General features: G+C 53.9%; 47 protein-coding genes, 1 other RNA gene and 2 riboswitches. Of the genes, 32 read left to right on the top strand and 16 right to left on the bottom strand.

Going from position 1 to position 51,894, the window contains the following annotated elements; translation table 11 throughout:
• The first annotated feature begins 762 nt into the window (after positions 1-762).
• The 3 genes from BLQ12_RS05555 to BLQ12_RS05545 all read left to right on the top strand — a co-directional run bounded on the left by BLQ12_RS05555 (position 763) and on the right by BLQ12_RS05545 (position 5,135).
• Positions 763-2,322: a sigma-54-dependent transcriptional regulator gene (locus BLQ12_RS05555; protein ID WP_092209115.1), complete on the top strand. Its 1,560-nt coding sequence runs from the start codon at positions 763-765 to the stop codon at positions 2,320-2,322.
• A 326-nt stretch (positions 2,323-2,648) separates the two neighbouring features.
• Complete coding sequence (locus BLQ12_RS05550) at positions 2,649-3,080, top strand: putative signal transducing protein (RefSeq protein WP_175469523.1); 432 nt, start codon at positions 2,649-2,651, stop codon at positions 3,078-3,080.
• A gap of 193 nt (positions 3,081-3,273) precedes the next feature.
• Positions 3,274-3,379, top strand: a riboswitch (glycine riboswitch).
• Between the two features lie 3 nt (positions 3,380-3,382).
• Positions 3,383-3,519, top strand: a riboswitch (glycine riboswitch).
• Positions 3,520-3,755: 236 nt separating this feature from the next.
• Positions 3,756-5,135, top strand: a complete 1,380-nt coding sequence (locus BLQ12_RS05545; protein WP_092209111.1) for an alanine/glycine:cation symporter family protein — start codon at positions 3,756-3,758, stop codon at positions 5,133-5,135.
• A 264-nt stretch (positions 5,136-5,399) separates the two neighbouring features.
• On the opposite strand, the gene BLQ12_RS05540 is transcribed toward BLQ12_RS05545, so the two are convergent.
• Positions 5,400-5,771 carry a GIY-YIG nuclease family protein gene (locus BLQ12_RS05540; RefSeq protein WP_254781991.1) on the bottom strand — a complete coding sequence of 124 codons (372 nt, stop codon included), beginning with the start codon at positions 5,769-5,771 and terminating at the stop codon, positions 5,400-5,402.
• Positions 5,772-6,531: 760 nt separating this feature from the next.
• Positions 6,532-8,514 (bottom strand): ribonuclease catalytic domain-containing protein, encoded by a 1,983-nt coding sequence (locus BLQ12_RS05535; protein WP_092209109.1) that lies wholly within the window; start codon positions 8,512-8,514, stop codon positions 6,532-6,534.
• 351 nt (positions 8,515-8,865) lie between these two features.
• Here BLQ12_RS05535 and BLQ12_RS05530 point away from each other — a divergent pair, with 351 nt between their 5' ends.
• From BLQ12_RS05530 to BLQ12_RS05520, 3 genes are all read left to right on the top strand, one after another.
• Complete coding sequence (locus BLQ12_RS05530) at positions 8,866-9,165, top strand: hypothetical protein (RefSeq protein WP_092209107.1); 300 nt, start codon at positions 8,866-8,868, stop codon at positions 9,163-9,165.
• Between the two features lie 555 nt (positions 9,166-9,720).
• Positions 9,721-11,871, top strand: a complete 2,151-nt coding sequence (locus BLQ12_RS05525) for a CHASE2 domain-containing protein (RefSeq protein ID WP_092209105.1) — start codon at positions 9,721-9,723, stop codon at positions 11,869-11,871.
• Positions 11,872-11,886: 15 nt separating this feature from the next.
• Entirely contained in the window at positions 11,887-13,089 is a 1,203-nt protein-coding gene (locus tag BLQ12_RS05520; RefSeq protein WP_092209102.1) for a M48 family metallopeptidase, read from the top strand.
• Between the two features lie 1,285 nt (positions 13,090-14,374).
• Here BLQ12_RS05520 and BLQ12_RS05515 read toward each other — a convergent pair.
• The 5 genes from BLQ12_RS05515 to uxx1 form a co-directional block, all read right to left on the bottom strand.
• Positions 14,375-15,586 carry a diaminopimelate decarboxylase gene (locus BLQ12_RS05515; RefSeq protein WP_092209099.1) on the bottom strand — a complete coding sequence of 404 codons (1,212 nt, stop codon included), beginning with the start codon at positions 15,584-15,586 and terminating at the stop codon, positions 14,375-14,377.
• Positions 15,579-16,079 carry an SET domain-containing protein-lysine N-methyltransferase gene (locus BLQ12_RS05510; RefSeq protein ID WP_092209097.1) on the bottom strand — a complete coding sequence of 167 codons (501 nt, stop codon included), beginning with the start codon at positions 16,077-16,079 and terminating at the stop codon, positions 15,579-15,581. The genes BLQ12_RS05515 and BLQ12_RS05510 overlap by 8 nt, the downstream gene beginning before the upstream one ends.
• A gap of 53 nt (positions 16,080-16,132) precedes the next feature.
• A complete protein-coding gene (locus tag BLQ12_RS05505; protein WP_092209630.1) occupies positions 16,133-17,266 on the bottom strand; it encodes a DNA-methyltransferase in 1,134 nt (377 codons plus the stop codon).
• A gap of 396 nt (positions 17,267-17,662) precedes the next feature.
• A complete protein-coding gene (locus BLQ12_RS05500; protein WP_092209095.1) occupies positions 17,663-18,313 on the bottom strand; it encodes an LOG family protein in 651 nt (216 codons plus the stop codon).
• A gap of 139 nt (positions 18,314-18,452) precedes the next feature.
• Positions 18,453-18,671, bottom strand: coding sequence for a UXX-star selenoprotein family 1 (gene uxx1, locus BLQ12_RS05495; RefSeq protein ID WP_092209093.1), 219 nt, complete (start codon positions 18,669-18,671; stop codon positions 18,453-18,455).
• A gap of 131 nt (positions 18,672-18,802) precedes the next feature.
• Between uxx1 and BLQ12_RS28150 the strand changes: the two genes are divergently transcribed.
• The 4 genes from BLQ12_RS28150 to ssrA all read left to right on the top strand — a co-directional run bounded on the left by BLQ12_RS28150 (position 18,803) and on the right by ssrA (position 22,384).
• Entirely contained in the window at positions 18,803-19,132 is a 330-nt protein-coding gene (locus tag BLQ12_RS28150) for an HPr family phosphocarrier protein (protein ID WP_092209628.1), read from the top strand.
• 311 nt (positions 19,133-19,443) lie between these two features.
• Positions 19,444-21,213 carry a phosphoenolpyruvate--protein phosphotransferase gene (gene ptsP, locus BLQ12_RS05485; RefSeq protein WP_092209091.1) on the top strand — a complete coding sequence of 590 codons (1,770 nt, stop codon included), beginning with the start codon at positions 19,444-19,446 and terminating at the stop codon, positions 21,211-21,213.
• Between the two features lie 134 nt (positions 21,214-21,347).
• Complete coding sequence (smpB, locus tag BLQ12_RS05480; protein WP_092209089.1) at positions 21,348-21,821, top strand: SsrA-binding protein SmpB; 474 nt, start codon at positions 21,348-21,350, stop codon at positions 21,819-21,821.
• Between the two features lie 162 nt (positions 21,822-21,983).
• Positions 21,984-22,384: a transfer-messenger RNA gene (gene ssrA, locus BLQ12_RS05475) on the top strand.
• 96 nt (positions 22,385-22,480) lie between these two features.
• Here ssrA and BLQ12_RS05470 read toward each other — a convergent pair.
• The 4 genes from BLQ12_RS05470 to BLQ12_RS05455 form a co-directional block, all read right to left on the bottom strand.
• The gene (locus tag BLQ12_RS05470; RefSeq protein ID WP_175469522.1) at positions 22,481-23,731 is read right to left on the bottom strand and encodes a tyrosine-type recombinase/integrase; all 1,251 of its coding nucleotides are present in this window, start codon (positions 23,729-23,731) and stop codon (positions 22,481-22,483) included.
• Between the two features lie 73 nt (positions 23,732-23,804).
• Complete coding sequence (locus BLQ12_RS05465; protein ID WP_092209085.1) at positions 23,805-24,077, bottom strand: hypothetical protein; 273 nt, start codon at positions 24,075-24,077, stop codon at positions 23,805-23,807.
• An 11-nt stretch (positions 24,078-24,088) separates the two neighbouring features.
• Positions 24,089-25,147, bottom strand: a complete 1,059-nt coding sequence (locus tag BLQ12_RS05460) for a ParB/RepB/Spo0J family partition protein (RefSeq protein ID WP_092209083.1) — start codon at positions 25,145-25,147, stop codon at positions 24,089-24,091.
• A complete protein-coding gene (locus BLQ12_RS05455) occupies positions 25,144-25,884 on the bottom strand; it encodes a ParA family protein (protein ID WP_175469521.1) in 741 nt (246 codons plus the stop codon). The genes BLQ12_RS05460 and BLQ12_RS05455 overlap by 4 nt, the downstream gene beginning before the upstream one ends.
• Positions 25,885-26,003: 119 nt before the next feature.
• On the opposite strand from BLQ12_RS05455, the gene BLQ12_RS26900 reads away from it, so the two are divergent.
• Positions 26,004-26,261, top strand: a complete 258-nt coding sequence (locus BLQ12_RS26900) for a hypothetical protein (RefSeq protein WP_139163865.1) — start codon at positions 26,004-26,006, stop codon at positions 26,259-26,261.
• Here the strand turns inward: BLQ12_RS26900 and BLQ12_RS05450 are convergent.
• Complete coding sequence (locus BLQ12_RS05450) at positions 26,218-26,832, bottom strand: DUF5906 domain-containing protein (RefSeq protein WP_092209078.1); 615 nt, start codon at positions 26,830-26,832, stop codon at positions 26,218-26,220. The genes BLQ12_RS26900 and BLQ12_RS05450 overlap by 44 nt on opposite strands.
• 53 nt (positions 26,833-26,885) lie before the next feature.
• Positions 26,886-27,095 (bottom strand): hypothetical protein, encoded by a 210-nt coding sequence (locus BLQ12_RS05445; RefSeq protein WP_092209076.1) that lies wholly within the window; start codon positions 27,093-27,095, stop codon positions 26,886-26,888.
• Positions 27,096-27,832: 737 nt separating this feature from the next.
• Between BLQ12_RS05445 and BLQ12_RS26895 the strand changes: the two genes are divergently transcribed.
• A complete protein-coding gene (locus BLQ12_RS26895; protein ID WP_139163864.1) occupies positions 27,833-28,576 on the top strand; it encodes a hypothetical protein in 744 nt (247 codons plus the stop codon).
• A gap of 89 nt (positions 28,577-28,665) precedes the next feature.
• Here BLQ12_RS26895 and BLQ12_RS05430 read toward each other — a convergent pair whose 3' ends face one another.
• Both BLQ12_RS05430 and BLQ12_RS05425 read right to left on the bottom strand, forming a co-directional pair.
• Positions 28,666-29,211, bottom strand: coding sequence for a hypothetical protein (locus BLQ12_RS05430; protein WP_092209070.1), 546 nt, complete (start codon positions 29,209-29,211; stop codon positions 28,666-28,668).
• Positions 29,211-29,735: a helix-turn-helix transcriptional regulator gene (locus tag BLQ12_RS05425; protein WP_092209068.1), complete on the bottom strand. Its 525-nt coding sequence runs from the start codon at positions 29,733-29,735 to the stop codon at positions 29,211-29,213. Before BLQ12_RS05425 ends, BLQ12_RS05430 begins: the two co-directional genes overlap by 1 nt.
• Before the next feature lie 71 nt (positions 29,736-29,806).
• Here BLQ12_RS05425 and BLQ12_RS26890 point away from each other — a divergent pair, with 71 nt between their 5' ends.
• The 11 genes from BLQ12_RS26890 (at position 29,807) to BLQ12_RS05375 (ending at position 44,246) form a co-directional block, all read left to right on the top strand.
• A complete protein-coding gene (locus tag BLQ12_RS26890; protein ID WP_139163863.1) occupies positions 29,807-29,995 on the top strand; it encodes a helix-turn-helix transcriptional regulator in 189 nt (62 codons plus the stop codon).
• A gap of 112 nt (positions 29,996-30,107) precedes the next feature.
• Entirely contained in the window at positions 30,108-30,581 is a 474-nt protein-coding gene (locus BLQ12_RS05420) for a hypothetical protein (RefSeq protein ID WP_092209066.1), read from the top strand.
• Positions 30,582-30,741: 160 nt separating this feature from the next.
• Positions 30,742-33,135 carry a phage/plasmid primase, P4 family gene (locus BLQ12_RS05415; protein WP_092209064.1) on the top strand — a complete coding sequence of 798 codons (2,394 nt, stop codon included), beginning with the start codon at positions 30,742-30,744 and terminating at the stop codon, positions 33,133-33,135.
• Positions 33,136-33,573: 438 nt separating this feature from the next.
• Positions 33,574-34,023, top strand: coding sequence for a zinc ribbon domain-containing protein (locus tag BLQ12_RS05410; protein WP_092209062.1), 450 nt, complete (start codon positions 33,574-33,576; stop codon positions 34,021-34,023).
• Positions 34,013-35,350 carry a site-specific DNA-methyltransferase gene (locus BLQ12_RS05405; RefSeq protein WP_139163862.1) on the top strand — a complete coding sequence of 446 codons (1,338 nt, stop codon included), beginning with the start codon at positions 34,013-34,015 and terminating at the stop codon, positions 35,348-35,350. The genes BLQ12_RS05410 and BLQ12_RS05405 overlap by 11 nt, the downstream gene beginning before the upstream one ends.
• Positions 35,347-36,114, top strand: a complete 768-nt coding sequence (locus tag BLQ12_RS05400) for a hypothetical protein (protein ID WP_092209059.1) — start codon at positions 35,347-35,349, stop codon at positions 36,112-36,114. The genes BLQ12_RS05405 and BLQ12_RS05400 overlap by 4 nt, the downstream gene beginning before the upstream one ends.
• Complete coding sequence (locus tag BLQ12_RS05395; RefSeq protein ID WP_092209057.1) at positions 36,111-38,039, top strand: terminase gpA endonuclease subunit; 1,929 nt, start codon at positions 36,111-36,113, stop codon at positions 38,037-38,039. Before BLQ12_RS05400 ends, BLQ12_RS05395 begins: the two co-directional genes overlap by 4 nt.
• Positions 38,040-38,045: 6 nt before the next feature.
• Entirely contained in the window at positions 38,046-38,240 is a 195-nt protein-coding gene (locus BLQ12_RS05390; RefSeq protein ID WP_092209055.1) for a helix-turn-helix transcriptional regulator, read from the top strand.
• 214 nt (positions 38,241-38,454) lie between these two features.
• Positions 38,455-41,094 (top strand): class I SAM-dependent DNA methyltransferase, encoded by a 2,640-nt coding sequence (locus BLQ12_RS05385; protein WP_092209053.1) that lies wholly within the window; start codon positions 38,455-38,457, stop codon positions 41,092-41,094.
• An 18-nt stretch (positions 41,095-41,112) separates the two neighbouring features.
• Complete coding sequence (locus BLQ12_RS05380; RefSeq protein WP_092209051.1) at positions 41,113-43,050, top strand: DEAD/DEAH box helicase; 1,938 nt, start codon at positions 41,113-41,115, stop codon at positions 43,048-43,050.
• Positions 43,050-44,246, top strand: a complete 1,197-nt coding sequence (locus BLQ12_RS05375) for a GIY-YIG nuclease family protein (RefSeq protein ID WP_092209050.1) — start codon at positions 43,050-43,052, stop codon at positions 44,244-44,246. Before BLQ12_RS05380 ends, BLQ12_RS05375 begins: the two co-directional genes overlap by 1 nt.
• A 103-nt stretch (positions 44,247-44,349) precedes the next feature.
• Here the strand turns inward: BLQ12_RS05375 and BLQ12_RS26885 are convergent, their stop codons facing one another.
• Positions 44,350-45,357 carry a hypothetical protein gene (locus tag BLQ12_RS26885; protein ID WP_139163861.1) on the bottom strand — a complete coding sequence of 336 codons (1,008 nt, stop codon included), beginning with the start codon at positions 45,355-45,357 and terminating at the stop codon, positions 44,350-44,352.
• A 249-nt stretch (positions 45,358-45,606) separates the two neighbouring features.
• On the opposite strand from BLQ12_RS26885, the gene BLQ12_RS05370 reads away from it, so the two are divergent.
• The 9 genes from BLQ12_RS05370 to BLQ12_RS05330 form a co-directional block, all read left to right on the top strand.
• On the top strand, positions 45,607-45,828 hold the full coding sequence (locus tag BLQ12_RS05370) for a DUF6148 family protein (protein ID WP_092209048.1): 222 nt from the start codon (positions 45,607-45,609) through the stop codon (positions 45,826-45,828).
• On the top strand, positions 45,825-47,408 hold the full coding sequence (locus BLQ12_RS05365) for a phage portal protein (protein ID WP_092209045.1): 1,584 nt from the start codon (positions 45,825-45,827) through the stop codon (positions 47,406-47,408). Before BLQ12_RS05370 ends, BLQ12_RS05365 begins: the two co-directional genes overlap by 4 nt.
• Entirely contained in the window at positions 47,401-48,633 is a 1,233-nt protein-coding gene (locus tag BLQ12_RS05360) for a S49 family peptidase (protein ID WP_092209043.1), read from the top strand. The genes BLQ12_RS05365 and BLQ12_RS05360 overlap by 8 nt, the downstream gene beginning before the upstream one ends.
• Positions 48,634-48,670: 37 nt before the next feature.
• Positions 48,671-49,033, top strand: a complete 363-nt coding sequence (locus tag BLQ12_RS05355; protein WP_175469520.1) for a head decoration protein — start codon at positions 48,671-48,673, stop codon at positions 49,031-49,033.
• A gap of 40 nt (positions 49,034-49,073) precedes the next feature.
• Entirely contained in the window at positions 49,074-50,078 is a 1,005-nt protein-coding gene (locus BLQ12_RS05350) for a major capsid protein (RefSeq protein ID WP_092209038.1), read from the top strand.
• A 62-nt stretch (positions 50,079-50,140) separates the two neighbouring features.
• Positions 50,141-50,338, top strand: coding sequence for a DUF7210 family protein (locus BLQ12_RS05345; RefSeq protein WP_092209036.1), 198 nt, complete (start codon positions 50,141-50,143; stop codon positions 50,336-50,338).
• Positions 50,339-50,388: 50 nt separating this feature from the next.
• A complete protein-coding gene (locus BLQ12_RS05340; protein ID WP_092209034.1) occupies positions 50,389-51,048 on the top strand; it encodes a hypothetical protein in 660 nt (219 codons plus the stop codon).
• A complete protein-coding gene (locus BLQ12_RS05335) occupies positions 51,045-51,467 on the top strand; it encodes a DUF5675 family protein (RefSeq protein ID WP_092209031.1) in 423 nt (140 codons plus the stop codon). The genes BLQ12_RS05340 and BLQ12_RS05335 overlap by 4 nt, the downstream gene beginning before the upstream one ends.
• The coding region (locus tag BLQ12_RS05330) for a hypothetical protein (RefSeq protein WP_139163860.1) at positions 51,464-51,894 on the top strand (431 nt) is incomplete at its 3' end. The genes BLQ12_RS05335 and BLQ12_RS05330, both read left to right, overlap by 4 nt.

Below are 51,894 nucleotides of genomic sequence, written 5' to 3'. Positions count from 1 at the left end.
GGTTTGACGTAAAATCGTGATGTTGTTTAAAGTCTTTTTGTCAAACTTTTCAAAGGTTTGGCCTCCGGCAGGGCCGCCGGAGGCATCTTTAACCGAACTGCCTCCGGCGGCAAGGTGAGCCCCTTGAATTCTGGTGTCATACAGTCAAATGGCAGCGGTATGTGTATGGGGATAGTGAGGCTGTGTTTTACGGATGCCCAAAGGGCCGGCCAGGGCAGGAAGCCTGGCCGGCCGGTTCGGAGGGAGGGCCTTTCCATGTCGGCATCCATGTAAAAAGGCCCTTGTGGTGCGGAAAGCTGGTGACGCCGACAGGGACGCGGCGATGGTTATTCATGTATTGCACCTGTCTGGGGTGCGTACGCATTCGGGAACGCTGTTCTTTTTCTTTGCCTGGGCACCCATAATTTTACTTGGGGCGTGGAAACGCTTTGCTTGTCCCTTGAGGTAAGCACAGCCCGTAAGGTATGCGCCGGAGGAATCCGAAAGAGGCAAGGGGGGATGTATCCAGACCCCTGCGGCTCGCAGGGGAATGGAGACTGAATGCCTGGTTCCCGGATTCCTCCGGCACAGCGAAGATTCGGATGTGGAAAGGTGGATCCTGTCTTGTGGGCTCCGAATACTCTGTCTATGAAGTATTCCAAATATCATGCCAGCGTTTCACTTCCTGTATTATTAAGATGTTGTGGCCGTGGGGGAGATTGTGGTAAACGATATATCGTGAATAGATTACGATATATCGTTTAAGTACGGAATGGAGGGGACGTGTCTGACCGATTTCGAGAAGTCGCCCGACGGATTTTCAGCAGCCTGGACCTTGAGTCCGCCTTGTTTGATGCGTATGCCTACCTCAAAGGGATCATGCCCCTGGACGGCGCCTTTATTACCTCCTATGACCACGGTCAGAAAAAAGCGCGGGTCATCGCCCTTGCCTGTGCCGAAGGGGGAGTCGGACTGGATGAGATGATTTCGATTTCAGACGGCACCTGGGAGATGATGGGCGTCTGGCACGAGGAGTCCCGTCAAAACCCCACGCCGTGGATTCGTGACCACACCCACCCCATCAACAAGGAGTTCATCCGGCTGGTGAAGCACTGGCTCCCCTCGGTGAGGACCCGCCCCGAAGGAAGCCAGAATCTTTGCTGCACCATCTCCTGCGCTCTGAAGAGCCAGGGGGAGATCATGGGCAACCTGATCCTTGCCGCGGCAGGGGAGTCCCTCTACAACGACAGCCATGTCGAGGTGATGAAAGACATCTGCGAGCCCTTTGGCATGGCATTGGCCAATGCCATGCGTTTCAAGGACCTGGTTCGTGACCATCAGGCCCTTCAGCGTGATACCCGGCAGATGACCGGTGACGTCATGATCGGGGCCCACGGGGGGTTAAGCAAGGTGCGGCGCCTCATTGAGCAGGTGGCCCCCACGGAGAGCCCGGTCCTGCTTTTAGGGGAGACCGGCACGGGCAAAGAGGTGGTGGCCGGAGAGATCCACAAGCTCTCTCCCCGTTGCAAAGGCCCGCTTATCCGATTGAACTGCGGTGCCATTCCCGAGTCTCTCATGGATTCCGAGCTGTTCGGGCACCAGAAGGGGGCCTTTACAGGGGCCTTTGAAACCTCGGTGGGTCGGTTTGAACGGGCATCCGGAGGGACCCTGTTCCTCGATGAGATCGGAGAACTGCCCATGGCCGCCCAGGTCAAGCTGCTCAGGGTCCTCCAGAGCGGAGAGTTCGAACGGGTGGGCGGCACCCGGGTGATGCAGGCGGATGTCCGCATCATTGCCGCCACCCACCGGAACCTGGAGGCCATGGTGGCGGAAGGAACCTTTCGTTCGGATCTCTGGTTCCGGCTCCACGTTTTTCCCTTGAGCATCCCACCCTTGCGCAAGCGAACCGAGGACATCCCCGCCATGGTGGACCACTTTATCCTTCACAAGACCCGGGAGATGAACCTCTCTTATCGCCCCTGCCTTGCCGAGGGCGCCCTGGCAGCCCTCATGGATTATCCCTGGCCCGGCAATGTCCGCGAGCTGCAAAACCTTGTGGAACGGGCCCTCATCCTTTCCGGGGGGCGCCCCTTGCGCTTCGAAACCCTTTTGGATCGCCCCGCCCCCAGGGCGGAGACAAAAGTCTGGGAGGTGACGGAGCCCCTTTCCGGTACCTTCGACGACATGGCCGCATCCTGGATTCGAAAAGCCCTGGTCCTCTCCCACGGAAAGGTATCTGGTCCCAACGGCGCGGCAGATCGCCTGGGGCTCCACCCCAATACCCTGCGGAGCAAAATGAAAAAGTACGGAATCCGCCTGCATCGCCGGGTCAATGTGAACTAAAAGAGAGATGTAACTATTCAGTTTAAAAAAAGTCTCCGTCGGCAAGGTGTGCCACCTTGAAAGCTGGTTACGAATGAGCTTTGCCCCTCGTTCCTCGGGTCAAATCACATCCGCATTTGTGTCGGCGTAAACTTGAAAAATGGCCTTGAAGCCAGTTTGTTGAACTTTTCAAAAGCTTAGCCCCCGGCAGGGCCGCCGGAGGCATAAGCTGAATGGTTACAGAGAGAAAAAAGAAAAAGGGGTCAGGCAAATACGAAAGAAAGGGTGTACCCTGTTCCTGTTTGGCCGTATCCTTTCCCAATTTCCCAATTTCCCAATTTGAGAGCATGATGCCAACAGAATCCTTAATTACGATTTTGACGTTTACCGCACCCCACGACGCCCACCTGGCAAAGGCCCAGCTTGAGTCCTGCGGCATCGAGGCCTTTGTGTTTGATGACAACCTGGTGGGGATCCAGCCCTGGTACTCCCAGGCCGTGGGAGGGGTCAAGCTGCGGGTGTTTGCCTCGGACCGAAAGGAGGCCCTGGCGGTTTTGGGCTACCGGGACCCCCTGGCCGAAGAGGACGAGCGGTGCCCCCGCTGTGAAAGTTTTGACGTGGACTACGAGCGCAACATCGGTTGGGGGAAGCGGGTGGGGTGGGGGCTTTTGCTTCTCGTGCTCCTGGGGCTTCCCTGGTTTTTCCGGCGCAGGCGCTGGGCCTGTAACGTGTGTGGTCACACCTGGACGCGGCCCCTTGGATGGAAAACAGGGAAATAAACGCTGGGGGAGGGGCCCGGTATCGTAAAATTCCAGTCCGTGTTTTTCGTTTTCAATGTTTACTCGATTTCGCTTTATTTTGATCTGTTTCTCTATTTTTTGCCCGGGCGATCGTTCAGGGCTTGATATATTCTCCAGAAGGTGTAGAAGAAGTGCCTTACCTGTGGCGCCATGCGCTGCGGGGACAACTCGGATGAAAACAGCAGGAGAGATCTTCCGGCGCGTTGTAGCGAGTGCGATGCGATGCGGAAGGCACCGAAGAAGTAAATCTTTCAGGTAAAAAGGACTGCTGTTGGACGAGCCTCTGGAGAGTCTCAATATTCGGGGGCTCTGCACAACCCCTGGTTGTGCGGAGCCGCTTCTATTGAGCGCCGAAGGAGCAAGCTGTCGGACCGTATCGTACGGACCGTGGTGAAACTCTCAGGTACAAGGGACAGAGTGGCATGGCAGATCAGACCCTCCGGTATCGCTTCCGGCATGGTTTTGTGGTCTGTCGTGAAAACTGAAACAACCTCAGTTGGTAGTGCCTCTTTTTTACGCCTTTCTCTTAGCAGACCGATCCATTCATCCACATTATTCATCTTATTTTCATCATTGAAACGGCATCGACATGCCGTGATCATGCCCCTGCGCCTGTTTTGATTGTGCGCACACGGGCTGGAAAGGAATGATTCTGTGGAAAATTTTGCACAACTTTTGAGAACGATTGATTCGTTTGTCTGGGGGCCTCCCCTTTTGATCCTCTTGGTGGGAACCGGTATCTACCTCACCGTGGGCCTTGGCCTGCTGCAGATGACCAAATTGCCCCTTGCGATCAAATATCTTTTCAGCAAAGAGCATGGGGAGGGAGCCGAAGGGGATGTTTCGAGCTTCGCCTCTCTCTGCACGGCCCTTTCCGCCACCATCGGTACGGGAAACATCGTGGGGGTGGCCACGGCCGTCAAGGCCGGTGGACCCGGAGCGATCTTCTGGATGTGGGTGGCGGCATTTTTCGGCATGGCCACCAAGTACGCGGAAGGGCTCCTGGCTGTAAAATACCGGGTGGTGGACGAGAATGGACAGATGTCCGGCGGCCCCATGTACTATATTGAACGGGGCCTCGGAAACAAGTTCCTTGCCAAGATGTTTGCCCTCTTCGGCATCGGCGTGGCTTTTTTCGGCATCGGTACCTTTGCCCAGGTCAACGCCATCAAGGACGCGGCCCAGCTGACCTTTCATATTCCTGTTGAGGCCACGGCCGTGATCCTTACCGTGCTGGTGGCCCTTGTCACCGTCGGGGGGATCAAGCGCATCGCCCAGGTGGCCTCGGCCATCGTGCCGTTTATGGCGATTTTTTTCATCCTGGCCTCGACCGTGGTTCTGCTCCTGAACCTTTCCAGCATCCCTGCGGCGGTTTCCCTGGTGATCCAGAGCGCCTTCAACCCCGAGGCCGCCTTCGGGGGCGCAGCCGGTGTCACCATGATCATGGTGATGCGAAGCGGGATCGCCCGCGGGGTCTTCTCCAACGAGTCGGGCCTGGGCAGCGCGCCCATTGCCGCGGCCGCCGCGAAGACCAACTCCTGCGTGCGCCAGGGCCTCATCGCCATGACGGGTACCTTCATCGACTCCATCGTCATCTGCACCTTGACCGGATTGGTCCTGGTGATGACCGGCACCTGGAACGATCCTTCCCTTGCCGGGGCCGCCATGACCAACACCGCCTTCAACATCGGCATGGGCAGCGGCATCGGACAGTACGTGGTCACCGTGGGCCTGATGTTTTTCGCCTTCACCACCATCCTCGGCTGGAACTACTACGGGGAGCGCTGCACAGAGTACCTCTTCGGCATCAAGGGCATCAAACCCTACAAGCTGATCTATATCGTCCTCGTGGCCTCGGGCTCGTTTCTTCACCTCAACCTCATCTGGACCCTGGCCGATATTGTCAACGGCCTCATGGCCATCCCCAACCTCATCGGCCTCCTGGGCCTGAGCAAGGTGGTCTTTTCCGAAACCCGAAAATTTTTTAACGGCCTGTCCGTGGCAGCCAAGGCCGAGAAAGCCTTCCAGGCGTAGGATCGGGTAAGAAAGCGCCTTCTATGGTCAAAGCCGGATCAAAAAGCGTGCCTCCGGCGGCGAGGTGAGCCACCTCAAAAGCTGATTGCCCTTGCGTTTTGTCCCTCGTGCCTCGGGCCAAATCGCAAGGGCCTTCGACTCGGGCTTCGTCCGATATGAATGTTTGATGTATGCGAACCGGCCCGCATGCTTCGGAGGCATAAGATACGCTACCGAAGCGTGTAGATTATCGCTTCAGCTGGCAGATCTCCGGCGGTCAAACGGTCACCTATCACCTGTTTTCCCATGATCTGTTTTTCCTGCCTTTATCATTTCGAGCTTTGCCTTTCGGGGCAGTTTTTTGATGCGGTATTCGAGGCGGGAGGCTTCGGAGCGGTCTTTGGCCGAGGTCTGGTAGACCATGGTGACGGGAAGGCGGGCCCGGGTGTACCGGGCACCGACGCCTGCATTGTGTTCGTCAAGGCGCCTTTGGGGGTCGGTGGTGATGCCGGTATACAAGGTGCCGTCCGCGCATTCAAGGATGTAGAGGGTCCATGGTTTCATGGGGGCACTGTAGATGATCGCAGGGGATGGTGCCAGCCTTAAGCGGGCCCGGATCGCGAAAAACAAAAGCAACCACTCAGTCCACCTGTTCAAAATCGCCTCCGGCGGCCTAAACGTTTGCCTGATCTTATTACGACGGGTTTAACAAACAGGCCGCAATGGTTCTTTTTGAATGAAGTTTGGGTCTTGGTTATCATTTGGGCCGCGACCTTCAAAAAAGCCGAGGAAAATCGACCGAAACGGAGCGCCGCACTCCGGTGCGGCTTTTTAGTCCGTCGTTACCCGTGCCGCACAGGAGTGCGGCGCTCCAGGGGACAAGGGTGTTCGGGGGGGGGGATGCAAATAGGCCGATGACCCAAACGATGATCAAGGCCGAAGTTTGTTTGACAGGCGGATGTGATTTTCCCCGAGGAACGAGGGGAAAAACGCATTCGCAACCTGCTTTCAAGGTGGCACACCTTGCCGCCGGAGGCTGCTTTTTAGGAACTGAATGGTTACAAAATAGATTCAGGCTACTCGGCATTAAAGGCGAATGTGATCTTTCCCGAGGAATCCGCCTGAGCCCGTGTCTTTGCGTCACCATTCGACCCATGACAATGGGCCACGGCTCAATGAACAAGCTGTGAAAATCATTCTGGCAGCCTGATGTAGGTTGGGCCGAATCGTTGCAAATAAAAAAGCCCTGCCGATGAGTCGGCAGGGCTTTTTTTTGTGTTGAATCCGGGTCGCGGTGGGTGGCTCGTGGGGACGAACCACCGATGAGTCCGAGAATCTCAGGCCTTAAAGACCACTTGACACAGACACACCGCCATATTTTTCTACTCACTACTCACTACTCACTACTCACTACTCACTAACCCACAAACACCGCCAAATTGTCCTTTCGTGCGTCAGCGTGCTGGATTACGGTCTGGACCATGTCGCCGGACTTGAGGCTCAGGCCACTGGCCGGGAGCATCACCTCCATCATGTAGTCCAGCAGGAGGACCTGGAAGCTGTGGCGGCGTTTGTCAAGGACCAGGCCTTCCACCCGCTCGCCGATTTTGCTTTCCAGATACTTGAGGATCCAGTAGCGGCGCCTGTTGGACTGGATGCGCCCGATACTGCCCATGGGGATGTCGAGGTGCTGGGAGACTTCGGCCACGTCATCTTCGGTGTACGGCTCCTCAAGGCCCAGGACGGATCGTATCTGCCGCTGGGAGACGAGGTCGTAGTAGCGACGGATGGGGCTGCTGGCCGTGGTGTAGGCGTCCAGGCCAAGGCCGGAGTGGTGGCCTGCCTTCTGGCTGATATAGGCCCGTGAGAGCTGCTTTCTCTGCATGCAGTTGAGGTACAAAGAGGGCTCTTCCCCTTTGAACAGGCGCTCTTTGGGGTCGGGCTGGAGCCGGAAGAAGGTCGGCAGGCTGTGGCGGGCCAGAAAGCTTGCCATGAGCCAGTTGGACATGATCATCAACTCGGCCACCATCATGCGGGAGGGGCTCTCCCGGTCCACCGTGGAGATGACGGGGTTGCCCTCTTCATCGAGATGGACATTGACCTCGGGCAGGCTCAGGTGCACGGCTCCGCTGTCGAGGCGCTTCTTGCGAAATGCCTGGCCGATCTTGATGAGGGTGGAGAGGTCCTCGTCTCCTTCCTTTGCCAGGGTGTTGGCCCCGGTGTAGGTGAGCTGGCGGCGCACGGTAACGATGGTGGGGACCACCTCGAAGTCTTCCACGGCGTGGAATCGGTTCAGGGTGATCATCACGCTGATACAGGGGCGCACCGCGCCTTCCACCAGGCTGCAGAGGTTGTCCGAGAGATCCGAGGGGAGCATGGGGATCTTCTGGTCCGGCATGTAGATGGAGCTGCCGCGGGACAGGGCCCTTCGGTCGATGAGGCTGCCACGTTTCACCGATTCGGCCACATCGACGATATGGACCCCCAGAAGGGTCTTCCGGTCGTCCAGGCGCTCGATGGTGACGGCGTCGTCGTAGTCAGTGGTGTACCTGCCGTCGATGGTGATGGTGGACAGGTGGGTGAGGTCACGCCGGCCGTTAAAGCTGACGGGGGCTTCCTCCACCAGTTTTTTTGCCTCCTGGAGCACCTCGTCGGAGAAGTTTCTCGGCACCTCCATGCGGATGAGGTCGATGTTTTCGTTTTCGTCAAACACCTCAAGCTTCACCAGGATGCGAAAGACCGTCTCGTGGGAGTTGATGTTCGCCTCGGAGAGGACCGCCTTGGCCATGTCGAAGTGGCGGCTCTCGCGCTCATCAATGTACCACCCTTTCAGGCAGGTGATGATCTCCATGGCATGGTCGCAGGGGCCGGGCTTTTTGTCGCCCAGAAGGCCCTTGAGCCAGGCTGCGCCTTCGGTGATCACCTTGTTACGCCGCTCCTCTTCCCGTTTCTTGGCGAGCATCTGCTCCACCTGCTCCGGGGTGTAGGGGAGGAAACGGTCGTGGTCGAACTTGAACCAGGTCCGGTTTTCGAAAAACGCCCGGATGATGGCTGATTTGTGGTCGGAGGTTACGGCTTCGGAGAAGCAGTATTCCGCCATGGTTGTGAGGTCGATCCACTCCCCTTCTTCGTTGAGCAGTTCCCACAGCTCTTTGAGATCGATCTCCTGTTTCAGGGATTCACGACGGGCGACGGTGGCCTTGAGGGCTTCCACCATGGTGGAGCGGCTGGCCGATTCAGAAAGGGCATCGTCCGAGGTCAGGGATATGCGGGAGGCGGAAAGGCTCACCTCTTTATCGCTTTCGGTGATGAGTCGCAGGCGTTTGCCCTTGACGTCGGCCACCGCGGCGCATATCAGCTTCTGCTGATCTATGTATTCGATGATGGTTCCAGATTTCATATCTAATCAGAATACCAACGGCACTGTTGAAAGTCAATTCAAGGGATATAAAACAACAGGGACAAGTCTCCCGGGAAACAGCAGGGGAGAGCCAACCAGCCGAGTCCCGGTGCGGGAAGTAATGACAAAATGGCTCTTTCCATGCAATGCAGGGGCTTGCCGGAAGGAATAAGGGATGGCCGGAGGAGAAAAGGGGTGGTAATATCCCGGAAGTGGGGCCGGACACCAAACACCGGCGATTGCCCGTGGGGGCGGAGCAGGGACGCGGCCTCCTTGTGCCTTTGCAACCAGCCATGGAGCCAACCCCAAGGGATGCCGAACCCTGAAGTGAAGAGAGCCCAAGGAGGGACCGTGACACAGATCGAACTGGACGTGAGCCGACACTGCATCGCAAGTGAGGTGAAGAGGCTCCACAACCGCCGTATCTCCGATTATTTCAAGGGGCGCGGAGACAAAGATTTTCTAGAACCCGAGATCGCGCTTCTGGCCCGTGCCTTAGAAGAGCTGGACCTTCCCGCCCTCAGGGGCCGTCACCCGCGCCTTGCCGGCGGGGAAGCTGTGGCCGTGGTACTTTCAGGGGGCGAGGGCATGCCCCTGGCCCTCACCGTGGAAGGCGAACCCCTGGATCTTGAGGGGTTTGGTCGGGGGTAAGGGCTCAGGCACAACATAAATGCACACGTCACACATGAATGCCGCCGTGCTTTGACCCGCGGGACGAGGGGTAAAGCACGGCGACAACCAGCTTTCAAGGTGGGCCATCTTGTCGTCGGAGGCAGCCAAGTTAAAACTGCCTCCGGCGGCCCTGCCGGGGGCTAAACTTTTAAAAAGTTTAACAAACAGGCTTTAAAAAAATAGATTCAGGCCAATCAAAATCAAAGGCGAATGTGATTTTCCCTGAGGAACGAAGGGGAAAGCGCATTCGCAACTTGCTTTCAAGGTGGCACACCTTGCCGCCGGAGGCACCTTTTTTTGTCCGGCCCCTTATAAAAACACCTGTCAAAGGGGGTGCTCCGGGTTGTCGTCCCGGCGCGCCGGATATCAGCGGTTGTGACTCGGGTCACTGGTGAAAATCGGGATACGGGCTATACTTTAGTGTATGTACATGCCGGTGCCACTCGTCATTTCGGGCATGGGGTGCTTTCTGAAGGCGGGCCCATGGCATGGATGGTGAGGGGAATTCGGGATGGGTGTGGGTAAAGGAGGGGTATGGAGACGGTAAAGAACTGGCCGGCCATGGTGGCGGCCCTGGCCACGGCCTGCGTGGCAACCCTGGTGGTGGGGCTTTTTTCATTCTCACCCCTCTACCAGAACATGCGTCACGCAGCCTTTGACGCCGCCCTTCGCATGGTCACAGACGACGGGATGGCCGATGCCGATATCGTCATGGTGGCCATTGACGACGCCTCCATTCGGAATTTTTCCGAAGCGTACAACGTGAACTGGCCCTGGCCCCGTGAGTTTTACGGGCTGGTGGCCCGTTACCTGGCCGAAGCCGGTGCCCGCACCGTGGTCTTTGACATGCTTTTCACCGAAGGGGAAGTGGACCGACTGGATGTGGACGCCGAGACCTCGGAGCAGGCCTTTGCCCAGGCCATCGAAGAGACCGGCATCGTGGTGCTGGGCTCGGTGGTGTCCACAAACGGGGATGGCCGGTTGCCTGAAACCGAGGCCATGGTCTTTGAAAACAGCGAAAACCTCCAGCTGCCTGCGTATCACAGTATCACCCAGCCCATTGCCTCCCTGGGCGAGCATGCCGCAACGGGGGTGGTGAACTTTCTGTCCGACGACGACGGCACCGTGCGGCGCATGCCCCTGTTTTTTCGGGTGGGAGATCTCCTGTATCCCCAGCTTGCCTTTGCCGCTTACCTGTCGGTCACCGGAGACGAGGTGGTTCGCTATGACCCCCGGAAAAGGGAGCTGGTGACCCGGGATCGCACCTTTTCCCTGGACGCCGGTGGCAATCACACCGTGTTCTGGTACGGAAAAGGGGGCAGCGGCGGGGTGTATCGGTACGACAGCTTTTACGATACCCTGCGTTCAGCTGTTCAGGCCATGGGCGGGGAGACGCCGGTGATCCCCCCTGACGCGTACCGAGGAAAATCCGTGGTGGTATGCGCCACGGCCCCGGGCCTCACCGACCTGAAGACCACCCCCTTTACGGCCCTGGCGCCATATCCCGGCGGGGAGATCCAGGCCACGCTCCTGGACAATTATTTAAACGAGCACGGGATTCGCGGTTTGGGGTTCGGCTGGCTGGTGCTCTTCTCTTTTGCGGGCAGCTTCCTTGCGGCCGTGGCCTTTACTTCGCGCTCCTTTTCCGTTGCGGTTCTTACCAGCGGTGTGTTGCTGCTGGTCCCCCTGGGGGGCAGCTGGCTTCTTTTTCGGACAGGCGCCGTTGCCGCGGATTTTCTCTTTCCCATGGCTTCTCTGGGGCTCTCGGCATCCGGTGCCGCGGTTTATCGCATGGTCACGGAAGGGGCGGCAAGGCGCCAGATTCGAACGGTGTTTTCCCGCTACCTCCATGAAGACGTCATCAACCAGCTCATGAAGGACCCCGAAAAGGTCTCCTTAGACGGGGTGGAGTGCAACGGCACCGTTTTGTTTACCGATCTCCAGGGCTTTACCACTTTTTCCGAAGACAAGACGCCCAAGCAGCTTATCAAGGTGCTCAACGATTACTTTCAGGTGGTGACGGACATTGTGCTGGACCAGGGAGGGCTGCTGGACAAATACACCGGGGACGGGATCATGGCGGTGTTCGGGGCCCCGGTGGATCGCAAGGATCACGCCCGGGCCGCCTGCGAGGTGATCCTGGCCTTTCGTCGGGAAAAGGTGAACGAGATGATTCCCTCGGACCGGGGCAACATTCTCACCCGCATCGGCATCAGCAGCGGCCCGGTGGTGGTGGGGAACCTGGGCAGCACGCGGCGCATGGATTTTACCGCCATCGGGGACACCGTAAACCTTTCGGCCCGGTTGGAGGGCGTGAACAAGGCCTACGGCACCACCAACATGCTCTCGGAGCAGACCTGGGAGCAGGTGAAGGACGACTACTGTTTTCGGGAGCTCGACTGCATCCGGGTCAAAGGCAAGAACAAGCCCATCCGGGTCTTTACCCTGGTGGATCGCCTCGAAAATGTTTCGGCCCATGTGCTGGCGGTGGAGGAGGCGTTCAAAGAGGCCCTCTCCTTCTACCGACTGAAACAGTGGGACGATGCCATCGCCCGTTTTGAGGCGGTGCTGGCCCTTGCCCCCGGGGACAATCCCAGCGTCGCTTACATCGAGCGATGCCGGCTTCTCAAGCATACCCCCGAGCTGGTGGACGGGGACGGGGTGTTTACATTTAAGACCAAGTAAGGTCATGGAGGGACCATGAAAACGATTCAATGCATCACGGTGATGCTGGTGCTGCTGTTTTGCGGCGCGGCCTTTGCCGAAACCATCCAGGTGTCGTCTGCCTCCCTGCGGCAGAAGCCCGGCTCGTTCTATCCGGTGGTGAAGACCCTGAGCAAAGGGGACGAGGTAACGGTCCTTAAAACCCGGGGCATGTGGCGTCAGGCCAGGACCCCGGGCGGTGTCTCCGGCTGGCTGTCGGAAAACGCCTTCAAAGCCCAGGGCCGCTCCATTGATTACGGTCTCATGGCCCAGGACACCTCAGGGCGGCGCATGGCAACGGTCATGGTCACCGCCGCGGTGAAGGGCTTTTTTGAAAACACGGTGCGCACCGGCAACCTGAACCAGGCCCTTTTTGAGGCCCCCTTTGTGCGCTACGTGACCCCCGAGGGGTACGGGGCCTTTAAGCGGGAGACCTTCAGCGGGCGTCGTTCCCACGGGTATTTTCTTTCGAAAACCGCCGTGGCTTCTAAGGGACCCTTTTTTATCAGCGAGCAGATGGTGGCGGTGAGCGCCTACATCACGGGGCGTCTCACCGCACCGGGGCTGGTGAATGACAAGTCCCTTGTGGCCTACGTGAACAACGTGGCCCAGCTGGTGGTGGAGAGCTCGGAATTCTACGATTTTCCCATCAGTGTCCATGTGGTGGACACCGAAGCGATCTTTGCCAACGCCACACCCATGGGGGTGATCCTTGTATCCAAAGGGATGCTCCGCACCATCCGGAGTGAAAATGAGCTGGCCTGCCTTCTGGCCCACGAGCTCTCCCACGTGACCCTTCATCACGGTGCCATCGAAACCGAGGCGAGAAAATCCAAGATCCACGCCGAAGACGCCTTTGCGGAAATGGACGATGAACTTGGGAAAGACGAGGTGGAGCAGGAACTGGACGATCTGGCCGCGGACATGTATGAACACGCCATCCGGGGCAGGAAAGAGGTCTACGAAATGGAGGCCGACGCCCGGGGGATCGTCTATGCCAAACGCGCCGGCTACGACCCTTCCGGCATGGCCACCCTTCTCACCCGCCTCAGGCGGATCCAGGCCGATGTGCCCTGGGACGAAGAGCCCTCCCACTGGCTCCCCAATTCCATGGGCCGCAGAATCAAGGCCCTGCCCAGGAAAGCGCCCTCAGGGGACTACGTCAACTTCGGAAGCCGGTACAACCGGATGGTGCGTTAAAAGAATGCTTTCTGTGGTTTAAGTGGGCAGGGAAAACCTGCCTCCGGCGGCAAGGTGGGGGCACCTTGAAACCCTGTGGCGAATGCATGGAGGCAGCCCTTCTGCAAACGTTCTCGGAGCATTCGCGTGATGTGTGACATGTGGCAACCGGCTTGGCAGGAGAGGCCCATTTCATTCTTCTGGAAACACCATGAAGGGCATTTGGGATTCGCTTGACGTTAACCGGAAATGCCCCCCTCTGGACCCTAAGTCCGTGAACGGCGTTGCCCTCAGACTATTTGAATACATTGGGCCGTGGTTGATCCCTTGGATCATCCACGGCCCGTTTTGTTTTAGCCCGGATATTTCATGAGAAAACGGACAACCCACAATAATATAGACTTATTACAAATGTTTATTTCAATAAAAACTATACATTTCAAAAATACAAAATGTAATCCACGGTTATCTGCTCGATATTCTCACCCTTCGGGCGAGCCGAGTGCACCCATCTTCTGCGTTATCAGATCCTTGAGGTAAACCACTACATCTGCAGCTCTGATGCCTTGAATATGGGTGCACTCGATTCGTGAAATATCCGGGTTAGGGGGCATGAGCGAAGCGAATTCATTGAACGAAGAACCAGGCACCATGGTTGAGCGGCCACCGGCTTCGTTTTTTGGGCGTCTTTGGTGCCATTGCGTGGTGTTGGTTCTGGTGCGTGGAACGCACCCGACGGTATCCGGTGCCTCCAATGCAATGGGAGATGCCCTCAGCCTCGTTGCTCAAACGCTTTGGATATGGCAAGGCGGCACGCCGAGCGACACCCTGTAGGGTGCACTCCGTGCACCATGGTTGAATGGCCACCGGCTTCGTCTTTTGGCGGGGTTAGGCCTTTATGATTCGTTTTGAATGACGTTTGGGCGGTGACCTTCAAAAATAACCGAGAAAGATTGACTGAAATGGAGCGCCGCACTCTAGTGCGGCTTTTTAGGCCGTCGTTACCCGTGCCGCACAGGAGTGCGGCGCTCCAGGGGACAAGGGGGTCCGGGGGGGAATATAAATACGCCGATGGGCCAAGCGATGATCAAGGCCGATGTTGACCTCGAAGCCGACTTGGTTTCCTCTCTCCCAGGCTCCGCCTCGGAGCGAGGAGATACTCATATAGTGACTGATGTTGATGGCGGGCGGAACCCGCTGTGAACGCCATTGCGATTTGCCCTGAGGAACGAAGGGCGAAGCGCAATGGCAACCAGCTTTCGAGGCGGCTCACCTCGCCGCCGGAGGCTCGTTTTTTACAACGTCCTTAAAAAAGCAATACCTCGCGGAACTGGCCGCGCATGCAGTGGTTGGAGCTCATGGCGGAGGCGTAGGCCCCGGCGTTGATCAGGGCCAGGGTGTCTTCCTCTTCCACGGGAGGCAGGGGAAGCCCTTCGGCGAAGACGTCCAGGGCTTCGTTGATGTTGCCCGCCACGGTGACGGGAAGGTCGGGGCCCTTTCGGAGGCGGGTGACCACCGGTTCGAAGGGGAGGCTGTAGAAGGCGGGTTCCACGGCGATGTTGAATCCGCCGTCCACACCGATGTAGCGGGTGGACCGACGTGTTTCCACGGTGTTGGCCGTGAGGAGGAGCAGGCCTGCATCTTTGACGACGTAATCTCCGGGTTCCACCTCGATGGTGAGGCCGGACTTCCCGAAGACCCGTTTGATGACGGCTGCCCATGCCTTCAGGTCCAGGGGCGTGTCGTCTTTTGTATGGGGGACGCCGAGGCCGCCGCCCAGGTTGATGGCCCTGAGGCCCGGGATCTTTTCGGCAAAGGTTTTGGCTTCGGCAAGGATCTGTTCCCACACGGGCAGCTGGTCGTTTAAGTACCCGCAGCCGGTGTGAAGATGAAGGGTGGTGACGGCGAGTTTGTGTCTGGCCGCGGTGTCCAGGGCCTCGTCGAACTGCTCCTTGTAGATGCCGAATTTGGTGGTGGCCTCACCGCTGTAGTGGAGCAGCTCGTTGTCTCCGTAGCCCACGCCCATGGCGGGGTTGATGCGCAGGCCGATGTCGCGACCCTTGGCCCGTGGGCCCAGGCGGCGCAGGGTGCTGACGGCATCGCAGTTCAGGTGCAGGTTTTTGAATCGGGCCAGGGTGTCCAGGTCGCTGTTGGAGACGGCCGTGGCCGTGTAGGAGATATCGGACTCCTTAAAGCCGCAGCCCATGGCGTGCATCACCTCTTCGGGGGAGCAGGCGTCGATACCGCAGAGGGATTCCCCTGCCATGAGGGTGAGGATCGGGGCGAACCGGTTGGCCTTCATGGCGTAGTGGAGTCGGTACGGGCGCCCGGTTGTCTCAAGGGCCTCCCGGATGCTGGCCAGGTTGTCCCGGATGCGGTCGGCGCTGTAGAGGAAGGTGGGGGTTCCGAAGCGGCGGGCCAGGGATTGCACCTTTTCTCCGGCAAATCGGAGATGCCCCTTGTCGTAGCGGAGCCGGTCGCGTTCCCACCAGAAGGGGGCGTGTTCGGAATCAGGCATGGGCGTATGCTTTCTGGCACGTAGCCTGGCGTTTCAAGCCGCTCAGGTAGGCGTTACCCTCTTCGCTTAAGGTTTCCAACTTTCCTGTGATCCATTTGCGGCAGTTGTCGGCCTCACAGAGACAGGGGAACTGCCTGTAGAGGACATCCTCCGTGGAGGTGTAATCCATGGTGAGGGCCTCGCCTTCGGTGATGTCCTTTAAGGCCCACATGGTGAGGGTTTTCATGTCCAGGGCCACGTTGGGATCGCAGGCGTGCAGAAGGTAACCCACAAAGTGGGGGTCGTGAAGGTGCTTGGTGGGGCTGATTTGAAGGGTGTGAAGCCGTACCTCATCCAACACCTCGCCGGTGAAGCGGGCCATCATCTCCCCTTTTTTAAAGGCCCGTCTGGTGAACAGGCCGAAGCCTTTTTTGTCACCGTCGGTGGAGACGAAAAAATCCTCCCGCGTGGGGTATCCTTTGGGTTGGTCTGTGGTATCGGGGTATATATCCATGAATCCTCCTGAAAACTCGGTCAGGGGTGCAAGCCTGTTTTCATCGTTAAGTTTTAGGTAAACAGTGCCATCTGACTGGCCTTTGTCTTTTTTGGTGCGTCATCTGTCTCGGTGAGCGGTGTGGGCTTCGGAGCGTCCTGACCCGGCACATAGGGGGCGTGCTCAGCGCAAAATCCTGTCCCATCCTTTGCCACGGAGACGGCAACCGTCAGGGTCATCTCTTTCTCCTGGGCAGTGACCACAGGCAATCCCCAGGCCCCGTGGGTGTGTTTGATCGTTTTTCCGGCCGCCAGCCTCTCCTTTACAAAACGCACATGGTCTTCATACCGGGAGTGTGCGATGAGGCGTGACAGGGCCGGAGCGCCCTTGGCCCTTTGGTCGAACAGCGGTGAAAACCCGCTGTCGATTTCATAGGAGACGCTGTGTCGACCGGTGGCAAGGGCCGCCTGCATGGTTGTCCCTGTTCCTGAAAAGGGGTCCAGCACGGTGTCTCCCATGGCGGAATACATGAGAATGAGACGCAAAGGAAGCTCCAGGGGGTAGGCAGCGCTTCTCTGCCTTAAAGCCTTGTCGCCGATTTCCTGACGCACGCCGGAAACATCGCTCCATGTGTCCGAATACCATCTGTTTCGCTCTTCCCAAAACATGGCCGAGGCCTTTCGCAGCTCCTTTTCCGGGCCGTTTTTAAAGACCCGTTTGCCGCCCTTTCGGAAGAGCAGGATGTATTCATGTTCCTGGGTGACATATGCACCTGCAGGAAGCATGCCGGAACCCATGAATTTGTTGGGTGCGGTGCTCACCTTGCGCCAGAGGATCTCGGGCAGGGGGGTGAACCCGCGTTTGAGCATGGCCATGGTGATGCGGGAATGGTTGGGGTAGATGGCAAACTCTCCGCCGATGGTGCGGGTGGCATCGCCCATGTTGATGGCAACGAATCCGCCTCTTCTCACCACCCGGGCAAGCTCATCCCAGACCTTGTCCAGAATGCCGTGCATGGCCTCAAAGGCCTCCATGCCGCGTCCCATTTCAAGGGCCGTTGCAATGGCCGGATCCGCTTTCGAGAGGGCCTCGTCCCACATGGCGATCATGGGGTACGGGGGGGAGGTGACCACCAGGTCGACGCTGTCGTCCCGGGTCTCTTCCATGGCCGTGGCGTTTTGAACATGGAGGGTGTGCGTGGATTTCATGGTGCTGTATTGCCTTTGTTTCAAGCCCGTGGGGCATGGGATCTGTGGGGTTTTTGGGGGCACGGGGAGATGGATGCGCCTGGGGCCGATCATGTGTCGGTCCTTTTTCCGGTCTTGGGCGGCCTTTAATCCGTACCCCTGGTCTCTTTTGGGGACTGTTTGTGTCTCTTGTCGGGTGCGAGGTGTTTCATGTGTCTCATAAACAGAGGTACCTGTATCAGGTTGCCGCCTTTGCCGCAACGCCTGACCAAGGAAGGGGATAGTCCATGGGCGCCTCCGGAGGGCGCCCATGGACGGTTGGGCCTGTTGCGCGTGCACCCATAAAGGCCATGGGCCCATGGGAGGCCGCCTGTGGGTGCTGCTGCGTTTATGAGGGGGGCGGAAAGAGCCCCTTGATCAATCCTTCTTGCTTGCCTTGACGAATTCCACGATCTCTTCGGGGTCGTCGGTGAGCTTGATGATGTCGAGGTCTCCTTCGCTGATGGTTCCCGCTTCCAGCATGCGGGCCTTGATCCAGTCGATGAGCCCGCCCCAGTATTCGGTGCCGAACAGGACCAGGGGCAGGGGCATGACGCGCTGGGTCTGGATGAGGGTAACCGCCTCGAAGAGTTCGTCCATGGTACCGAAACCGCCGGGCATGATCACATAGGCGGATGCGTATTTAACGAACATCACTTTTCGGATGAAAAAGTAGTTGAATTCAACATTTATGTTGGAGTAGGGGTTGGGCTTCTGCTCAAAGGGCAGGTTGATGTTGAGTCCCACGGATTTTCCGCCTGCCTCGGTGGCGCCGCGGTTGGCCGCTTCCATGATGCCCCCGCCGCCGCCGGTGATGACGTTGAACCCGTTTTCCACCATGAGGGCCGCAATTTCACGCGCTTTTTCGTAGTAGGGCGTCCCCGGCTTGGTGCGGGCCGACCCGAAGATGCTCACGGCAGGCCCCAGGTCGTGGAGTCTGTCCACCCCTTCCACAAATTCGCCGATGATGCGGAACAGTCTCCAGGATTCTTCAAGTTTGAACTCTTCGATCACGTACTGATGCTTCATGGTATAACTCCTCATGTGGTGTAACGCAGCGTCCGCTCAACAAGGCATTCCTGAATAGGGTGCCGGGCCGTGGGCCCTTGGTTGACGTGCAGACAGGCGATGGGGGTTCCGGCAACCTGCCGGGGTCGTGTCAGACCCGTCAGGTTTTTCCCTGCCAGCCCACGGAGACCTCTCCGTCGGCGACAATGACCGGAATTTTTCGTCCGCCCCCTGAAATGGAGAGCATTTTGTCCATCATCTCCTCGGATTTCAGGACGTCGATATAGACCACCTCGTCGCCCTTTTCTCTCAGGGCGTCGACAGCGGCCCGTGTAAAGGGGCATTTGTCTTTTCCGTATATGGTGACCGACTGTTTCATGGGACCAGCCTCCTGTGGTCTAAAGGCGCATTCAGCGAATATGCGGGTAATCACAACCCCTTGGGATTGTTTTTAATCTGAAATAATATCAGCGTTTTCAGATTGACACAAGGGGATGCTGTGTGCTAATAATGTCCGGTATTTTCGTTGGGCCGGGAGACCGGACTGTTACGCATCAATTCCTGAAGGTAAGTCATATCAAAGCAATTTCAAGAAAAACAACGGTAAAAAGTGAATTGGGCATTCATGCCCGGCCTGCTGCCATGATTGCCAAGGCCGCAGCCGAGGCCGTGGGAGAGGTGTGGTTGGTCCGTGATGGCGAAAAGGCCGACGCCACAAGCATCATCGACATCCTGACCCTGGGCTGTGCCCGCGGCGTCGAGGTGGAGATCGAAGTGGAAGACGCGTCTGACAGGTCTGTCCTTGATCGAATTTTCGAACTCATCGAAACCGATGAGTGATTCCCCGCCCCGGCCGTTCCGGCCCGGGGGAGATACGCATCAGGCGTGGTCCGCGGTGATACACTATTCTAAAATCTAACGCATAACGTTCCCGTCGAAGGGGCCTTGAAACAATCTGTCGTTTTCCGCTTATGTTGGCGGCCGGCATGTTGTATAACACCATCAGGCTTGTTCGATTCTTGCAAGGCCCGGGGCCGACCCACGGTGCGCGGGCGATACACCAGGAGCCGTAAGGCTCGGTTAATACGCGTGAACCGGCACCATGACGCGTGCGCGGTCACGATAAATAAAAGAAGAGCAGATCTTTACCCATGGTAGACAAAGGTTCAGATACAGTATTAAAGGGCATCAGCGGATCACCGGGGATCTGCATCGGACAGGCATATCTCGTGGATCGGGAAGGCGTGGACGTTGTGGAGAAGTACACCGTCCTTCCCGAGAGCATCCGAGAAGAGGTGAATCGATTCAAAACGGCGGTGAAAAAGTCCGAGGACGAGCTGATCGAAGTGATTGAAGAGCTCCCCGAAGAGCTTCACCATCACCTGACGATCCTGGAATCCCACCTTGCCCTGTTTAAGGACAAGATGCTTTACGAGCGGGCCATCAACGCCATCCGGGAGGAGGCCATCAACGCGGAGTGGGCCTTGAAAAAGGTCGCCGCCAGGGCCAAGGCGATGTTTCAGGACATTGCCGACCCCTACCTCCAGGGGCGGGTGGATGACATTGTCCAGGTCTCCGACCGCATCATGATGAACCTTGTGGGGGCCGATGCCGTCAATATCGGCAACATCGACAAGCGCGTGGTTCTCGTGGCCAAGGACCTGACCCCGGCGGACACCAGCCGTATCCAGCTGGAGCGCGTCAAGGGCTTCGTCACCGATCGCGGAGGAAAAACCTCCCATACCAGCATCATCGCACGGACACTGGAGCTTCCTTCCGTCATGGGCCTGGGCAACGTATCGGCCCTGATCAAGAATGACGACATCATCATCGTGGACGGCAACGACGGGCTGGTCATTATCGACCCCTCGGACGAGACCCTCCTTGAGTACGAAGAAAAGAAGCAGCGTTACGAGACGCGCCGGGCCAACATCAAGCGCCGGAGCAAGATTCCCGCCACCACCGTGGACGGGGTCACCATCAAGCTCATGGGCAACATTGAGCTGGCCGAGGAGATCGTCTCGGTGATGGATTACGGCGGCGAGGGCATCGGCCTGTTCCGAACCGAATTTCAGTACCTGAGCCGTTCCCACTTCCCCACGGAAGAGGAACTCTACGAGCAGTATCGAGAGGTGGCAGAGCTTATTTTTCCCGAGCCCGTGGTTATCCGGACCCTGGATATCAACGGCGACAAGGCCCTGGCCTACGCCCGGGAGAACGACGAAGAGAATCCGGCCTTGGGGCTTCGGGCCATCCGTTTCTGCCTCCAGCGTCCCGACGTTTTCATGACCCAGCTCCGTGGCATCCTGCGGGCGGCGGCATTCGGCAACGTGCGGGTAATGTTCCCCATGATCTCCGGTGTGGAAGAGGTTCTCGAAGCCAAAAAGATGCTCAAGGAAGCGGCCGCACAGCTTGAGGCGGAAGGGATTCCCTACAGCGAGAATTTTGAGATCGGTATCATGATCGAGGTTCCCTCGGCCGTGGTGATGGCTGAGCGTCTTGCCGATGAGGTGGATTTTTTCAGCATCGGTACCAATGACCTCACGCAATACACCCTGGCCATCGACCGCGGCAACCGTAAGGTGGCCCATCTCTACAACTCCCTTCACCCCGCGGTCCTGCGCTTGATCAAGCAGGTGGTGGAGGTGGGCAAGAAGCACGACGTGAAGGTGTGTATCTGCGGCGAGATGGCCTCGGAGCCCGCCAATATGCCTGTGCTTTTGGGGCTGGAGCTTGACGAACTTTCCATGACCCCCCAGTCCCTGCCTGTGGTCAAAGAGATGATCCGGGGCCTCAGTTTCTCCGAGTCCCGGAAGTTTGCCGACAGGGTTCTGGACGAAACAACCGTCGGCGGGGTGGCGACCATGATGGATGCCTTTGTCTACCCCGAAGAGAACGAGAACGGAACCGCCTCGGCGTAATGCCTCCGGCTGCCAATGCGGCCGGGTGAACCGAGTATGGAAAACCGGTGCCGCCGTGCGGTCACCGGTTTTTTTCGACCGCATGGCCAAGGGCGATGCGGGATCAGCCACTGTGAGTGGGCAAGGATAACGATATGGCAGAAAAGAGTACCCGAACCATCGCCAACAACAAAAAGGCACGGTTCAACTATGAAATCACCGACCAGTACGAGGCCGGCCTGGTGCTGGTGGGCTCGGAGGTAAAATCCCTGCGGGACGGGGCTGTGAACCTGAAAGAAGCCTATTGCAAGATAGCTCAAAATGGAGAGCTTTTTGTTTACCAGATGAGCATCTCCCAGTACCCCTTCTCCTTTCATTCCAACCACGACCCCTTGCGTCCGAGAAAGCTTTTGCTGAACAAAAAAGAGATCCGAAAGATCTCTGACATGATGAATATCAAAGGGTGCTCCCTGATCCCCTTGAGCCTTTATATCAAAGGGAACCGCATCAAGATGAAGGTGGGGGTCGGTCGCGGCAAGAAGCTCTACGACAAGCGCCAGACCATGAAAGAGCGGGACGCCAAGCTTGAGGTGAACCGCATGAACAAGCAGAAGGATTATTCGGATTAACCGCTCGGGTCGCAACCATCCCACGGTTTCGGTGGCCCGGATGACAATCGGATCGCCCATGGCCATTGACAGGCCGGTCCGGATGCATTACTTTACGATTGGTTTGAGCCACCCACCTCGTTTCGGCTCAGGCAGGTCACATCTCTTGTGAAGCCAATTTATGGGGGCGTCCTGGGTTCGACTGGGATATGAGAGCTGTTTGACTGCACTCCGAGGATGATCGTTGGCCTCGTAAATAATCGATCAAAACATAATTGCTGACGACTACGCATATGCGGTAGCTGCTTAATTGCAGTGAACCCGCAACACTGTCTCCCACGGGAGGCACGTCACCTGGCTTTCTCACTTAGGGTCAACGTGGCGCAACTTTAATGTGATAGGGACCGGAAGCCTGGTATTCCACCACCTGGCGGCGTCCGGAACTGAAATTAATGTCATAAGGGGACGATCGGAGGACCGAGCCAGCAGGTAAAATCCGACCGTATTGATATGCTGACTATGAGTGTAGAGGTCTTACGGGGAATTATTTCAGGACGCGGGTTCGATTCCCGCCGCCTCCACCAGTTATAAAGCCTGTTAAATCAGGTGGTTAAGATAGTCTAAAAGCACCGTTTTTAAGCAATGTGGCGTAAAATGTGGAAGTTTTACGAGGGCCACGCTTAAGAGAGGTGCTTTTTTGCGTACATGTCTTCGAATTTCCCACCGTCATCCTTCCTCAGCGCCGGTATAAACCGGGCATACACCGTGTAAACCATCGTGAGATCTGAGTGGCCCAAGGTTTTGGCCACCCATCCGGGCTGTTCCCCTGCTGCCAGGGCCCAGGAGGCGAAGGTGTGCCGTATCTCGTACATCCGGCGGTGGGCCATGTCTGCGCGCTGTTCGGCCCTCTCCCAAAGCTGGCGCATCTTGTCCTGGTTGATTGGCCTGCCTGCCATGTTGAGGAACACATACTCACTCTTTAAGTGGGCGGTGAGCTTCTTCTGGCGCTCCAGGATCTCCCTCATGGCCGGGCGAAGCTCGATGCTTCGGCGGCTGCTCTCCGTCTTCAGGTCTTCCTTTTCAAGCCCCTTCACCCGGCTCAGCTCGACCTCCATGTAGGTGTCGCCGATGGCCGACCATTTCAGGGCCACCTGTTCCGATGGCCGGAGGCCCGTGGTGACGGCAAACTCAAAATAGGGCTTGTACCAGGAACGGATAAAACCCATCAGCTCCTGCCACTCGTCCAGGGTAAAGGGGTTCACCCTGGATTTTTTCCGCTTGGGCATCTTCAAAGCGATGAACGGATCCGGCATGGCCCATTCATACTCTGCAAAGGCATCGGCCGTGATGGCCCGGAGCGGGATGAAGACGTTGTTCAAGGTGCTGGCCGCAAGCGGCTTACCGTATCGGTTTTGCATGCCGGTGAGATGCGCCAGGAACCGCTTCATGGTCATGATCTTGAACTCTGCAAAGGGCATCTCCCCGAAGTAGGGCAGGAGATAGAAGTCTGCAATCTTCTGATAGTCGCGGATCTTTCCCACGGTCATGCCCGGCTTCATCTCCTTCATCCACTTCTCAAAGTAGCTGCCGAAGGTGATCTCCTCGGGCGTTGTGTTCAGCGTGCGCCCTTCCAGAAGGGTGAAGTGGTCCCTTTTCTTGCTGTACGGAAAGGTGTAGGCGAACTCGAACTCCCCTCCCTCAATCTCCACATGGATCTTGTCCAGGAAGAGTCTCAGCTTCTTGCGGTTCTCTTTGGTGTCGGCAAGCCCGGAGGGCTCCCTCACCCGTTCGTTTTTGTAAAAGAAATAGACGTAGAGTTTCCCGCCTCGTTCGTAGACGGACCCTTTCTTGTTCTGATTCAGCTTGTCCCGCTTCCAGTCCTTTTTCTTCTGGTTGGGGAAGTCGATCAAAACGGCTTCGTTTCCTGTCATGTTGTATCCTTTCGTGCCACCTCCTTTCATCTGTATCAGCAAGACGATACAACACGGGGAAGGGCGATGCCAATTACATATTGATGAGGCAGCCTTCAGGCCTGGGAATGTTTTTGGTCCGTTTCTTGGGCGGTTCAGGTTTCGCATGAAGGCGCGCCTTGATCGCAGGCCAGTAAAAGAGCAGCACTCCGGATATGCGGATGACTTCCACGCCCTGCTCAAATTTGCCGTCGCAGTTCCAGTTCAGGATGGTCTTGTGACTTATCCGAAACACCTCGGCCAGCTCTTCTGCCGTCAGGTAATCTCTCTTCAGCTCTGCAACCAGTTTTTCGTTGATTCGCGCCATCACGCTCTCCCTTAATCTCTCACGCACATGGGATCCCGGAGCAGTTCCTCCAGGGCCTCGTTCATCGCTTTCTTTGTTTTATGCTTGCTCACCAGCTTCCAGCCGCCGGTGTGGCTGAGTTCTTTGATCGCCTTGTCGTAGTCCAGCGTCCTGAAGATCCGAAAGCCAGCATTAAGGAGCTTGACCCGGCAGGAGCCGGTGAGGTTCAGGGGCTCTTCGGGTCCGGCCTCCTGGTTCATCATGGACAGCGCCATGTTCGGGAGCCGTTCAAGCTCCGTCTTCAGGTCCCGAAGGGCCAGGACCAGGGCCGCGGATTCATCCGGTTGGCATTCGGTCAGGTTCACCTTTCGGATTTCGTCCGTCAGCTTCTCCACCCGGGCGGTGGCCCCGGCTGCTTTGGATTTCTTCGCCTTGGGTGGCTTCGGTTCATCCGTCTCGTTTGTTCTGATGCCCGTGGCCTGATTGAATGCCGCCTCCATGGCCTCCGGAGTCTCCATCCGGGAAATGGCGATGAGTGCCCGTTTTGAGATGTCTACGCGTAGACATTTTTCCCGGATCGTCTCCGGCAGCTTGTTCAGGCCCAGGGTTTCGGTGATGTTGTTGCGGGACTTGCCCACAACCCGGGCCAGGTCCTGGTGGGTGTATCGGAACTCCTTCTGCATCCGGGCGTAGGCTTCGGCCTCTTCCATGGGCGTGAGGTCCTGCCGGAACATGTTTTCGATGAGGCCGATTTCAGCAGGGCTCCCCGTGGTGACGTAGCAGGGCACCGTGGCCTTGCCTGCCATCTTGGACGCCCTCCATCGCCTCTCACCGCCCCCGATGAAATATTGGTCCTTTTCAACGAAAATGCATAAGGGGGTGATGACGCCCTGGTGCCGGATCGACTCGGCCAGGGCCTCCATCTCCTCCTGATTGAACACCTGCCGGGGCTGGTACGGGTTCGGCTTCAGGGCACCCACCGGAACGTTGAGGAAGCTGCCCTGGGGCAGAAGCTCATGGGATGAGGTGCCGGTCTCTCCGCCGAACCCGGCGGCGATCTTCACCTTTTTGTTGGCTCCGAGCTTTTTCATAAGGCCAGGTACTCCTCGGTGAGGGCGGCATAGTCTTCGGCCCCGATCCCCCTGGGCGCGAATTGAAAAATGCTCTGCTCCTCGATGGCCGCCTGGAGCAGGGGCTCCGTTTTACGGATCTTTGTCCGGAGCATGATCTCCCGGTATTGGGACAATTCGCCTTCTGCCCATTCATTGGTGCGGGTGGTGGTGCTGCGGTACATGGTGACAAACAGGCGCACGGTCTTTCCGGCAAGGCCGATTTCGGCGATCTTGTTATGGATGTTGGCGATCCCGCCGATGGAAAAGCTTCCGTAGTCGCAGGGGATCAACACATGGGTGGCCGCCACCAGGGCGTTGATGGTGAGAAGCCCCAGGGAAGGGGAGCAGTCCAGGAGCACGTGGTCATAGTCCAGTCCCTGGAGTGCCTTGGCCAGCCGGGACTCGGAGAACAGCTCCGGGATCAACAGATCTTCGGCACGCTTCAACGTCTCGTCCGCCGGGAGCAGATCCACACAGCCGCCCAGGACATCCTTCACCACCGCTTCGGGGATCCCCGCCTCCTGGTGGAGTACATGGCTTGTTGTGTAGGCACAGCCCGAAGCAAACACTCCGGCGGCGCTGGTGAGGTTTGCCTGGGGATCCAGATCCACAAGGAGAACCCGTTTTCCTGCCTGTGCGAGCCCGGCGGCCAGGTTGATGGCGGTGGTGGTTTTGCCCACGCCTCCTTTTTGGTTTGCGATGCAGGTTATGTTCATTTGCGTCTTGGCCTCATATATAGGGATGCTTACTTTTTCTTGCATCGTTATGACTGAGAATATAGGCTGACTCGTTAATGAGTCAGTGGATTGAATTATCAATATAAAAGGGAAACCAAATGTTGTCTTTTGAGGAACATCAAGAGTTAGGTTCAGACCTTCAAGACGTCTACAACCTTTTAGTAAAATCAAGCACTACCCTGAGCCGTAAGTACCCGAAAAGCAGCGAACAGGCCAAAATGGCGACTGAAGCAAATGAGCTTGTTTTAAAGATACGTTCGCTTATGGATAATGTTGCTTTCAAAGAGTATCCCCAAAAAGAAAAAGAAGTTGTTAATCGGCTTTATTTCCCTGGGAAAAGCAATCCTGATCAATAAGCCGTTTCAAACCTTCGTAAGCCCAGTCCCTGATCGCGTCGATCTCTTTCAGGAGTTCATGGAAAAGGTCTCGGGCCGGGCTTGCCGGGCGATATCCAAAGTCTATGGTAAGGCAGCGACGGTTTTCTACGCTTAGTGTGCTGGTTTCAAGGACCAGCTTGCAGGTAGGTGAAAAGTGAAAGCTGTCTCCATGCATCACGCTGGCAGTCACAAATTCGCCGGTAACGATACATTTGAAGTAGGCGTCATCCAACTCATCAGGACTTCCCAGTGTGGACGTGTTCAGCCATTTGTCTTTCAGCTCCGCTCGAAGAAATTCATTTTTAAAACCTGAATTTGCAACGTAGGATGTCTTTTCTGTTCCCACCATCTCCCTGAGAATTTTGACAAAAACTGTTTTTCCCCAACCCTTCCCGGAAAGAACCAGAGCCTTCCCCCAGCAGGATTGCGGCGCAAGGCATGAGCCTGCAAACTCTTGGAGCTGTTTTACGGCTTCGTCGTTTCCATTTGTCACTTCATTTAAAAAGTTGATCCATGCCGGGCAATTGTACTCTGTTGTCGTCTGTTTCATTTATTCACCTTATTGGTTGATATGTGTTGAAAAGTAGGTAATGCGATCAGCCGTTATTTATCGTTGTTTGATTCGGATATTTTGGGTTGTTCCACATGGCTTAACGATTCAATGGGGACACTCTTGGCCTTCCCCACCAGCCAGACGAGTTTGCGTATCCCGCCCATGTTGGCGATGGCTCTAATTGTGTATTCGTTCCCGTCGTGGGGGCCTCCGACGGTGGGGTGGTAATGGACTTTTTGGTTTATTCTGTAATCAGGCATTGTTCTCTGATCCTTATGTTTAGATTGGTTGTTTTTGTATTTGTTGTAGATGGTTTAGAGAGCCTTTTTCGATTAAGACGCTGATTAAAACAACAATCAATTTCAAAGCAATCATGGAGCATCTTGCTCTATATGTCAATATGATTAACGTAGTGGCTCTATGTGTGTTCTATGGAGGGGTGTTTTTTTTGTGTTTGATAAGTGCACAAAATTTCCAAATAACATTGAAATCTGTACCGCACAGATCCAATCGCATTATCGTCAGAGTTTTTTAAAAGAGAGCTGTTTCGGCTCTAAGGTGGGGTTAGGTCCGAGTGGTAGTTTTTGGCGTGGATAATTATGATTTTTAGGTTGCTGCGTTTCGGTAGTAATAAAGTGGGGCTTGATAACTTGGTTGATATGTTTTAATAGGGTGATTTATGTTGGTCTGTGTGTTTGGGGGAATAGTGCATTATTTTAAACGTTTGTACTTTTTCCAAATGCGTGGTAGTTGCTTTTAAAATTACTATTATTGGATGACAGGAAATATAGATGAGCATTGTGGGGGAGCATGAAAAATAAATTATTGTTTTCTTTTTTAGTGCTGTTTTATATTGCACTTTTGTCTCTAATTATCGGGAGGGTATACCATACCGTCTCCGCATACGATTTGGTGAAATTAGTCGCTCTGTTAGGTGTTTTGTTCGCGTCTTTGACATATCTGGTTATTGCTCAATTCAAAAAAAGGCGAGGTGAAAATGAGTGATAGATTTGCGCGAAAATATATTTTTATACTTGTCTCTGCGCTTTCTATTGCAGGTTGTAAAGCTAATGACGTGTCCCATCAAGAATTGCCAACGTGGGGCACTATGCCTGTGCCGATGACAACGCCCTTCAGAACTTCAAATATCTCAGCGCATACGTATGAATATATATATTCATATGATGACGTTTCTGGAGGCTATGGGGCATATACGTACGTTTTGCTTGGATGTGAAGGGGGCGACCAAGAGGCAGGTATGTTGTATGAAGCTCTGATCAAACAAATTGAAGAGTGCTCTTCCGAGAAAAGTGAGCTTGATCATCTCCAAAAAAATAAACTGAATATTTTTTTAATTCCCAAAAGGGAAGGTGTGTTAGGTGATGTAGAAGTTAACTATAAACTTTCAAAGAAAATTTTAACCTCGTTTGCAGTCCATTCATCGGGGGAGTTTTCAGAGCCAGGTCCGTACTTAATAACTACTTCAAAAAAGATTAGCGAATACAATAATGACGAGGAGATTGGTCTATTCTATGTCGATCTAACAGGGATGAATATTAAGGCGATTAATGAAATAGTTAGTGTGTATAAACACAAGCTAATTGATAATGATATAAATAGTGTTGAAAAGTTGGAATCATTCAAAATATCAATTTTAAACTTAGCTTTAGATATTGAAGATAGTATCGGTTTCGCTAAAGTCGCCTATGCCAATTTTCGAAAAATTTTCGATTCAAATTGAGGGCTTGGTCAATAATATCAATGCCACGTCGCTGTGTCGGCCGCTTGGAGTGTGGTGAGTCCTGTATATTTGATTTTGGGTATAAATGTTCAAACAAAGCGATGTGTTTTTTTAGGGTATGGTTTGTTTGACTTTATTAACGCATTATAAATCCTTAACCGTGCCGAACAAACAGTTTCAAGGTTAACCCCTGTAATGTCTCCGTAACAATTATTTCTGCAATTGCTGTATACTTCTTCGAGGTTGAGGCACCCATTGGCCTTCATTCGATACAGATCTGGTGTCGGAGCCCAAAAGAGAAAGCCGATGATCCCTGCATCTTTTTCTTTTGCGCTGTTGCTCAGGTAGTTTGCATGAAGGGGGGCTGCGTCGTTCATGACGTGACCAAGGCTGAAGTGTCCGAGTTCATGGCCAATTCCCAAGATTAAATCGATGTCAGGTTGGTGGGGGTTGTATAGGATGATGTTATCGGCTTTGTAACGGAGTGCACAGGCATTGAGGACCGAGTTGTCTTCAAGTACAATGATGTTGTGCTTCCCGGCCAGTTGAATTAGGTCATTTTTTGAAAACGGCTTTCGGTTGAACCCTTGCCACTTTTTTTCTAAATCAAAAATTGCATTGTAAACCAAACTCACTAAAAACCCCGTTTTGCTAATTGCGCCTTGATATTCTTTTCCATCTCTTCGAAAAAACTACAAGCTTCGTTATAAAACCCTTCCTCTGTAAGTTCTCCTTTTAAAAATTTTGCTATCAGTTCGGGTTTTTCATTGCTGTCTCGACCTCCGTGGAAAGACATGAAACCCGTGATATTGTGTTTTTCAGCGGCGATTCGTGCAATGGCCCAGGCTCGCTCTTCAAGGGGAAGCATCATCACTTCATTGTATTTGGGAAAAGGCTCATTGGGTTCCTGGGGGGCTCCAAGGTTGAGCATTTTTTCATAGGTGAGTCCGAAAATCTTGGCGATCTCCTCCTGGAGATCCAGTGAGGCTCTTCTTCGGCCCTTCACAATATCGTTAATGTGTTTGGTCGATTTTCCCGTCACCCGAGCGATTCTGGCTTGGGATCCTCTGCCTTCCTTATTTAGCAGCTCGATAAAGATCTGGAGCCATTTGTCGTAGATTGAAGTTTTCATAAAAAGCAATGTAGCAACATGCTCCATTTTTTCAATCTCCCGAATTGTTCTATCTATGAGTTGACAATATAGAACATATTGCTCTATAAGATTTGTCTATGAAACAATATATCCTCGCACAAAAGATAGGGGTGGTTCCCAAGCATCTGAGCGATATTAAGAATGGTCGCAGGAGAGTAACGCCCTCACTTGCATTGAAAATCGAGCAAGTAACCGGGATTGATCGGCGCAAATGGTTGTGGCCGGATGAGTTTGGTTGCCCCTGGGAAGAGCTTAAAAAAATATGATGTGTCGTTATGACGCTTCATCTTTTGAGCCCAGCCTAGGGCCGCAGCATAGCCACTTTATAGAACCGAGTGCGCCATGTGGATACAGAAAAGCTAATGGGAGGTTTTGGGAATGGTTTTAGGTGACACGGAGCGTGATGAGATCACCAACGAAGCCAATGCAGCGGTGAAGCACCGGTGCTTGAAGTCGGAGGTGGTCAAGCGGATCGCTGAGCGGATGTCTCTTTCGGAGGCGACCATTTACGACTACCTGGCAGGCCGCATCAAGATGAACCTTCGCCTTTTAAAGGCGGTGGTGGCGGTGACGGAAGATCCGTTTTTGATGAGGTATCTGGAGCCGGAAGGCATGAGCCTGGTCACGAAGGAGGATGTCTTCTGTCCCACGGACAACTGGGACAAGGAGTCCTTTGACGTGGTGTCGGCTATTTCGACGCTTCGGGAGAAGGCCCAGGAGTTGATGACCAACGGGAAGCCCACCAAGAATGCCCAGCTTGAACTGCTGGCAAGTTTTAAGCAGTGCCGCAGGGAGCTGGACGAGCTGGAGGCGCTGATTTTGGGGAGGGTAAGCAAGGAGAAGGCCGCTTGACTGAGAAGCGGTGGATTTCATTTGAACAAGAGGCAAAAGAAAAGGCCCCGACAGCTGGCACTGTCGAGGCCCTAAAAACTGAAATAAACCAAGAAATATGTAACACACGATTTTACTCTGAACAAGAGAAAAGTTGTGTTGTTGGAAAGGCTTAATTGATATGGGTATCGCCCTGGATAAGTTGACCGAAGCCCAAAGGGCCGACATTGCAAAATCGCTGTTCTGTGTGGACGAAAAAGCATCAACCGAGGCGGAACTTCGGGGCCTGTGCCCCATTCATGAGGAGACGAATCCCTCCTTCAGTTACAATGTGAAAAAAGACGTTTACCATTGCCTTGGGTGTCAGGCAAGCGGCGACCTGGTGAAGCTGTACAGCCTGTGCCGTGGCCTGGACGCCAAGGATGGTTTTAAGGCCTTTTTGAATGAATACGGCATTGAGACCGACCGCAACGCGTCTGCCGGATCCCCGACGCCCCATCAATCCAAACCCCAGCCAAAAGTTAAAATTAGGGTAGAGCCCGAAGTGGACGCCCTTGATTACACCACCATGCGGGAAGCCTGGGCCAAGTTTCCGCCCCTTCCCGATTCCTGGGTGGAGCGCCTGGCCCAGACCCGTATGTGGACCCGGGAGGCCATCGAGGCCCTGGGCCTTCGCATGCAGACCCACCGGCAGGACAGCAAGACGGGGGAGCTGGTTCCCATCAAGAACCCGGACTGGCGGAAGATCGCTTTCCCCATCCATGAAGACGGGGAGCTGGTGAACATCATCCTCTACAAGCCCGGGGCGACCGAATACAAGATGGTCTCCTGGGCCAAGGGCTTCGGCCAGACCCGGCTGTTTCCCCCGGCCCCCCTTAAGGAAGGGCCCGTCCTCTACGTGGAGGGCATCACCGACGTGGTGTGCGCGCTCTCCATGGGTTTCAACCCCATTGCCAACACCACCAAACCGAAGAGGTGGGCGCAGGCTCACCTGAACCAGCTCCTGGACCGGGACATCATCGTGGCCCGGGACTGCGACCAGCCGGGCATGACCTACGGGGACGTCTCCTGTCAAAACCTCTACACCGTGAGCCGGAGCCTGAAGCTCATCAACTGGCCCGGTTTCATGGGGCGGCGCGACGACGGCCAGTGGCCGGAGAAGCACGGGGAGGACCTCACCGACTTTTTTGCCAAGCACGGCCAGACTCCCGATGACCTGCAAAACCTCATCGACCATGCCGAGCCCTACATCATGAAGGACTCCGGGGAGATCTCCTGCGCCCGGGAGTTCTTTTCCTATGGGGTAGGGGATCGGCTCTCCTTCAAGCCCAGGCTCCTGGCCGAGCGGATCCTCCAGGACCTTTCGCTCCTGAACGACCCGGAGACTGGCCTTCTGTACAAGTGGGCCAAGACCCACTGGGTGGTCTTCAAAGAGGACCACGTCAAGAAGCGGTGCATCAAGCTGCTCGGGGAGGAGTCCAAGGCCAACCGGGTGAGCGATGCGGCCCTTCAGGCGCGGATGCTCAGCACCATTCCCCACGGCAGGGCGGTGAACGACCAGGACGACTGGGTGTGCCTTGAAAGCAGCATGCTTAATTTAGAAACCCTTAAAACACGCCCTCACCACGTAAGCTTTTATAGTACATGCTGCCTCCCCATCGACTATGACGGCCACACCAAGGCCCAGCCGGAGCGGTGGTTTCAATTTCTGGAGGAGACGATCCAGACTCCGGCGGTCATCGACCAGCTCCAGGAGTTCTTCGGGTATTGCCTGACGCGGGACACCCGTTACGCCAAGGCGCTTTTTCTCTTTGGGCCGGGGGCGGACGGTAAGTCCACGGTGATCAAGATCCTGCGGCACATGGTGGGCCTTCAGAACTGCTCCTCCATCGGCTTTGCAGACCTTGAGGACCAGTTCCTTCGGTCCAGCCTCTACAACAAGCTGCTGAACATCAGCACGGAGGTAGGGGCCAAGGCCCTGGACAGCCCCTTTTTCAAGGCCATCGTCACCGGGGATCCCATCACGGCGGCCTTCAAGCACCAGGACGCCTTTGACTTTACGCCCTATTGCAAACTGATCTTCGCGGCCAACAAGAAACCCCGCGTCCTGGACAACTCGGACGGCTTCTTCAGGCGCGTGTTGCCCATCCAGTTCAAGCGGCAATTCCTGGGCAAAGACGCCGACACACAGCTTGAAGAGAAGCTGCTGGAGGAACTCTCCGAGATCTTCGCATGGTCCCTTGAGGGCCTCCATTGCCTGCGCAAGCAGGGGGGCTTCTCCCACAGCAAGGAAACCGATGATCTCCTCATGGAGTACAAGTTCAGCAACAACCCGATCCTGAGCTATGCCGAGGACCGGTGCGACGTGGGAAAGACCGCAGGATACACCGCCAAGGATGTCCTGTTCAGGGATTACAACGAGTGGGCCAGGGGCCGTAATTTTGCCCCCATGAGCTACGACAACTTCTTTCGGGAGCTGTACCTGGCGATTGATTGCCTGGCCCAGTATCGGGCCCGTGAGGGGCAGAAGAGGGTGCAGTGCGTCAAGAACATCAGCCTGAAGATTATCTCCTGATGTCCCCCGCCCCCTTGAGTCCGGAAGGGCCGCCGATTCCCCGAGAAAATGGTCAGGGGTTGGTCAGGGGGTGGTCAGGGGGTGGTCAGCCCTGACCGCAAGACCCCTGACCAGATATCACCAATGAAGTCGGGCTGATAGGTGGGGTGGTCAGCCCGGTCAACCCTAAACACAACCTATTGCGTATGCATGCGTTAAGAGGCCCCTTAAAAAAGTTTTTGTTTTCTAAAAAAAAGGGCTGACCTCCCTGACCAAATAAAAGAATTCAGGGGCTTAACCCCTGACCGCCCCGCCTGACCGGGGGTGACCGGGTTGACCGGTGAGGGAAGGGGGGCCGGAGAGGCCCAAGCGGCTTGGGTCCTTCTCAGGCTTTGCCCCATGCGGGTACGAATGAGCGCGATAGTTCTTCGCACTTAAATTTTAAAACGAGCTGGAAAAATGGAAACCACTGAAAACACAGCAACGGCTATCAACCCCGGCACACCGGCAACCTTCACGGCAGCAGACGCCCTGGCGGCCTTTGGGCCTGAGTTCCTGGATGCCGGGTTTTGCCAGGACTGGGTTCTGCGGCGGCTTCATCCCGCCGGTGTCTTTTGTCCCGGATGCGGGGCGGCAATCGAAGGTGACAATCGGCTGCAACGTTTCTGGAACGGCCTTCGCCTGACCTGCCCGGCTTGCGGGAAATTCTTTACAGCGCTTACGGGTACGTTTCTGGCCCGGAGTCAACAGAGCTTCACGGAGCTGGTGCTTTTGGCCTTCCTCCTTGAGGCCGGGTTCTCGAACACAGAAACAGCACGGCTCGTCCGGAACCATCCCAATACGGTTCGTATGTGGCGACTGAAGTTTGAAACACTCAAAGAAGTTGAAAGTCTGATTCATGCACATTGAATTTTTAGAAGTCGAGACGCTCGTTCCGTACGTCCGGAACCTGAAGAACCACCCCAAGGGCCAGGTTGAAAAGATCTGCTCTTCCATCGAGACCTTCGGGTTTCGCATCCCGCTCCTGGTGGATGATGACCTGGTTATCATTTCTGGTGAGGGAAGGCTTTTGGCTGCTCAGCAGCTTGGAATGGCCACCGTCCCCTGCATCCGCGTGGCGGACCTGACCCCGGAGCAGATCCAGGCCTTCCGCATTGCGGACAACAAAGTGGCGGAGTCCGATTTCAATCTGGACGAGATCGCCCTGGAGCTGAAGGAACTGGCGGATCTCGACTTTGACCTTGAAGCCACCGGGTTCGACTGCTCGGAGATTGATCACCTCATCGGGGATCTTCTCCTGGAGTCCGGCCAGACGGATCCCGATGCCGTGCCCGAGGTGGACGAGGCTGCGGATTCCCGTTGCCAGGCCGGGGACCTCTGGATTCTGGGGGAGCATCGGCTTCTCTGCGGGGATGCCGTGGAACATGAAGATTTCTTAACGCTCATGGATGGCGAGTCGGCCAACATGGTGTTCACCGATCCACCGTATAACGTGGATTACACAGGCGGCACCGAGAAGAAGTTGAAAATCGAAAACGACAACCTGAACAACCAGAAATTTTATGACCTTCTCTTCGGTGCGTTTACCAACATGTGTGAGCACACCGTTCCTGGTGGCGGCATCTACGTTTGCCATTCGGACGCGGAGTGGAAAAATTTCAGGGAGGCCCTGGCCAACTCCGGCTGGCTCCAGAAGCAGTGCCTCATCTGGGTAAAGAACGGCTTTGTGCTCGGCAGGCAGGATTATCACAGCAGGCATGAGCCCATCCTTTACGGATGGAAGCCGGGCGCGGCCCATCGGTGGTTCGGGGGAAGAAAACAACAGAGCGTCACTGAGAGTGACTCCCTGATGACAATCGAAAAAGAGGAAGACGGCCAGTCCATTTTAACGTTCACGGATGGAATCCAGCACATCGTGGTTCGGGTTCCTGATTATGAGCTTCTTTTCCAGGGGGATGATGCGCTCACCTCCATATGGAACGTTGCCAAACCGCTGAAGAGCAGCGACCACCCCACCATGAAGCCGGTGGCCCTCATCGAACGGGCCATTCGCAACTCATCAAAGCGGGGGGAGATTGTCCTGGATTGCTTCGGCGGCTCCGGTTCAACCCTCATAGCATGTGAACGTACCGGCAGACGATGCCGCACCATGGAACTGGGAACCCATTACTGCCAGGTCATTGTAAAGCGTTGGGAAGAATTCACCGGAAAAAAAGCTGAGGTTGTACGGATTTGACGGAACAAAAAGACACGCGAGATATCAACGACATTGCAGGGGAGCTGAGCGACCGGGATTTCAAGGTGCTGCTTAAAGCAAAGCAGCAGGCCCAGCTCCGGGTGGCGCAGGAGCCCACCGCCGAAAATGTCCGTACCTTAAACCAGATCAACAAAGCTTTGCATGACCTCGGCCAACAGAAAAAAGGGCCGGAAGAGATGTCTACTCCAACACTACCAAACCCGTTAGCCGTGACAGAATATCTGAACGACAAGGGTTGGAAGGTTTCAAAATCAAGTGTCTACGGGCATTTGAAAGAGGGGAAATTAAAAGCGGTGGACGGGGTATTCCACATCAAGGACGTGGAAAAATACGCAGCCCTTCACCTGAAAAGACAGGACGGCACCAGCCCGGCCGAAGAGGCGGGCCAGCTCCAGAAAGAAAAGCTGGAAGCTGAAACCAGAAAGGCAAAAGCCCAGGCCAAGCACTGGGAGATGAAGACCCTGGTGGAGTCCGGCCAGTACATCGACCGGGATCTGTTCAACGGGGAGCTGGCCGCACGGGCCTCCATCTTCCGAAACGACCTGGAAACTTTTTTCAGATCTAAGGCAGGAGAGATGGTTAAGCGGATGGATGGCTGTACGGACAAAACCTCAGATTTGGTGGATTATTGCCTTGATCAGGCGGAGGATTTCTTCGGGCGGTATTCAGAGCCGAAGAAATGGCAGGTTCCACGGGTTGAGATGAAGGAGGATGTTCAAGAGATTGAGGAGGACGAGGCATGACAACGATGGACACAATCACATTTACCGAAGGGGAGCGCCAGATCTTCAAGGCCAAAGAGAAGCTCACCGTTTCTCAGTGGGCAGAAAAATACCGGCGGGTAACCAAGGGGTCGGCACCAGGGCAGTGGACCAATGAGCTCACCCCTTACCTGGTGGAGCCCATGGACGCCTGGAACAGGCCCTGGGTGCAGAAAATCTTTTTGTGCTTTGCCCCGCAGACGGGAAAAACCCAAGTGGCGATCAACTGCATGGAGTATGCGGTGGACCAGGACCCCGGCCCGGCCATGTATGTGATGCCCGATGAAAAGTCCGTCAAGAAGATCAACCGGCGGCAGATCATCCCCTCCCTAAAGGCCTCTCCGAGAACAGCGGATCTTTTGAGCAAAAAGGCGGACGATGTTTCGACCTACTCCATCAGCTTTACCAACGGCATGGACATCCTCATGGCCTGGGCCACCTCTCCTGCCGTGCTGGCCTCAGAGTCCATCCGGTATCTCTTCTTTGATGAGCCGGGAAAGTACCCGGAGTTCTCCGGCAAAGAAGCGGATCCGTTTAGCCTGGGCGAGGTGAGGACCAACGTCTACCCCTTTACCAAGAAGATCCTCTACTTCTCTACCCCTGCTGACCATGACGATGGGTTCGACAGGCTCATGAAGGAGGAAGTGGAGCTCTGGTATTTTTACGAGGCCCTTTGCCCTATTTGCGGGACCTTCCAAAAGATGGAATTCGGAAGCATTCACTGGCCCAAGGGCTCCCAAGCGGATCCGCGAACCGTCGTCAGGAAGAAGTCGGCCCGGTACACCTGCACAAAGTGCGGCATGGATTGGGACGACACCGATCGGGACCGGGCTGTCAAAAACGGGCGATGGGTGCCGGAAAAAGAGATACCCCGGGCTGTCTCCGTGGGCTACCACCTCCCCTCCTGGTACTCACCCTTTGTGAGTTTTTCCGAAGTGGCTGCTGCCTTCCTCAAAGGGCTTAAGGAACCGCGTAAAATGATGGCCTTCGACACCCAGTACAAGGCCGTTTCCCATAAGCCGATTATGTCCACTGCCGATGAAGATGAATTGCTTTCCCATAAGACAGACATCCCACCTGGCCTCGTGCCCAAAGAAGCCATAGCACTCACCTGCGGCATCGACATGCAGAAGAGCAACTTTTATTTTGTGGTCAGGGCCTGGGACAAGGACCTCACCAGTTGGCTCATCCAGTACGGGACCCTCTCCGATTGGGATGCCGTTGAAGATCTTGTCTTTAACACACGGTATCCAGTTCAAGACTCGCAAGAGACCATGGGGATCTTTCGGGCTGCCCTCGATACCGGTGGCGGCATAAACAGCGATGATACTTGGTCCCGAACGGAAGAGGCCTACGAATGGCTGAGGGACAACAGCCGGGGCGTGATTTTTGGGATCAAGGGCTCATCAAAAGGGCAACTTCAAAATGTGCATATGAAGGTCATGGACAAGCTGCCTCGAAGCAGCAAGCCCATCCCAGGAGGCCTGGAGCTTAGATTCTTGGACACACAGAATCTGAAGGAGCTGCTACACGTCCGCCTTGGCAATAAAGAAGCCGATCCTAAAACAGGACGAAAAGCCGACAAGCAAAGATTCTACCTGCATTCCGAGACAGACGTAAACTACGCTAAGCAGTTCCTCGCTGAAGAGAAGCGCCGGGACAAGAAGACCAGAAAGGTGAGCTGGCAACAGATCGGCGGACGAGCGAACCATTTACTGGACTGCGAGGTGTACGCGGCAGCTTGCGCCGATTCGTCCTGGATGCCGAGCATCCGGTTCCTATCAAAGGTCGAAGAAAAGAAAAAAGCCGCCCCCAAACCAAAACCGGCCCCAAAACAAGAGGCCCAGGACGTCCGACAAAGAATCACAGGAAATCGAAACCGGCCCAGTTGGTACAACAAGAGGTAGTGTAAAATGATTGAACGAACGGTGAATGTAATGGAAGCGGCTGAGATGATCCCCTGCTCACGATCTCACGTCTACAAGCTATTGGAGGTTGGTGAGATCGAGGGTTACTATACGGGGAATCGAAGGGGGCTGCGGGTGATTGAGGGAAGTGTGGAGGCGTTTGTGGAGAGGCGGAAGGAGGAGGCTGGGGTGGGGGTTTAGAGGGATGTCTACACGTAGACATTTTTTAAATAACAGCTTGTTCCTCCAGAGGTTATGGCCATTCGAAGGCATTGCAATTATCACAAATTAGGGCTATCAAACACTGGTGTAAAATGAAACCAGCTGCCCTTACCGATGAGGGCTTGGTAAGTCTGACTTATTATGTTTTCGTAAAAAAATCAAAAATATTTATTGGATAAGGCATAGCCGATCTATGAATTTTGAAAAATTAGAAGCTGATATTTTTTCCCTTGTAACGAATCTTGATGAAACAACATTTATTTATGATCTTCTACGGGTATACGGACTGCCGAAAGCATCCATTACCCGTCTAAAGAAGGGTAGTTATAATCTTTCAAAGACATCCGGTGAAATACTCTGGAAAAAAAATATTTTTTTCAAAAAAGAAATCGACAAAGACCTTCACGGACTTATCTATGAGTTAAGAAGTGATTCTTCAATTCTCAGGCATACACCTCGTTTTATAGTCGTAACAAATTTCAAGACGTTGCTGGCTTTAGATACCAAAACTGACGATACACTTGATATTCCGATAATTGACCTTGTAAAACATTGTGATTTTTTTCTTCCGTGGGCAGGAATGGAAAAGGCACAGGTCCAAAGTGAAAACCCGGCAGACATAAAAGCCGCTGAACGAATGGGGCGACTCTATGATGTGATTTTAGAGGATAACCCCACAGAGTACGAAAATGACAGACATGCGTTAAATATTTTTCTTTCTCGTTTGCTGTTTTGTTTTTTTGCGGAAGACACTGGTATTTTCGAGGATGGTCAGTTCATAAATGCTGTGGCCTCTCATACTTCAGAAGATGGTAGTGACTTACAGGATTATCTTCAAAAATTATTTAAGGTGCTAAGTGTTTCCGATCGAAAAGGCTACCCTCACTTTTTGGCAGCGTTTCCATATGTTAATGGTGGGCTTTTCGCTGGTGAGTATCTCGTACCAAAGCTTAGCGTAAAATCGAGGCGTATTATTATTGAGTGCGGTGCGTTAAATTGGAAAGACATCAACCCTGATATTTTCGGTTCCATGATTCAAGCCGTTGTGCATAGTGATCAGCGAGGGGGGCTTGGGATGCACTACACATCGGTGTCGAATGTCATGAAAGTCATTGAACCGTTATTTCTTAATGATCTTTACGATGCATTGGAGAAAGCAGGAACCAGTAAGAAAAAGCTGGAATCCATTTTGGACCGCCTCTACAATTTGCGTATTTTTGATCCTGCGTGTGGTTCAGGCAATTTTTTGATTATCGCTTATAAAGAGCTTTGTAAGCTAGAGATTGAAATATTTAAACGATTAGAAGAAAAACAACTATTATTTCGGTTTGAAGGTAATATCAGGCCATCCCAATTTTACGGGATTGAACTAGATGACTTCGCCCATGAAACTGCGAAGCTCTCACTATGGCTTGCTGAGCACCAAATGAACCTTGCGTTTAAGGATGTGTTTGGTGAAGCTCGGCCAACACTTCCGTTACATGATGGAGGTAATATTGTTTGTGGTAATGCAACTCGGCTGGACTGGGAAGATGTATGCCCAGTGGATGATAATTCCGAAACATATGTTTTAGGAAATCCTCCATACGTGGGATTTAAAATGCAAAATGCATCCCAGAAGTCCGATATGGCGATGGTTTTTGATGGAATAAAAAATTACAAAAAGCTCGATTATATTGCCTGTTGGTTTATGCTTGGCGCGAGATATATCCAAAATAAAAGTGCAAAATTATCTTTTGTGTCAACGAATTCAATTAATCAGGGAGAACAGGTCGAGATTCTTTGGCCAAATCTATTTGATTTGAAAATTGAAATATTTTTTACTTATTTATCATTTAAATGGTCAAATAACGCAAAGAATAATGCCGGTGTTATATGCGTAATTATAGGCCTTAGAAAACCAACCGAGGGAATAAAGCTTATATTTGATGGGGCCGTAAAAAAACAAGTTAAACAAATTAATGCTTATTTAATTGATGGCGAACAAATTTTTGTAAAGAAAAGAAAAACGCCGATTTCTGACTTTCCTAAAATATCGGATGGTAGTGGTGCTTTGGATGGCGGCAATTTAGTGCTGAACGACCAAGAAAAAAATAATTTAATAAAAAAGTACCCTGAATCGAAACAGTTGGTAAGACAATTGATGGGGTCTAGTGACTTCATTAAAGGAAATTTAAAATGGTGTCTATGGATAGAAGACGTAGACTTATCTTTGGCGTTGAGTATTTCAGATATCAAGGAGAGGATAGACAAAGTTCGGTATTGTCGTCAAACAGGTGGCACTCGTGGGCAGAATTGTATTAATACACCTCACCGCTTTGCCTGGATAAATAGACCAAAGAAAAGTCAATTAATTATACCTACTGTCTCTTCGGAAAGACGTTCATATATACCAATTAGTTATATAGATATAGATATAGTTGTTAGTAACTCTGCGAGTGTTGTTCATGATCCTGAGCCCTACCTTTTTGCCATTTTATCTTCCCGTATTCATATGAATTGGGTTCGTGTTGTTGCTGGCCGCCTTAAAACTGATTACCGATATACCTCAGCTCTCTGCTACAATACGTTTCCCTTTCCAGCTATCACAGAGAAGCAAAGAGGTATTCTCGAAGATCATGCGTTTAAAGTTTTAGATGAACGTGAATTATATACTGAAAAAACTATGGCTGAGCTTTATGATCCTGACAAAATGCCCGATGGTTTACGACAAGCTCATCATGAAATGGACCTTGCTGTAGAGAAGTGCTATCGGGCACGTCCCTTTAACAGTGACGATGAACGTTTGGAGTACCTTTTTAGTCTTTATCAGAAAATGACAGATTCCGAATAAATCATAGGGAGCTCCGTAATGCCGAATCTTGTTGATGTTAATTATGCTCAGACGGGCCAGAGTCTTTCTACAAATCATTTGGGAATGCGTGAGATGCAGGAGCGTGCCTTTGCATCGAGAAATGCACAATACCTTCTACTCAAAGCACCTCCTGCATCGGGTAAATCCCGTGCTCTGATGTTTTTGGGGTTGGACAAACTCTACAATCAGGGGCTGACGAAAATCATTGTCGCAGTACCTGAACGTTCAATTGGTGGATCTTTTGGGCGCACGAATCTTACCTTACATGGTTTTTTTGCCGATTGGGAATTTAATTCTGACAACAACCTCTGCACACCAGGTGGTGAGGCGAGCAAGGTTGGGGCCTTTAAAAAATTTATTGATGATTCCAATGAGACGATTTTAATTTGCACCCATGCAACCCTTCGGTTTGCCTTTGAGGCCGTGGATGAAACGGTTTTTGATGACACACTTTTGGCAATTGATGAGTTTCATCATGTTTCTGCAGATGTGGATAACCGGCTGGGTGAAGTGATGCGTTCAATCATGAATAATACCACGGCTCATATCATTGCAATGACGGGTTCGTATTTTCGAGGGGATAGTGTCCCAGTTCTGACGCCCGAGGATGAAGCGAGATTTTCGAAGGTTACCTACAACTACTATGAACAACTTAATGGCTATAGTTATTTAAAAACACTTGGAATTGGTTACCATTTTTACCAAGGGCGGTATTTAAGCGCAATTAAAGAGGTCCTTGATAACGATAAGAAAACCATTTTGTATATACCAAATGTTAACGCCGCAGAGTCAACCAAAGATAAATATAATGAAGTGGACACAATCCTTGATGTGATTGGCAATGTTTCCCACCAAGACCCTGATACTGGAGTGATTTTTGTAAAGCGACATTCCGACGACAAAATGATTAAGATTGCAGATTTGGTTAATGATAACCCTAAAGATCGAGATAAAATTGTCGCGTATTTGCGTCAAATTGAAAACGTTGATGATTTGGACCTGATTATTGCTTTGGGGATGGCAAAAGAAGGGTTTGATTGGCCTTTTTGTGAGCATGCATTGGCAATCGGATATCGTGGTTCGTTAACTGAGATCATCCAGATTATCGGTCGGGCCACAAGGGATAGTAGTAATAAAACTCATGCCCAGTTTACAAATCTCATAGCCCAACCCGATGCAGCTGATGGACAGGTAAAGGTTTCAGTAAATAACATGCTGAAAGCCATTACAGCTTCATTGTTGATGGAGCAGGTGCTTGCACCAAATTTTAAGTTCAAAACAAAACGGTTCGATGGGGATAAAGGCGATGAGGGCACTATAAAAATCAGAGGATTCAAGGAGCCTAGTTCTAAACGGGTCAAAGAGATTGTTGCTTCCGATTTAAACGATCTGAAAGCAGCTATTTTACAGGATCCGACACTGCTTCAAGCATTGCCAGGTGAATTCATTGATCCCGAAGTAATCAACAAGGTTTTGATCCCGAAACTGATACAGACCAAGTACCCTGAACTCAATGCTGAAGAAGTCGAAGAGGTTCGTCAGCACGTTGTTGTGGATTCGGCAATAAAAACAGGAGAGGTTAAGGAGGTTGGTAATCGGCGGTTTGTCCGGATGGCCGGAAAATTTGTCAACATCGAAGAGCTTCATATCGATTTAATTGATAGCATTAACCCTTTCCAAAAAGCTTTTGAAATTCTTTCAAAGTCTGTTACATCAAGCCTTCTTAAAGTTATACAGGAAACGATTAATGCGAACCGTATCGAAATGACAGATGAAGAGGCTGTCATTCTTTATCGTGATAAAATTGGGCCTTTTATGAAACAAAAAGGAAGGGAACCAAACATCCATTCAACAGATCCTCTTGAAAAAAGGATGGCCGAAGCAGTGGTCTACCTGAAACATAAAAAAAGGCAGCAGGCAAGTGGAAAAAGTTAATGATTGATTTTGAAAAAGAGATGGATGCTATTTTACAAGGTGATCCTCTGGGGATATTGCAGATAAAGCCTAAAGTATCTTCTGCAATAACAGCTGATGAACGATTGATTTCCTCATTTGAAGAAATTAACGATTTTATACGTGAACATGGCTGTGAACCAGAAGCGAGCCGAGATATCCGAGAGCGTAGCCTTTATAGCCGCTTAAAAGGACTACGAGAATCCCCAGAGAAGGCCATCTCTCTTAAATCACTTGATACCTTTGGTTTGTTAAGTAGTGTCATTGCAAAGGCTGAGAAAGAGATAAAAACAATAGATGATGTGCTGGGTGATGATGCACTCGGTTTGTTAGGTGGTGATGATACGGTCGGGGTCGATGATTCAGATATCTTTAACCTTCGAAATGTGCCTGAAACCATTGAGATGCCAGATAAGATTGCCAGGCGGAAACGATGCAAAGATTTTGCTGACTTTGAGTCGCTTTTCAAACAGTGCCATGGGGATTTAAAATCAGGGAAAAAAGAGTTTCGGAAGTTCACCGGTGAGCAGCAAATCACGCCAGGTCTTTTTTTTATTCTGAATGGTGTGATGGTGTATGTTTCTGAGGTTGGAAGAAGAGAGATGAAGCGGGGCAAAACCAATGCCCGATTGAGATGTATTTTTGAGAATGGCACCGAGTCCAACATGTTGCTTCGCTCTTTGGCTACAGAACTTTATAAAGATGAAAATGGCCGGAGAGTGGTTGACCCCTATAGTGATCTTTTCACCGAAATAGACCAGGTGAATGAGAGCGATGATGCAACCGGGTATATTTATGTTCTCAAATCTTTAAGTGATGATCCACAAATTAGGGGGGTCGAAAACCTCTACAAAATAGGTTTTTCAAGTCAGCCTGTCGAGAACCGTATCAAGAATGCAGCAAAAGAGCCAACTTATCTGATGGCTGATGTGGCAATAGTCACTGAGTTTCAGACATACAATTTAAATCCTCAAAAAATGGAATTGTTGTTACACACATTTTTTGCCGAAGCGTGTTTGAATCTGGATGTTTTTGATGGTGAAGGAAGGAGATATGCACCGCGTGAGTGGTTTGTCGTCCCATTACATGTCATTGAAACGGCGGCTCAACTTTTGGTCAATGGGGAAATTATCAATTACAGGTATGATAGTTTGAACCATGTGATTGTTGAAAAATAAATGATGTATCTTAAGTGCAAAGAAGGTTCACATCTATATGTTTGATATAGATGTGAAATGTCATTCCAAGTGCTTGTGAGATCCTCCTTTCGCATGTAAAGAATTAATTTTTATATATTTCGGGGTGAGATTTAATAAGTGATTCTATCACTTTATTAAATGTTTGTTGGGTATTTTCGCGTTGACCTAAGGGGGCAGCATCAGGACAATATTGACTAAATCGTTTAAACATTCTTTCATAGTTCCTTTGTTTTACGTGATCTCTCAATAGTACTATTACTACCTCAGCTGTATAAATAGCTTCATCGCGGCTTGAGTGAATCGAGATCGAAGAGGAAATCGCATCAATACTAGCAGCTAAATGAGTTAGGCCTTGTTCGCTTAGTGAGTTCCATGCATAATAAGGTGAATAAATAAGGGTTGAAATTAATGATGCCATATAAAACGCTAATTCTGTATTACTTGTCTCGTTTGTAGGAGAGACAAATCCTTTCAGGTCGTGATACAAATACCATTTATATTCATCAATAATTGAATAATCGAGTGGATTTGTGAGAGGTTGAAAGATATTATGAGGTAAAATTGATGCGTTGTTCTTTTGAGTGGTTGTACCGTTGAAATGCCCTATAGACTCAGCATCAGTAAAAATTCTGCAGCCTTTGCCACTAGCTTCTGCCTTCGCTGCTTTGGTGATAGCTTCGCCTAATATGAATTCACCAAATGACTCTTTATTATTATTTGGAAATATTATTTCACCATAACTTAACCCTCCACGGCACAACACCCCTCCTCTCGTTGTTTTCCACATAAGGTCCGATGCTGCACATAATAATTCCTCAGTATTTTCTGACCATACAAAGGCACAATCTGATAACTGAGAGACACGTATATCATCATATCGATGCTGGATATCTCTAAGGCATTCTCTAAAACGGGTTAATACCCAAGCTGCAATATGTTGGTTTTTACCAGAAAATGTTGCGTTATTTTCAATTGCGTAATTTCCGTTTTTTACACTTATTGAACTTAAATCAATAAGACCTTGGGTCAGTGAGCTCATACCCAATATATCGATAAAAAAAACGCCTGCTTCTTTGGTTTTAAATTTCAAAATAACACTCCTAATAATATAAATTAAAGTTGCAGAGTGGCACTTGCCTTAAACTTTTTCTGCCATTTATAGGATGATAGCAAAGCATAATTCTTATAACTGATCAAGAAAGTAAAAAAACAATACCCCCCTAACCCCACCATCCCCTTTTCTGTAGCTTTCCAAAATAAAGTGTCTTTCTTGTCGTTCTCGTCTTTCTTGTCTTCCTCTTAGCGGACACCCACCATTATCCTATGCCATATTCCCCCCATGGCTATTTTTACTCTACAAGAACTCGACGAACAGATCGCAGCTTTTAAGCTGGCTCTCCAGGCTCTGGCTGTGAATCAGTCTTACAAGTTGGACAGGCGGGAGTTTGTCCGGGCTGACATCGAAGAGATCCGGAAGACCTTGGTGTTTCTGGACCAGGAGCGGAGCAAGCTGCTTTCCGGGGCCGGTCCGAAGTTTGTCACGGGGAGGATCGTTCGATGACTCCTTTATTATATGGGCCGGACAATCGGCCCCTTTCGTCCTCGTCGTCCGTTGCGGCCAATACCTCCTACGGCGTGCATCGGAAGGCGGGGGGCCATTCCGGGACGTTGGCCAACTGGATGACGTTCCGGATGAACCGGGATTCTGAGCCTTATGAGCGCAGCACCATTGCGTCTCGGGCTCAGGACCTGGTGGCCAATGATCCCCATGCGGCCAACATCGTGGACAGCATGGGGGTGAGCGTGGTGGGGACGGGGCTTCGGCCCCAGTCCCGGCCCAATTGGAAGCTGCTGGGGTGGAGTGAAGAGCAGGCAGAAACCTTTCAGACCCAGGCGGAGTGGGCGTTTTCCATTTGGGAGACCGAAGCGGATGCCGCCGGGCGGCTTCCCTTTTGGGCGATTCAGTTTCTTTCGGTTCAGTCCCTGGTGGTGAACGGGGAGTTCCTGCGGATCCCGGTGATGAAAGACAAGCCGGGCCGGACGTTTTCTTTGGCGTTGCAGTGTGTGAACCCCCTTCGGATGTATACGCCCTCGGACTTGACCCAGGACACCAGCATTCGGGACGGGGTGACCCTGGGCGAGTTTGGGGAGCCCTCTTCGTATTGGATAGCCAACCCGGACAACGCCTACACCTCCTACAGCCTTCCCTCGGCCAGCTTCGCCCAGGTGCCTGCCTGGGTGGGGCATCGGCCCGGGGTATTCCACTCCTTTATACAGAAGGAGGATGAGCAGGTGAGGGGGATATCCCTTTTGGCACCGGGGATGAAGTTCTTCCGGGATCTGAACGACTACCTTGATTTTGAGCTGGTGGGCGCCATTGTGGCGGCCAGCTTTCCTGTCTTTATCAAAACCCCCAATGCCGAAGAGTCCGCCCCTCCTTTAAACGGTGATGCCGTTGCCGCCGGTGAGCTGACACGCCACCAGGATGTGGCGGCAGGGACCATGATCTACGGTAACCCCGGCGAAGAACCCCACGTGTTGGAGTCCAAGCGGCCTGGCAACACCTTTCCCGAATTTGTGGAGCGGATCCTCCGGGGCATCGGTGCCACCGTGGGCATGCCCTACGAGGTGGTGGCCAAGGATTTTTCAAAGACCAACTACTCCAGCGCGCGTGCGGCCCTTTTGGAAGCCTGGCGTGTGTTCGGGTTTTACCAGAAGTGGCTGGTGGACAGCTTTTGCCAGAAGGTCTGGGAGATGGTCCTGGAAGAGGCGTGGCTTCGGGGGATGATTACCCTGCCTGCCGGATCCCCGGACTGGTACGAAGCGCGTCACGCTTACACGCGCGCCATGTGGATCCCGCCCGAACGTGATGACGTTGATCCCCTTAAAACCGCCCGGGCCAACCAGATCAACCGCGAGAGCGGGAACGGGACCCTGGCCAAAATTGCCGCACGGCAGGGCATGGACGTGGATTCATACATTGAGCAGCTGGCTCGGGAGAAACGGAAGCTCAAAGCCGCCGGGCTGTTGCCGGAAGAACCCGCGACGCCTGAAACCAAGAAGGACAAGAAGGCCAAGGCCGACGCGGCAGATGCCTTGATTGAAGAGACAGAACAGGAAGAGGAGGCAGCCAATGCCTGAACGACTGCATGGACGGCCCTGGGCCATCACCATGGATGCCTATGAGGCCATTGTGGCCCTGGTGGAATCCGGCAAGATCGATGCCTCCATGTTTGGAGATGCGGACGGGGAGGGCACGGACCTTGAGGTCATCGATTCGGTGGCAGTGATCCGTGTGTCCGGAGTCCTTCAGAAGGAGCGGACCAGGTACTACTTCTGGCTGGAGCGGGAGAGCACCTATGCGCAGATCCGCGAGCAGGTGGAGGCGGCCCTTGGGGACTCTGGGGTGAAGGCGATCTGCTTCAAGGTGGGGTCCCCCGGTGGGGATGTGGACGGGGTGAAAGAGCTTTCCGATTTTCTCCACCGGGCGGCCCTGGAAAAACCCATTTACGCCTACGCAGACGGCCAGATGTGCAGCGCGGCCTATTGGCTTGCCTCGGTGGCAAAAGAGATTGCCGCGCCCTCCACGGCCCAGGTGGGCAGCATCGGGGTTCGGGCCATGCACGTGGACCGGTCCAAGGCCCAGGAGAAGGGCGGATACAAGGTGACGTACCTTACCGCCGGGAAATACAAGGCCATGGGCAACCCTTCGGAGCCCCTGGACGAGGAGTCCACCGCTTACCTGCTGCATCCGTTGAACCAGATCTACACCATTTTTATTGATGACGTCGCCCGGAACCGTGGCGTGTCCACAGACAAAGCCCTCGCCATGGCCGATGGAAAAGTGTTCCTGGCGCAGGAGGCCCTGGATATTGGCCTTATTGATCGCGTGGAGGAGAGCTTTGACACCTTTTTAACCAGAATCAAAGAGAAAGAGGAGGTCTTCGTCATGGAGTACGGAGAGTTTCAGGCAAAACATCCCGATTTGTACACCAAAGCAGTCAGCGAAGGCAGGGAGGCTGCCCAACAAGCCGCCACGGACCAGGTGAAAGCGGAATCCGAGCGGATTATGGGCATCGTCTCTGCCGTCGTGGGCGAAGAGCAGGGCTCAAAACTCACCGCCCTGGTGATCAGTGGGGCCACCGTGGCCCAGATCGAGGCCTTTGGCCAGGTGCTGGGCACGCCCGGGGCAACCACCGAAGAGGAAGAGCCCGGCGAGGACGGCAAAGACAAGGCGAGCCGCCAGGCGATCCTGGACGGGCTTCAGTCGGCGCATTCCGATGGGGTGAGGCCCGAAGCCGGAGCCGACAACCTGACCACCGTGGATGTGGACAAGCAGGCTTCCGCCCTGGCTGCCCTGGTGTAGCCGGAAAACCCCTTTTAAACGTGAGGAGAGAAGAGCGATGCAGCAGATGATTAAGCACGGGGATGTGATCAAGGATCGTGCCTTTTTGGGTGACCATCCCGTTATCACGATGTCCGGCATATTGAAGCAGGGCAGGGCGTATGTGGCCGGTGAGGTTTTGGGGCAGGTGACGGCGGATAAGAAGCTGACCGGGCTGGCCCCGGCGGCATCCGACGGCACCCAGGCGGCCATGGCCATCCTGGCCGGAGACGTGGACGCCACGGCAAGCGATGAGCCGTGCGTCATCGTGGCTCACGCGGAGGCCGTGGCAGAGGGCCTTGTCTGGCCGGAGGGCATCACGGCGGTACAGAAGGCGGCGGCGGTGGCCCAGCTTCAGGCCGTGGGCATTTACGTAAAATAGGCCCCTTTGGGGGCATGGATCATAAGGGATAGAGGAACATATGGAAATTGCATGGAGAGTACTGACACGGGCGGTGGAGCAGCTGAAGACCCCGCCCCGGATGCTTCAGGACCTGATCTTTAAAGAGAGGAACACCAACGAAGCAGACACCATTGACGTGGACATCACGGTGGGGGGCCGGAAGCTGGCCCCCTTTGTGACGGACGTGGAGGGCGGCAAGATTGTGTCCGGGTCTACCCGGTCCCAGCGTTCGGTGAAGACCCCGCGCATCCGTTTGAAGGATCCCCTCACCGCCAAGAAGCTTCGCGGCGAGCGCGGCGCAGGGCAGCCGTTCTATGCCTCCGGGCCGAAGTCGGTGGAGGAAGCGGAGCAGTCCAAAATCATGAAGTCCATGAAGGAGCTGAAGGACAAGGTCCTCACCACCCTGGAGTGGATGTGCGCCCAGGCCCTTACCGGCAAGATCATCGTGGAGCAGGACAACGTGGCCTTTGAGGTGGATTACCAGATCCCCGAGGACCACAAGGTGGTGCTTACCGGCGAATCCAAATGGATGGGTGCCGATGCTGACCCCTTGAACGACATGCAGTCCTGGAACGACATGATCGTGGACAAGCTTGGGCGCGGGGCCGCCATCATGATCTGCGGCACCGAGGCGGCCAAGTGGCTCCGGAAGAAGGTGCCCAAGGATGAGTGGATGGACCGGACAAAGAACGTTCAGGTGGGGGGGCTGGTCTGGGAGATGTCCTCCAACTATATGGGCAACCTGGGCGGCATCGATATCTACCGGTACGGCTCCTCCTTCGACGATGCTTCCGGAGCGGCCCAGAAGCTCATCGAGGCGGACAAGGTCTACATGGTGGCCACCGATGCCCGGATCAGCATCGAGTTCGGCAACATCCTGGACCTGGACGCCAACGTGGTGGGCGAGTTCTTCGCCAAGAACTGGAAAGAGAAAGACCCCTCCGTGCTGTGGAACCTGGTGGAGTCCCGGCCCCTGCCGGTTCTCTGGGAGCCGGAAGCGGTTGTGGAAGCGGACGTTCTGTAAACCCTTTTATCCCATTTACAGGCCTCCGGCAGCGTTGCCGGAGGCCATCAAAGGAGCACTCTGTGGCGAGCAAAAAAATCAAACTCAAAGAAATATCCCTGCTGAAAACCGTGAAGCATGAGGGTGAATACCATCCTCCCGGTGAAGTGATGACAGTACCTGAAGACATTGCAGATGAGCTGATCGATCTGGAAGCGGCGGTACCTGTGATGGCTGTGGCAGCGGTAAAGGAGCGTGAGCTCCTCGACGCGGACGAATAAGGCGGCAACATGTCTACGCGTAGACATTCCCCCGAAAGGGCTTGAACGAGATGGACGCAACAACCTGGAAGGCCCTTGAGGTCTGCTCGAAGATCATGACCAACCACGGCACTTGGGTGGGGCTTGTTACCCTTGCCCTGGGGTTGTTTGCCGGGAACGGCTGGCAGCTTCGGATCCAGGAGCGGCTGAAGAGCAGCTTTCGGAAAGAGCTGTTCGGCAAGATGGAGACGGGCAAGCAGATCAATGACGCCCTGGATGGCCTGCTCATCGATCTGGATTGCGAGCGTGCCACGGTTTTTCAGTACCACAACGGCAACCAGAATGCGGTGGGGGTTCACTTTGACCGGTGCAGCAACACCCATGAGCGCGTCCAGGTGGGGGCCTCGCCCCTCATGACGACCTTGCAGAGCCTGCCCAACTCCTTTTTTGCGAGCTGGAACACCGAGATGATGAAGATGAAGGAGATCCACTGCCCGGACCTTGAGACCGTTCGGGAGCGGGATTTCGGGCTTTACCAGTTCCTGGCGGAGCAGGGTGTCCGCTCCTTTTATCTGGTGGGGATCTTCTCCTTTGACGGGGACCCGGTGGGCTTTGTGGGGATCCACTATTGCAGGCAGCCCCGGGACCTGTCCCCGGCTGAGCTGGACCGGCTTCGGGCCACCTCCCTGAAGATCTGCGGCCTGGTGTTGGCCGGGAAGGGGGATGCGTGAGGCTCTCTCTGCTTCGCACGGAAACCTGCGACCAGGGGACCTTCGGGGTGATCATGGCACCGGACGGCAACGTCTACCGCACCCTGGAGCTGCCCTGGCGGGACAACAGGCCGAATCTCTCCTGCATCCCTGCCGGGATCTATGAGGTGCGGTGGGTGTATTCGCCGAAGTTTCGGTGGTGCTACCAGGTGATGGACGTGCCGGGCCGGACTCACATTAAGATGCATTCGGCCAACTACGGCGGGGACGTGACCCAGGGGTTCCGGACACACCTTCTGGGGTGCGTGGCCCTGGGGATGTACACCGGGACCTTGGGGGACCAAAGGGCGGTGCTCTGCTCCCGCATGGCGGTGTCTGCCTTCAACCGGGCCCTTAAGCGAGAGCCTTTTACACTGACGATCAAGGAGCTTTACAGATGATTGAACTTTTAACGGGCTCGGCCTTTGGGCTTATCGGCTCTGTGGTTACCAACCTTTTCGGCTTGTTCAAGCAGCGGCAGGTGGACAAGCAGGAGGTGACCCTCCGGCGCATCGATCTGGAGGCCATGGACAAGGAGTATGAGTTCCGGGACCGATCGGCCACGCGGGAGGCGGAGACGGCCCTTACCCTGTCGGCGGACGTTTTGATGAAGGAGAGCTTCGGCCACGACGCGGCCAGCTACTCCAAAGGCGTGAAGCCCGGGGCCGTGGGATCCTTCCTCCTGGTGCTGGTGGACTTTATCCGGGGGCTTACCCGGTCCGGTCTCACCATCTACCTGATCTGGCAGGTGCACGCCACCCGCACGGAGGTCCAGGGCGTGCTGGACGGCATCGGGGCTGCGGCCCTGGATGCGGGGACGGCCCTGTC

The organism is Desulfoluna spongiiphila, from assembly GCF_900101345.1.
Taxonomy (GTDB): domain Bacteria; phylum Desulfobacterota; class Desulfobacteria; order Desulfobacterales; family Desulfolunaceae; genus Desulfoluna; species Desulfoluna spongiiphila.
Note: the sequence above shows the minus strand (reverse complement) of the source record. Positions and strands in the feature narration are given on the sequence as shown.

Excerpts from the sequence above, each read along its gene's own strand:
- BLQ12_RS05350 (WP_092209038.1), top strand. The coding sequence starts at position 49,074 with ATGGAAATTGCATGGAGAGTACTGACACGGGCGGTGGAGCAGCTGAAG.
- BLQ12_RS05390 (WP_092209055.1), top strand. The coding sequence starts at position 38,046 with ATGATTGAACGAACGGTGAATGTAATGGAAGCGGCTGAGATGATCCCC.
- BLQ12_RS05520 (WP_092209102.1), top strand. The coding sequence starts at position 11,887 with ATGAAAACGATTCAATGCATCACGGTGATGCTGGTGCTGCTGTTTTGC.
- BLQ12_RS05405 (WP_139163862.1), top strand. The coding sequence starts at position 34,013 with ATGCACATTGAATTTTTAGAAGTCGAGACGCTCGTTCCGTACGTCCGG.
- BLQ12_RS05550 (WP_175469523.1), top strand. The coding sequence starts at position 2,649 with ATGATGCCAACAGAATCCTTAATTACGATTTTGACGTTTACCGCACCC.
- BLQ12_RS28150 (WP_092209628.1), top strand. The coding sequence starts at position 18,803 with ATGTCCGGTATTTTCGTTGGGCCGGGAGACCGGACTGTTACGCATCAA.
- BLQ12_RS05355 (WP_175469520.1), top strand. The coding sequence starts at position 48,671 with ATGCAGCAGATGATTAAGCACGGGGATGTGATCAAGGATCGTGCCTTT.
- BLQ12_RS05380 (WP_092209051.1), top strand. The coding sequence starts at position 41,113 with ATGCCGAATCTTGTTGATGTTAATTATGCTCAGACGGGCCAGAGTCTT.
- BLQ12_RS26900 (WP_139163865.1), top strand. The coding sequence starts at position 26,004 with ATGTTGTCTTTTGAGGAACATCAAGAGTTAGGTTCAGACCTTCAAGAC.
- BLQ12_RS26890 (WP_139163863.1), top strand. The coding sequence starts at position 29,807 with ATGAAACAATATATCCTCGCACAAAAGATAGGGGTGGTTCCCAAGCAT.
- BLQ12_RS05450 (WP_092209078.1), bottom strand. The coding sequence starts at position 26,832 with ATGAAACAGACGACAACAGAGTACAATTGCCCGGCATGGATCAACTTT.
- BLQ12_RS05515 (WP_092209099.1), bottom strand. The coding sequence starts at position 15,586 with ATGCCTGATTCCGAACACGCCCCCTTCTGGTGGGAACGCGACCGGCTC.
- BLQ12_RS05505 (WP_092209630.1), bottom strand. The coding sequence starts at position 17,266 with ATGAAATCCACGCACACCCTCCATGTTCAAAACGCCACGGCCATGGAA.
- BLQ12_RS05375 (WP_092209050.1), top strand. The coding sequence starts at position 43,050 with ATGATTGATTTTGAAAAAGAGATGGATGCTATTTTACAAGGTGATCCT.
- BLQ12_RS05410 (WP_092209062.1), top strand. The coding sequence starts at position 33,574 with ATGGAAACCACTGAAAACACAGCAACGGCTATCAACCCCGGCACACCG.
- ptsP (WP_092209091.1), top strand. The coding sequence starts at position 19,444 with ATGGTAGACAAAGGTTCAGATACAGTATTAAAGGGCATCAGCGGATCA.
- BLQ12_RS05340 (WP_092209034.1), top strand. The coding sequence starts at position 50,389 with ATGGACGCAACAACCTGGAAGGCCCTTGAGGTCTGCTCGAAGATCATG.
- BLQ12_RS05360 (WP_092209043.1), top strand. The coding sequence starts at position 47,401 with ATGCCTGAACGACTGCATGGACGGCCCTGGGCCATCACCATGGATGCC.
- BLQ12_RS05470 (WP_175469522.1), bottom strand. The coding sequence starts at position 23,731 with ATGACAGGAAACGAAGCCGTTTTGATCGACTTCCCCAACCAGAAGAAA.
- BLQ12_RS05525 (WP_092209105.1), top strand. The coding sequence starts at position 9,721 with ATGGAGACGGTAAAGAACTGGCCGGCCATGGTGGCGGCCCTGGCCACG.
- BLQ12_RS05385 (WP_092209053.1), top strand. The coding sequence starts at position 38,455 with ATGAATTTTGAAAAATTAGAAGCTGATATTTTTTCCCTTGTAACGAAT.
- BLQ12_RS05500 (WP_092209095.1), bottom strand. The coding sequence starts at position 18,313 with ATGAAGCATCAGTACGTGATCGAAGAGTTCAAACTTGAAGAATCCTGG.
- smpB (WP_092209089.1), top strand. The coding sequence starts at position 21,348 with ATGGCAGAAAAGAGTACCCGAACCATCGCCAACAACAAAAAGGCACGG.
- BLQ12_RS05395 (WP_092209057.1), top strand. The coding sequence starts at position 36,111 with ATGACAACGATGGACACAATCACATTTACCGAAGGGGAGCGCCAGATC.
- BLQ12_RS05465 (WP_092209085.1), bottom strand. The coding sequence starts at position 24,077 with ATGGCGCGAATCAACGAAAAACTGGTTGCAGAGCTGAAGAGAGATTAC.
- BLQ12_RS05425 (WP_092209068.1), bottom strand. The coding sequence starts at position 29,735 with ATGGAGCATGTTGCTACATTGCTTTTTATGAAAACTTCAATCTACGAC.
- BLQ12_RS05510 (WP_092209097.1), bottom strand. The coding sequence starts at position 16,079 with ATGGATATATACCCCGATACCACAGACCAACCCAAAGGATACCCCACG.
- BLQ12_RS05420 (WP_092209066.1), top strand. The coding sequence starts at position 30,108 with ATGGTTTTAGGTGACACGGAGCGTGATGAGATCACCAACGAAGCCAAT.
- BLQ12_RS05455 (WP_175469521.1), bottom strand. The coding sequence starts at position 25,884 with ATGAACATAACCTGCATCGCAAACCAAAAAGGAGGCGTGGGCAAAACC.
- uxx1 (WP_092209093.1), bottom strand. The coding sequence starts at position 18,671 with ATGAAACAGTCGGTCACCATATACGGAAAAGACAAATGCCCCTTTACA.
- BLQ12_RS05415 (WP_092209064.1), top strand. The coding sequence starts at position 30,742 with ATGGGTATCGCCCTGGATAAGTTGACCGAAGCCCAAAGGGCCGACATT.
- BLQ12_RS26895 (WP_139163864.1), top strand. The coding sequence starts at position 27,833 with ATGAGTGATAGATTTGCGCGAAAATATATTTTTATACTTGTCTCTGCG.
- BLQ12_RS05370 (WP_092209048.1), top strand. The coding sequence starts at position 45,607 with ATGGCTATTTTTACTCTACAAGAACTCGACGAACAGATCGCAGCTTTT.
- BLQ12_RS05460 (WP_092209083.1), bottom strand. The coding sequence starts at position 25,147 with ATGAAAAAGCTCGGAGCCAACAAAAAGGTGAAGATCGCCGCCGGGTTC.
- BLQ12_RS05445 (WP_092209076.1), bottom strand. The coding sequence starts at position 27,095 with ATGCCTGATTACAGAATAAACCAAAAAGTCCATTACCACCCCACCGTC.
- BLQ12_RS05535 (WP_092209109.1), bottom strand. The coding sequence starts at position 8,514 with ATGAAATCTGGAACCATCATCGAATACATAGATCAGCAGAAGCTGATA.
- BLQ12_RS05365 (WP_092209045.1), top strand. The coding sequence starts at position 45,825 with ATGACTCCTTTATTATATGGGCCGGACAATCGGCCCCTTTCGTCCTCG.